Origin of the sequence: Bacillus sp. AY2-1, from assembly GCF_008368965.1 — a bacterium.
Taxonomy (GTDB): domain Bacteria; phylum Bacillota; class Bacilli; order Bacillales; family Bacillaceae_G; genus Bacillus_A; species Bacillus_A thuringiensis_S.
Genome location: NZ_QPEL01000017.1, coordinates 57,672 through 115,342 on the forward strand (window position 1 = coordinate 57,672; position 57,671 = coordinate 115,342).

Here is a 57,671-nt window from a genome sequence, read left to right on the forward strand (position 1 = left end):
ACTGACAAAAGAAGACGGATAATGACTTTATTTTACCTTTGCGTCTTTTATTTTTCAATATTCTGACATTGAGAAATAAAAACAATATATGCATATTTGCATATTTTTGAGGGAGATATGTATGCTATCATTTTAAACGAAGGTTCGCTTTCTACTCTGAAAGCCCCTACATTGCATGAATCTAGTGTACCCAAACTTTAGATTATGTAGAGGAATGGAACCACTGTAGGGTTTCATTCCTCATGTTTGAATCAGTTGATGGTAATTATGTTTCCGCATTTCATAATTATTATCAGTGATATATGTAAGGCATCCATATGAAAATACGAGGCTGTTCAAAGGTTTTCCGTACTTTTGGGCAGCCTCACCCCGTTAAAAGGACGATACTTTATGTATCGTCCTTTTTGTATAAAAAAACACCCAATCAATTGAGAGATTGATTGGGTGTGAAAAAATTATTAATAATTTTTTTTGCGTTTTTTAGCTAAAATACTTAATAATCCAGCTAGTAGAAGAACGATACCTACTGTTTGTGTAGGATCTTCTTTATGACCTGTATTTGGAAGGTGCTTATCCGTATTTCGATCATCTTGCTGTTTGTTATCTGTTTCATTCGATGTTTCTTCGGAAGTTCCGTTTTCGTGTTTCTCAGATGTTTCAGTGCCTTTGTTTTCTTCTTTATTTGGCGGAGTAACGGGCTTGTCATCTCCACCTGAAGAAGATTCAATCTTTTTATTTGAAACTGTAATTTGTAGTGGCGTAGCTTGGGCTTTATCAATTGTAAAGTTTATTGGTGATGCATCTAATTGATAGCCTTTAGGAGCCTTTGTTTCTACTAATTGATAATTACCAGGTTTCAAATCATTTATGATTACTTTTCCTTGTTGATCTGTTTTTAAACCTTCTCGGATGACGTTTCCATCTTGGTCTAAAATATTGAAAATGGCACCTTCAAGTGTTCCATGGTGATCAATATCAACTTTAGTTAACTCAATTGAACCTGTTGTTAAACTATTTAAAGCTGTAACAGAGGTAACCTGAGTTTGTCCTTTCGTAATTGTGAAAGGAATTGGTTTAACGTTTAAATCATAGCCAGTTGGAGCTTTCATTTCAATGAACTGATAGTCTCCCGGACGCAAATCAGAAACAGAAATCTTACCATCTTTATCAGTAGTTAAATCAGAACGAACATCCTTGCCGTCCGTATCCACAATTTTAAAGATAGCCCCTTCAAGAATAGTGCCGTCGATGTCATCAACTTTAGTTAATTCAACAGCGCCTTTCGTTAAGCTGTTAGTAGCAGTAACAGAAGTTTTAGCAGTTTGACTCTTTTCAACAGTAAACTTGATAGGATTTTGATTTAAGTCGTAATGCTTAGGAGCTTTCATTTCAATGAACTGATAGTCACCCGGACGTAAATCAGAAACAGAAATCTTACCATCTTTATCAGTAGCTAAATCAGAACGAACATCCTTGCCATCCATATCCACAATTTTAAAGATAGCCCCTTCAAGAGTAGTGCCGTCGATGTCATCGACCTTAATTAATTCAACTGCACCTTTCGTTAAGCTATTCGTAGCAGTAACAGAGGTGATTTTTTCTTGGCCTTTTTTAACTGTGAACTTAATAGGTATTTCGTTTAAGTCATAGTGTTCAGGAGCTTTTGTTTCGATAAACTCATAGTCTCCTGGTGGTAATTCATCCACAACTAAACGGCCGTTTTTATCAGTAGTTAAATCGGTACGGACGTCGTGTCCATCCTTGTTAACAATTTTAAATACTGCCCCTTCAAGTGTTGTGTTTTTCTTGGCATCATCCACTTTAATTAACTCCACACTACCTTTCGTTAAGCTATTAATAGCTGTAACGAAGACATGCTTTGTTTGACTTCTTTCGATTGTGAACTTAATTGGTTCTTCATTTAGGTCGTAATGTTTAGGAGCTTTCGTTTCGATAAACTCATAGTCTCCTGGTTGTAAGTTTTTAGCGATGATTTTACCATCTTTATTCGTAACTAAATTCGTGCGAATGTCGTTACCATTCATATCAGTAATTTTAAATACAGCACCTTCTAGCATTTCTTTCTTATCTATAGAGTCAACTTTCGTTAATTCCACGCCACCTTTTGTTAGGCCATTCTTGGCAGTAACAGAAACGTGAGTTAGTTGACTTTTCTCGATAGTGAAATCGATAGGTGTTTTATTTAAATCGTAATGCTTCGGAGCTTTCGTTTCAATGAATTGATAGTCTCCTGGGCGTAAGTTCGTAGCAGTAATTTTACCATCTTTATCAGTAGTTAAATCAGTGCGAACAATTTTACCTTTCGCATCGATGATGTTAAACACTGCATCAGAAAGTTTTGTATCTGGATTTATATCATCCACTTTTATTAATTCTACAGCACCCTCAGTTAAGCTATTTGTAGCAGTAACTTGGAGCTTTTCTTTTTGGCTTTTCTTAATTGTAAACTTAATAGGTGTACTATCTAATTTATAGTGTTCAGGAGCCTTCGTTTCAATAAATTGATAGTCCCCAGGACGTAAATCAGAAACAGAAATTTTTCCATGTACATCTGTTGTAAGCTCAGTGCGAATGTCATTACCATTCATATCAGTAATTTTAAATATCGCATCTTTAAGAGCGGTACCATCAACATCATCCACTTTAGAAAGCTCCACAGTGCCTTTCGTTAAGCTATTTGTAGCTGTAACAGAGACAGGCTCAGCTTGGCTCTGTGTGATTGTGAATGGAATTGGCTCTTTGTTTAAATCGTAGTGTTTCGGAGCCGTTGTCTCGATGAATTGATAATCACCAGGACGTAGGTCAGAAACGCTAATTTTACCTTGTTGATTCGTAACAAGATCTTTGCGAATTACAGTACCATTCATATCTGCAATTTTAAATACTGCGCCTTCAAGAGTAGTGCCATCAACGTCATCTACTTTAGAAAGTTCCACGCCGCCTTTTGTTAAACTATTTTTCATAGTAACGGTAGCGATATCTTTTTGGCTTTTTTCAATTGTAAATATAATTGGTTTTTTGTCTAAATCATAGTGTTCAGGAGCCGTTGTTTCAACGAATTGATACGTACCAGGACGTAAGTTTTCGACAACGATTTTACCTTCACTGTTTGTTTTTAAATCTGTTTTAAGTACCTTGCCATTTTGATCTAGTAAATTAAATACCGCATCGGCAAGTTTTGTTTGATCGTTTAAATCATCAACTTTAAGTAATTCGATACTACCTTGTTTTAAGCTATTTGTAGCAGTTAAAGAAATAGATTTCTTCTGTCCTTTTTCAATAGTGAATTTGATTGGTGTTTCATCTAAAACGTAATCCTTAGGAGCTTTCGTTTCGATGAATTGGTAATCACCAGGACGTAGGTCGTTAATTTCGATTAGTCCTTGTTCATTTGTAACAAGGTCTTTATGAACTACATCACCGTTCATATTAACAATTTTAAATACTGCATCTTTAAGAACAGTGGCATCAACATCATCTACTTTAGAAAGTTTAACAGCACCCTTTGTTAAAGCATTTGTAGCAGTGACATGAAGAGCTTCAGTTTGGCTCTTTTTAATTGTAAATACGATAGGTTTTTTATCTAAAACGTAATGTTCAGGAGCAATTGTTTCAACGAATTGATACGTACCAGGACGTAGATTTTCAACAACAATTTTACCTTCATCATTTGTTTTTAAGCCTTCTTCAACTAGCTCTCCGTCTGCATCTAATAAATCAAATACGGCGTTAGCAAGTTTTGTATTTATATCAATATCGTCAATCTTTGTTAGTTCAACGCTACCTTTTTTCAAAGCATTTTTACCTGTAACATTGATCTCTTTCGTTTGACTTCTTTCAATTGTAAACGGAATTTGTGTTTCTTCTAATACATAGTGCTCAGGAGCTTTTGTTTCAATGAACTGATAGTCTCCAGGGCGTAAATCAGAAACAGAAATTTTTCCGTTTTTATCTGTAACAAGATTCGTATGAACTTCCTTACCGTTCATATCAACAATCTTAAAGATTGCACCTTCGAGCATCGTACGATCGATGTCATCGATTTTTGTTAATGTTACTGCACCTTTCTTTAAACTGTTAGTAGCAGTAACAGTAATATTCTCTTTTTGACTTTTTTCGATAGTGAACGGAATAGGCTCTTTGCTTAAGGTATAGTCTTTTGGAGCTTTTACTTCAACAAATTGATAGTCTCCAGGACGTAAATCAGAAGCAGTAATTTTACCGTTTTTATCAGTCGTTAAACCTTTGCGAATTACCTTTTTAGTATCATGAGCGTCAACGATTATAAATTCTCCACCTTCAAGAGTAGTGCCATCAACATCATCAACTTTTGTTAAAGTGACGCCACCTGTAAGTAAACTGTTTTTTACAGTAACAGGGATAGGAAGATCTTCCTTACTACCTTTTTTAATTGTGAACTTAATAGGTGTTTGATCTAATTTATAATGTTCAGGAGCTTTCACTTCAATAAATTGATAATCGCCTGGTGCTAAATCAGGGATGACTAATACTCCGTGTGCATCTGTTATTAAATCTTTCATAATTTCTTTGCCAGTTGCGTCTTGTAATGTGAATACAGCGCCAGCAAGAGCTTTCGCGCTCTCCACGTCATCTTCTTTAATTAATTTGACCTTTCCTTTCGTCAAACTATTTTTGAAAGTAATAGGGATGAGTTTTTGTTGACTCTTTTCAATTATAAATTCAATTGGTTCTTCATTTACATCGTAATAAGTAGGAGCCTTCGTCTCGATTAGCTTATAATTACCCGGACGTAAGTCTTGTACTACTAATTTACCGTCTTTATCAGTAGTAAGTTCCGTACGAACATCCTCACCTTTGTCATTAACAATTTTAAATACTGCACCTTCAAGGGTTTCCTTAGCATTTACAGAATCAACTTTTGTTAATTCAATACCACCTTTTGTTAAGCTGTTAGTAGCTGTAACGTTAATAGCAGTCGCTTGGCTCTCCTTAATTGTAAATTCAATAGGTGTTTTATTTAAGGCATAATGCTCAGGAGCTTTCATTTCGATAAATTTATAGTTACCTGGACGTAAACCAGTAGCAATAATTTTACCTTCCTGATTCGTAACTAATTCTGTACGGACATCTTCATTTTTATTATTAACGATTTTGAATACGGCACCTATAAGTGCAGTGCCATCAGTATCATCGAGTTTTGTTAGTTCAACATCGCCTGGTAGTAGACCATTTTCAGCTGTAATAACAATCGGTGTTTTTTGACCTTTCTCAATTGTAAATTCAATTGGTGTTGATCGCAGTTCATAATGTTCAGGAGCTTTTGTTTCAATAAATTTGTATTTGCCTGGACGTAAGTCAGAAGCTTTAACAGTTCCGTTTGTGTCGGTAGTTAATTCTGTACGAACGTCTTCGTTCTTATCATTCACGATTTTGAACATAGCTCCAGCAAGAGGAGTCTTTTTATCAAATTCGTCGACTTTTAATAGCTCAACAGCACCTGTAGTTAAACTGTTTTTTGCAGTAATTGAGATAATGCTTGTTTGACTTTTCTCGATTGTAAACGGAATTGGTTCTTTATTTAAGTCATAGTATTTAGGTGGTGTTGTCTCAATAAATTGATAATCACCAGGATCTAAATCTTTAACGGTCAAAGTTCCATCTTTTTCTGTTTTTAAGTTTGTACGGACATCTTCATTTTTGTCGTTAACAATTTTGAATACCGCACCTTCAAGGGTAGTGCCATCAGTATCATCCACTTTTGTTAACGTAATGTCACCTTTAATTAAAGCGTTTTTTGCTGTAACAGAAGCGACTGTAGTTTGGCTTTTTTCTATTTCAAATAGAATAGGCGTTTTGTCTAATTCATAATGCTCAGGAGCTTTTGTTTCGACAAATTGGTATTTACCCGGACGTAAATCTTTTGCTTCTATTTGTCCATGTTCATTTGTTGTTAATTTTTCATATCCAGGAATATTTTTTCCGTTGCGATCTTGAACAGTAAACTCTGCCCCTGCTAAAGTTTTATTATAATTATCCACTTTTGTTAAAAGAGCAGATCCTTTAGTTAAACTATTTGTCGCAGTTAGATTTACTACTGTTGTTTGATCTATAGAGATAGTAAACGGAATAAGTTTGCTATCTAATTGATAATGCTCAGGAGCCTTCGTTTCTTGTAAGTAGTAAGTTCCTGGTTTTAGTTTATCTATAATAATTTGTCCGTTATTATTTGTTGTTAATTCTTTGTGTTCTGGAATTACTTTTTTATCTTTATCCAGTAGTGTGAAAATAGCGCCTTGTAGTGTTGCATTTTTGTTCAGGTCATCAGATTTTGTTAAAACTACTTTCCCGACAAATTTCTTATTTGCAAGTTTATATGTTGTAGTCTCTTGTGTACCAAGTTCAACAATTTTCCCTTGTTTTAAATCCCAGCTAATTACATAGCCTTCAGGAGCCTTTGTTTCTTTTAATAAATATTTATCACGTTTTAAATTATTAAATTTAGCGATACCGTCTTTGTCTGTTGTAATTTTACGGATAACAGTTTTACCTGTACGATCGTATAAAGTAAATTCTGCCCCAGCTAATAGTACGTTCTTATTGTCGTTATCTACCTTTATAATTTCAAGGTTTCCACGACCTTTGGTAGCAGATCCTCCACCTGAACCAGAAGACATTCTCACTTCAATTGTTTCAGTAGTTTCTGTGTTTTTAACTGTCAACTTATTGCCTGTGATTTTCGCTTTATTACTTACTTTTTCTTTATCGTCTGCATTAATAAGTGAGCGATATTCTAAAATATAAGCTCGATCAATTTTTTTCAAGAAGGCAATTTCGAAATGTTGCTTTCCGGTAGTATTGTCTGTTGTTATTTTGAGTTTATAGTCTGTTCCTTCTTTTAATTCGTTTACTTTATCTTTTGTTAAATTTCCATATGGATCAACAGTTGTAGGATATAAGTGGAATGAATCTTCCACAATTACCTGATTTTCGGTTGGGTCATCTGTTACAACCGCATCCGCAATGGTTGATTGGCTTTCGTTAATTGCGATACTCCAATTAATATAGTTGTCGTCTTGCACAGCTTTTTTAGTAACGAAGCTGCCACCTTTATTTACTTGAGTATCACCTGTAAGGGTGTTAACAATTTTAGAGCCATCTTTTAAATCTGCCTCGTTTTTGTAAGTGCCTTGGATAAGTTCACCATCAAGGCTTGTTTTAAAGATAATATAGTAAGGTGAATTAATTGATTGTTTGAAATGAACCTTTAGGGTGTTTTTATTTTTCTCTGTAGGTTCTTCAAGTTCATATTTCTCAGTTGGTACAGCATTACCAGGTTGTGCATTATCAGGATTTCCATTTAAAATCATATCGCGTACTTCAATGGATCCAGGAACTAATTTTTGTTTATCTTGTATTACGTCTATAACAGAAGGATCTTTAATCTCAACATTATTATAGTTAAAGCCTATTATCCAAGTAATTTCCTTCGTTTGAGCGTTATAAGAACCGTACTTATAACCATTTGCCTTTGTGAAAGTATCAGGATCGAAATTAGCTTCAACTTTATTTGATTGTGGCTTAGAATCCGTATCTATCCAAGATAGGTTACCTGTATTTTTAAATGAAGTTTTACCACTTTCTAGCTTTGTATAATCAAAGTCTGTCGTATATTTTACAACTAATGTCTTTGTCATATTAGACTGATATGTACCTATAAGAGTAATTTTGAAGCCTTTATCTGTTGCATCTAAAACATAGTCAGTCCCAGCTTGAAGGGTATAATTTCCATCTTTAATTTCTAGTTTTTTATCTTTTAATTGTAATCCACCATGATCAAAGGTGTCCGTAATGATCGCGTTGTTTAATGGGTAGTTGTTATTATTTACTATAATTGTCCAAGTTGTTGTTTTGTCTTTATAATTTGTTTCAGCTTTATTATTAGATTTAATAATATTTTGCTGCTTGAAGCTAGCTTCATTTTCTTTACTTGAATCATTATCAGCTGTAACTTTATTTTTTACTTTTCCATCTTCTATAACTTTATTAGTTGGCTTGGTTTTATAGGTAATCACATAAGCACTATTAATATCATCGTTAAACTGTAAATCGAATCCATTCTTCTTGTTATTTACAGTGTAATTATTCACAGCGTCACCTGTTACAAGCGTTCCCTTTTCATTATATGAAGCGTTTTTCACAACAATAGAATTTGCATCTAGTTCGTGTGTATCGTCAAAAATATCTTTTAAAATCGCGTCTGCTTTTTTGATCTCTCTTTGATCACCATTGTAAGTAATTGTCCACTCAATTGTTTGCGTCTTTGGATCATATTTACTTGTTTTATTTAAGTGTGTACCACGAGAAACCGTTACAGTAGAGCTTGCGTTTTGTTGCTTTTGATTATCACTCGTTATCGTAACGTTATTTCGAAAACTTTTAATATTTTCATCAGTAATTTTTGTGGCATATTCGATTTGATATGCTTTATTGATAGAATCTTTAAAAGCAATCTCCAATTTTGAGCCATCTGATGAAATAATATTGTAATCTGTTGGCTCAGCTTCTGCACCACGCATTACATTTCCATTAACATCAACTTCTAAATAATAAACTTTAATAGAATCTTTATTTAAGCTTGTACCCTGTGGGATGTTATCTTTAAAAACAGCATTTTTAAGGGTTTCTTTCGTTTTGTTCATCTCTACTTTCCAATTAATTTCATTTGTATTAATTGGTCTATCAGGTACCCCTTTTTTATTCGTAGCTGTTTGTACATTAGGCTTAAAGTCAACTGTAATAGAAACATCCTTATCTTTAATTGGGAAAGGAATTTCTTGTGTTGTTGTACCTTTAATTTCAGCTTTATTAAATTCTGTCTTTAGTTGTAGGTTACCAGCAACATCTGGATGCTCTTCAACATAATCGTTGAATGTCATCGTGACTTTTCCGTCTTTTGTAACAGTAAAATTACCAATTTGATTGTTTTCACTATCATATAAAGGACTGTTAATTGTATTGTAAATCTTAAAATGTTTAGGAAGATCAAAAATATAGTAATCTCCGCTTTTCACATTCATTGATTTTAAAAGCTCCCATGTAAACTCAATATTGGCAGGGGAATCTGTGCTTGGACGGTTATCCTCTGTAAATGGTTTTCCGTCTTTATCCGTCAACTTTACACCGGTTAAAATGTTTGTTGTTATTTGCTTTGGACCTGAATTTGTATTCTCAACAGGGCTGCTTGCTAGCTTATGTTCTGGATTGCCAGTAGCAATTTTAGCTGCTGGGTTTTGTTCCGGATTATCGGTAACAGGTTTAGTTGCTGGATTTTGTTCCAGATTATCGGTAACAGGTTTAGTTGCTGGGTTCTGTTCCGGATTATCGGTAACAGGTTTAGTTGCTGGGTTTTGTTCCGGATTATCAGTAACAGGTTTAGTTGCTGGATCTTGCTCCGGATTGTCAGTAACAGGTTTAGCTACTGGATCTTGCACTTGTTTATTAGTATCCTGTTTGGTGCCATCTTCTTTAGAGTCTTCTACCTGAACAGGAACTGATATAGGTTGAACGATTGTTCCTAAAGGAAAAGCGATTTGAACTGATTTTTCTCCAGTTTTTAAAGTTGAGTTAAACACGGTATCAACTTTAATTTTTCCTTTAGCGTCTTTCAAATTTTCTACTTGATCATTAAATATCAATTTTAATTTATTATCTTTAGCTGTTATAAAATATTGACCAATATTTTTTTGATCTGTGACTAAATCCCCTTGCAAATCTTTAGATACTTTTAATGCAAGTGGTATTTGGACTACTGCTGTATCATTTGCATGTGCAACTTGTTGATCCTTTATTGACCAAGCGTATTCTACTTGAATGGTTGATCCTATCTTTATTAAGTTGTTAGGATTTTTTGCTTCGTCAATAATATGATTCGTTGCATCTTTCATTTCAACAGTGTCAAATAAGGAATCTCCTGTTAAGGTTTCCGCTTTTACTTGATTGTATGGAAAACTAGCAAGCTGCGAAAATAGTACGAATACAATTAAACATACATTGAAAAGTTTTTTCATTTTTCCTCCTCTGAACATTCATTTGTCCATTGGGGACTTATTCCACATGAACAAATGGAATATTAAAAGTATTTGTTATAAGCTATTTGTTTTTGCTATCCCTCCGTTTCTATACGCGTTCTCAGACAAACTGGGTTATGTTCAAAGTAATATTATTTAACGTAAAACAAAATGTATATTTACACAGTTATTTGGAAATATACACAATTCGACAAAAAATGTCGAAAAAAATACTGATATAAAGAATGATATCAGACCTTTATATGTGAGATAGTTTTCATGTATATCTAGTAAAAAAGAATGGTTATAAAGGTAAGTTTTACGATACATACTAACCAAGGTAGTGTATCCCCTTGTGAAGGCTTATTTTTGCCTTAAAGTTATGTGGAAATAAAAATCTAGATAGGGTTGTTTTTGGTCAGAATGAAGACAATATGTACTTTGAAAATAGTCATCTATTTTGTCTAAAGAGAGTTGTACGATTAGTGGACCGAAGTTGAAAGACGATAGTTTCTTACATTGTTAGAGGAATATAAGGATTACAGAATATTCGACTAACCCGTTACTACGGTCATTTTTGAGACTGTTTAAACAATAAAAAAGAAGGTGTTTTCCTCCTTAGCTACAATATCTTTTTAGTAAAGATAAGCTTAAGTAACCTCCGCTAAAGATTATATACTTAAATGATAAAGAGTTCAACAATAGTTCACATATTTTCCCAAAATTAAAAAACGGCTGTTTTATGTGGAATAAATCTACAAAACAGCCGTTTTTTTATATTAGATTTCTGTTAAGATTATTGGTTCGCCGCGTGTTACGACAACGGTATGTTCACATTGTGCAACAAGACTTTTATCAGGTGTAATGAATGTCCAACCGTCGTCACCACGCTCAATAATATGATCAGCTTTCATAGATATGAACGGTTCTACAGCGATAACAAGACCGTCTTTTAGAAGCGTATTATCCATTGGATCATAGTAGCTTAAAATGTGATTTGGTGCTTCATGTAAGCTAAGACCAATGCCGTGACCAGTTAAGTTTTGAATAACATTGTATCCACTTTTATGTGCGAAGTTTGAAACAGCACGACCAATTTGATTTTGTTTTGAGCCAGCTTTAACCTTTTTCATTGCTGCCCAAAATGCATCAACCGCTGCTTGGCAAAGCTTTTCTTTTGCCTCGTCTTCTCCAAGTACAAATGAAATACCTGTATCAGCATAATAGCCATCAAGTGCAGCAGATACATCGACGTTTACTAAATCGCCTTCTTTTAATACACGATCTCCTGGAATACCATGAGCAACTTCTTCATTTACACTAATGCAAGTTACACCTGGAAAATCATATTCTTTTTCAGGTGCAGAAATAGCACCATGCTCATCTAATACTTTTTTACCGATCAAATCAAGCTCTTTCGTTGTCATACCTGGCTTCGCTTGTTTTTTCATTTCTTCACGTGCAAGCGCAACGATGCGGCCGATTTTTCGTAAGCCTTCTAAATCTTGTTCATTACGAATAATCATGAAAACCACTGTCCTTCCTCGAATATATATCTTATCCGATTGTATCATGTTTATTTTCGTCCTGCTACTTGCTTGCGGTATGCGGGCTGATTCCTCTCACAAGGAATATATGACAATTGTCATATCGATGTCATGACGTATCATACTGTTTCCTAAGTTTTCCAGGTAATACAATGTAAATATAAGAAACAGTGGGGGTGGAGAGATGGAAAAGATTATTGAAGTAAATGGTGTTTCTAAAACATTTAAACATAAAAACGCAGTAAATAACGTTTCATTTCACGTGGATAAAGGAGAAATAGTAGCATTACTTGGACCAAATGGTGCGGGGAAGACGACGATAATTTCGATGATGCTTGGATTAAAAGATCCTACAGAAGGTACGGTTTCTATATTTGGAAAGAGTCCAAAGCAGAGAGGCGTTCGTAATAATCTTGGGGCAATGTTACAAGAAGTAAGTGTGATTGATAGCATTACAGTGGAAGAGGCAATAGAGCTATTCCGCAGTTATTATAAGAATCCTGTAGCGAAAGAAACGTTACTGCAGTTATCAAATTTAGAATCAGAGCGAAAGCAAAGATGTGAGAAATTATCAGGTGGGCAAAAAAGAAGGTTAAACTTTGCGCTTGCACTTGCGGGAAATCCGGATTTGTTATTTTTAGATGAGCCGACAGTCGGAATGGATATTACGTCTCGAAGAACGTTTTGGGAAACGATTCGAAAGTTAGCAAGTGAAGGGAAAACGATTATTTTAACGACGCATTATTTAGAAGAAGCAGATGCTTTAGCAAATCGTATCTTATTATTTGCGAACGGAAAGATTATCGCAGATGGTACACCAGACGAAATGAAAGCAACGATTTCGAGAAAAACAATCACATTTTATTCGAAGGAAAGCATTCCTACAAAATTACTAAAGGAATTACCAAATGTAACAGAAGTAAAGTCAAACGAAGGACGCTTCATTTTAACAACGGAGGATACGGATGCAACTTTAAAAGCCATTTATCAAAGGAGTTTACCTGTAACAGATGTTTCAGTTGAACGTGGAAGCCTTGATGAGGCATTTGAACAGTTTGTCGCAAATCAGAAGGGGGAAATCGCATGAGAGCGTTATGGATGCAATGCAAAATAGAAATTTTACGTACATTCCGCAATAAATTATTTATTTTTTTCTCATTATTAATGCCTGTTATGTTTTACTACATTTTTACAAATGTTGTTCAAGTACCACAAAACGGAGATGCGTGGAAGGCACACTATTTAATTTCGATGGCAACTTTCAGCATTGTAGGGACTGCACTCTTTAGTTTCGGTGTGAGACTTTCTCAGGAAAGAGGGCAAGGGTGGACACATCTTCTAAAAATTACACCGCTTCCAGAGGGAGCATATTTAACAGCAAAAATTATCGCTCAAACAGTAGTAAATGCTTTTTCAATATTAGTTATCTTTATTGCAGGGATACTAATTAATCATGTTGAGTTAACGGTAGGGCAATGGATTGGTGCGGGGCTATGGTTATTGTTAGGGGTAACACCATTTTTAGCATTAGGAACAGTAATAGGTTCCATTAAGAAGGCGGACGCAGCTGCTGGCTTAGCAAATATTTTAAATATGAGTTTAGCTATAGTTGGCGGGTTATGGATGCCGATTGAAGTATTCCCCAAAATATTAAGAACGATTGGTGAGTGGACACCGACATACCATTTCGGAAGTGGTGCGTGGGATATTGTAGCTGGAAAATCAATTGGATGGGAAAATATCGCGGTATTAGGAGGTTATTTCCTTATATTTGTTGTAGTATCAATATATATAAGAAAAAGACAGGAAGCGGTATAAATGATAGAGAAAAAGAGGATTGAGGTTTTTCCGAAACATATGGGGTTCTTTCCGTATATGTGGCTTGTTTATCTATTATTTCCAATTTATCACTTAGCGCAGGCATCAGGATGGAAGCTTGTAATAGGAAGCGGTATGTTGATAATTTTTATCGTCACATACCGTCAGCTTTATTTTGTTCAGAGAACGTTTGTTTTTTGGGCTTGTATTCAAATGGTACTCATCTTTTTATTTGCTTTATTTTATAATCCTTTTATGATATTTTTTGGCTTTTTCACAGCAAGTGCGATGGGATTTGCGCCAAATAAGAAAGTATTTCGAGTGCTGTTATGTTCGTTAGTTATAATGCTTGGAGCATTTTTATTTGTAAATATGAATCAACTAACAACTACAAGTTTAGTAAATATCGTTCCGATGTTTATTTTAATGCTTCTTACGCCATTTGGTATGCGCAATTTTAATCAGAAAAAGATGTTAAAGAACCAACTGAATGAAGCAAACGAGCAAATTAAAGACTTAGTAAAGCGTGAAGAACGGCAGCGGATTGCGAGAGATCTTCATGACACATTAGGGCATACGTTATCTCTTATTACTTTGAAAAGCCAGCTTGTAGAGAAGTTAATTGTGAAAAATCCAGAGCGTGCAAGTGTGGAAGCGAAGGAAATTACACAAACGTCTCGTACAGCCTTAAAGCAGCTGAGAGAATTAATTTCTGATATGCGTATGATTACGGTAGAAGAAGAGCTAGAGCAAATAAAGGCAATCTTACAAGCAGCTAATATTGAATTAGAAGTGAGGCAAGAAGCAAGCTCGAGCTCGTTATCACCAATTGAACAAAATATTGTCGGGATGTGTTTACGTGAGGCCGTTACAAATGTTGTAAAACATAGTAAGGCAAAGCGGTGTGCAGTTTCTGTATTAGAATCGCAAGGTGAGCTGATTTTGAAAGTAGAAGATAACGGAATTGGTTTAACAGATCAAAATCATGATGGAAATGGTATCCGCGGCATGAAAGAACGAATTGCTCTTATTGATGGATTTGTTGAACTAGGTACAATCAATCCAGGGACGTTGTTAACAGTAAAAGTTCCAGTTGTTATTAGAACAGGAAAAGATGAGGTGAGGGCATGATTCGAATTATTATTGCAGAAGATCAACGGATGCTTCGTGGTGCATTAGGTGCCTTACTTGATCTAGAAGATGATATCGAAGTAATTGGGCAAGCGGCAAACGGGGAAGAGGCGCTAAAATTAATTGAATCGTTAAAACCGGATATCAGTATTATGGATATTGAAATGCCAATTCAAAGTGGATTAGATGTTGCTGAAGCGTTAAAGAAAGAAAAATCACCATGTAAAGTTATGATTTTAACAACATTTGCACGGCCGGGATATTTTGAAAGAGCAATGAAAGCTGGCGTGCACGGCTATTTATTAAAAGATAGCCCAAGTGAAGATTTAGCAGCAGCAATTCGTAATGTAATGAAGGGGAAACGAGAGGTCTCCCAAGAGTTAATGTTCGGTCTATGGCAGGAGCAAAATCCGTTGTCAGATCGCGAAAAGGAAGTATTGTTGCTTGCGAAAGAAGGAAAGACGGCAAACGAAATTGCGAAGGCACTTTATCTTTCACCGGGTACAGTACGTAATTATATTTCTGAAGTATTAACGAAGCTCGATGCGAAAAATAGAATTGAGGCAATTACAATTGCGGAAGAAAAGGGTTGGATATAAGAAGAAGTTTACCTAAGAGGAGTAAACTTCTTCTTCTTTGTTATTGTACTTCTATTACCTTATTTACTTTTTGTAACGACTTGTAACCATGTGCTTCAAATGCCTTTGCAAATTCATTTGATACGGCAGTGCCATATAAATCTTTTGCAGCTTGTACGATGTGAGATTGAAGTGATTCAAAGTCTTCAGCGGAAGTTGCATAATTTTGCAATGCACGCATAACAACTTTGCTTACTTTTTCATTGCCTTGTTTTTGAACAGCAACACCGTTATATGTTTTACCTTCAGCTAATTGATATAATACGTGACTGATAATACCAGAATTCACGTGTGATTCTTGATTATTACCATCATTATAGAAATCTTTTAAATTTGTATATAATTTATGACCGCCGTCACCAATTTCCCTTGGGATATCACGAATTGTTAGGCCACCTAATGTATCGCCCATAATCCAGTTTCCTTTATCTTTCTTTACGTAATATTCGATTTGTGTACCCCAGAAATCCGCTAATCCCTCGTTTAGTGCAGATGTTTCAGCGCTTGGATATCTCACGACTTTATTTTTCGTCGTGCCACTGAATACAGCATGTCCAAATTCATGAGCTGTTACATCAAGAGCTGATGTTAGTTTGCCGTCTAAACCATCACCAAATACCATTTGGTTCCAAGCGGGATGCCAAAACGCATTTACATAGTCTTCTTTTATACCATCACTAACTTCAGTAGAATCAAAACCGTGTACACTAGCAACAACTTTTGAATCTTTATTATCGTAACTTTTTAGATTATGTTCTTTCTTAAAGTAATCATAAATATCACTCATGTTCTTCATAGCGCCCGCGGCTTCTTTATCTGCAAAATTAGGAGTGCTACTTGAAATTAGTGTCCCTGGATAACCAGCTTGACTATATCCCCCGAGGGAATCGGCGTAGTTTGCATTATAAATATAAATACCATTTCCGCGTGATAAATCCGCTAAATAAAATTTCCCATCAGTTCCTTTGGCAATATTGAAAGAGATGTTTTCTTGAAGTGCATTTTTCCCAGTTCCTTGCTCACTTGCAGTGGATAATCTAAGTGATGTTACTTGATTTATAGTCTTATTCTCTTTGTTTTTAATGAATTTTTCTTGGAAAAGTACTTCGCCAGTTTTTAGATCAACGATAGCATTGCCATTTATAATTTGTTCATTGTTTTCATAAGTAAATGTAATAACAGTTGCGAATGTATAATAGCCATCTTTTTTCTTATAAACAACGGTTTCGCTAGAGAATTCTGTCTCAACCGCATCACTTGGAATTTGAACTATATCGCGTAATTTAGATTTCACTTCATTTTTCGACAAAAAATTTGTTATAGTAAGATTAGGTTGTTGATTTAAATTTTGAACAACTTTACCACTAACAGTTGTGATCACTCCATTTTTATCTACTTTTACAATGAGATCTTGGCCATATACTTTATAGTTTTTATATGTTTGTGCAAGGCGAACTTCGGTTTGATTTTCTTTGGTTTCTTTATTTGTAGGTTGGAAATCTACATTTTTTTCAGTAGTGACTTGTTCTTGTTGAGCTTTAGCCCCATCTACCTCACCTTTTAAATACTTTTTAGCAATATTTTCTTTCGTATCATTTTGAGGTTGTGTTAATTTCCCGATTGTTAAACCAGGCTGAGCAATTTCAACTTTGACTGCACTTTTGTCTAATTCTTGAGCATGAATAGCTTCTGTTGATAAAGGGTAAAGAAGACCGAATGTAACGAAAGCACTGGCAAGTTTTCTATAATTCATCTATAACACTCCTAATCTATTATTGTATGTGAGATGAATTGTATGAAAAATTTGCCGAATTTTATATATATTATGCATTATTTCATATCAAAAATTGTCGAATGCACATTATTGTAGTGGTATGACAACTTAAAAAATTAGATTGTTATAATGGGATGGTGAGTAAGTATGCAAGCAGAGAAATTAGGAAGTGAAATTAAGAAAATTAGAGTGTTAAGAGGACTAACACAAAAACAGTTATCCGAGAACATATGTCATCAATCGGAAGTAAGCAGAATTGAATCGGGTGCAGTATACCCAAGTATGGATATATTGCAAGGTATTGCAGCGAAATTACAAATTCCCATTATTCATTTTTATGAGGTACTCATTTATTCGGATATTGAAAGAAAAAAACAGTTTAAAGATCAAGTCATTATGCTTTGTAAGCAAAAAAGATATAAAGAAATTTATAATAAAGTATGGAATGAGCTGAAAAAGGAAGAATATCATCCTGAATTCCAGCAATTTCTTCAATGGCAATATTATGTAGCTGCTTACGTGTTGAAAAAAGTCGATTACGAATATTGTATTTTAGAATTAAAGAAATTGCTCAATCAACAATTGACAGGAATTGATGTATATCAGAATCTTTATATTGAAAACGCAATTGCAAACATTTATGCTGAAAATGGCTATTTGAAGAAGGGTATTGATTTATTTGAACAAATATTAAAACAATTAGAGGCATTGCATGATAATGAAGAATTTGACGTGAAGGTAAGGTATAATCATGCAAAAGCATTATACTTAGATAGTCGATATGAAGAATCACTTTATCAAGTAAATAAAGCGATTGAAATATCATGCCGAATTAATAGTATGGCATTAATTGGACAGCTATATTATCAAAGAGGTGAATGCCTAAGGAAGTTGGAGTATGAAGAGGCAGAGATTGAAGATGCATATAAGAAGGCAAGTTTCTTTTTTGATATATTAGAAATGCATGCATATAAAGAAGCGCTCGTAAATAAAATCAGCAGATAAACAACCTAAAAAGTGGATATGCATAATTGCATACAATGTGAATAAATTTTCATGATATATTAAAAGTAAAAAATGTGGGTGATGGAATATGAAGAAATTACTTATTGGTAGTTTATTAACGTTAGCAATGGCATGGGGTATTTCATTAGGTGATACAACATTAGAGAAAAGTCAAATAATTTCTCATAATGATCAAGAGGTACAAGTAGCTGCAGATTTACCTTTTGAGTTTTAAAAAACAACCGCCTTATTTAGACGGTTGTTTTTTTATGGAGTAACATCCAAACGTCTTTACTAGAAACAGGTTTGCTAATAAAGAATCCTTGAATGTGATCACAATTTTGTCTATGTAAAAATTCCCATTCTTCTTCCGTTTCTACACCTTCTGCAATCACTTCTAAATTTAGTTCTTTTGATAGTGTAATAATGGAAGAGACAATTGCTTCTTCTAAAGGACTATTTGTAATTCCACAAATAAACTCTCGAGCAATTTTTAATGTGTTGATTGGATATTTTGTTAAATAAGCTAAAGAACTATAACCAGTTCCAAAGTCATCGATTGAAATTTGAATGCCGAGATTTTGAAGCTGTTCTAGTTTTGCAACTACAGATTGATTTTGATTAATTGCGATGCTTTCCGTAATTTCAATATCTAGTGCTTCTGGTTTCAGTTCTGTTTCTTCTAACACCATTGAAATAGTTGGGATTAAATCAGCATGGTTAAATTGAACAACAGATAAATTCACACCAACTTTTAAGTGAGAAAAACCTTGATTATGCCATCTTTTTGCCTCTAAACAGGCAGTACGTAAAATCCAATTACCAAGTTCAATAATAAAACCAGTTTCCTCTGCTAGAGGAATAAATTGGGCAGGAGATACGATACCGAGTTTTGGATGCTTCCAACGTATTAATGCTTCAAAACCGATAATTTCTTTTGTTTTTGTGCTTACTTGTGGTTGGTATTCAAGGAAAAATTCATTTTGTTGTAATGCTTTTGAAAGTTCACCTTCTAAGAATTGAATTTCATTTTGAGCGATACTCATTTCTTTTGAGAAGAAAACAAATCTGTTTTTTCCATTTGCCTTCGCACGGTACATAGCCATATCAGCATTTTTCATTAACTCATTTACATCAGTTCCATAATCAGGATACATCGCAATTCCGATACTCGGTGTAATAGAGAGTTCTTCGCCTTGAATGAAGAATGGTTTGTTTAAAATAGTTAAAATCTGTTCAGCTATAAAAATTGCACTTTTTTCTGAGTACATTTCTGGTAATAGAATGGTAAACTCATCTCCACCTTGGCGAGCGACGACATCTTTTGAACGCAAGCAACCGCGTAGTCTGTTTGCTACTTCAATTAATAATAAATCTCCGACGTCATGACCAAGTCTATCGTTAATTTTTTTAAATCGATCTAAATCAAGGAACATGACGGCGACATCATTTGCGTTAGTTTGGGCTGTATTCAAAATGACTTTTAAATCTTTTTCGAACTTTCGGCGATTTGGTAATCCAGTAAGTGCATCGTGAAAGGCTAAATGTTCTACTTGTTTTTGTTTTTCATATAAAGTGGTAATATCACGCGCTATCCCAAACATTCCGACCACTTCTTTGTTTATAAAAGTAGGGATAAGTGTAATATGGAGATAATAATAATAGCCTTCTTGTTCTTTTGTACGAACTTCTAACGTTTGTGGCTTACCTTCCTTTGTAATTTGTAAAGCCTTCTTAAGTAGTTCGTGGTCTTTTGAATCAATGAAGTGTACCAGAGAATAGCTTGCCACTTCGCAATAATAGGCAGTAAATAAGCTTTCGCATGCCTTATTAGATTGTTGAAAAATGCCATTCATATTTAAAGAGAAAACGGCATCGGGATGATCTTCGAATAAAGATTTATAGCGTTGTTCACTTTTTGATAATGCAAATGCACCTTCTTCAACTTCGCCCTCTAGTTGTGTAGTCAACTGTTCATATGTATGGATTAGTGCTTGATTATCTTTCCACATGTAAAGTTGCCGCAAGAATAACAAAATAAGTGATAACACGAGGCCGATTAACATGAATTTATCATCCCAAGGTTGAATGATAATAAAAGAAAAAGTAATAATTATACTAAAATAAGGTAGTATAAAACGTATATAATCGAATCGATAATATTTTGCTTTCGTTTCATGCTGCATTGGTTTATCCAAAATATATAGTATGGAAGAAAGTCCAATTAATAAAATAGAAGCAGTGTGTATTAAATAATTAATTTCAGCGGAAGTTTTCATCCCAAAATTCAATTGAAACAGATGAATATAACCGTATACGAGTATAATAGTGAAACCGATAATTAATGCGATTCTACTAGAAGAATATTGTTCTCTTCTATATAGGCTAATAACGGCGTAAATTACTAATGATTGTGCAATAAAATACCCAATTAAAATCCAAGTGTCCTTTGTTAACATGCGGAAGCTTGAAATATCTAAGATAAAAGTTAAAGTGAAATAAATGTTCATAATAATAATAAAGATGCTATCGAATGAGAATTGAGAAAGTCCCTTAATAGAGTAATTTTTTATAAACTTTATAGCAAATCCAACAAAGAGCAAAATATATTGTATGATAAAAAAAGGTAATGCTTTATATGAAAATATAGATTGATTATGCATGGAAATCGAACTAAGAAATAGGGTTATCTCCATAACTAATCCACATAGGCAAGTGCATAGTAATAAAATCCAAAATAGTTTATCACTGCGTTTCATTTTTTTAATAGCTTTATATAAACAGTGGCAAGAAAAAAGTGCAGCAAAACAGAATAAGAAAAGAATCCCAATTTCCTTTATATGCGACTCATTTGGAATAAAGAGTATCCAAAGAGCAAATATAGATATGTATATTATGACAAATTGTACATACTTTTTTTGATTAATCATATTATGACTCCGTTTCAATAAAGTTGAATCTCGGGGGAATGCTAATTTAAATAATAGCATATAAAATAGGATGTTTTTTACTATAAAAATTACTTTTTTGAAAAAATGGTGCAAAGTTACAATTTACCACTGTAACATTGCACCACTTATTCTTTTAATGCCTCTTATAGCAGAAAGTTCATCTATTAATCGGAATAGTGCTAAGTCTTTTTGTTTACTTTCAATCATAATATCGAAATTATGATTGTTTTTTTTTGCAACGTGTAAGAAGGGCTTAATAAACTCTAAATCGATATATTCAGCATGAGCCCTAAATTCTTTTTCCGATCTTGGGGAGGAAATGTGAACTTTAGGAGAGATATTTGTATGTGACCAAGTTTCAAAAATTGCAGGAAGCAACTCTTCTAGTGGTTCCTCGCAAAGATTGGCCATATGATGATGATAATCAAATACAAATGGGATATTTTCTTTTTGGCAAATTGATAAAGTTTCAGAAGTTGTATACGTTTTATCATCGTTTTCAAGGGTCATTTGTTTTTTTATATGTGCAGGAAGTTTTTTTATGTTTTCATGGAAGCGCTCAATTGCCTTTTCTTTATTTCCATAGGCTCCACCTACATGAATATTAATGTAAGAAGAATCTGCAATGCCTATAGCATCCAATATTTTATAATGATAAGTCATATCCGTAATAGCGTTAGTAGTAATATGTGGCTTGTCACTTGTAAATAAAGTAAATTGATTTGGATGAAAACTTATTCGTAAATTGTGTTCTTTAATTAAAGCCCCTATTTTACGCCAAAGTGGTGTGAATACCCCAATATAGTCAAACTCGACTTCGGGATGTGTTGCAAGTGGGACGATGGAAGACGATAGGCGATATAGCGGGATTTCATGCGCTATATTGTAATGAAGGATACGTATTGTGTGCTCTAAATTTTTCCTTATAACATGGTACAATTTGTCTTCTCGCTCTTGTTTGCTGAGTTTCTTAAAGCTTGTAAACGTCATTGTTTTGGCAGGAGAACAGTCCCAGAGTGCCATTGCATGTGAGACATATCCAAACCGCATAATCATATGAGATACACCTCTTTTATTCATTGTCTTTCCTATAAAAAGAAAGCAAGCATTGTTCCAATCCATTCTTTTCCTCTATCGATAAGAGAAGGTGGGTTTACATCGCTATAGGAAAGTACGGATGCATTCTCTAGATCTTCATGGAATTTATTTTTTACTGTTCGAATGAAATGTTTATTATATAACAGGCAGTTTATTTCATGGTTAATATATAAACTTCTCATATCAAAGTTTGCTGTTCCAATATCACAAATATCATCATCCACTATAATAATTTTGGCGTGAAAAAAACCTTGTTGAAATGCGTAAATATTGCAACCAGCCTGTATTAATTTTCGGCAGTACGGGAATTTTGCTTCTCGAACGAGAGGGTGATCAGCTTTTTCTGGAACGAGAATTGTGATTTGAACCCCTCTCTCTCTTGCTTTTAATAAGGCATTCATAATTTTTTTTCCAGGAATGAAATATGGTGTACCAATACAGATTTCTTTTTTTGCTCCGTTAATTAAATGTAAAAAAGTATGCTGTAAATAAGCACCATCAGTCGGAATAAATTGATGCATTATGGTACCTGGGTTTTGTTTTGGAAAATAAAGAGAAACATCCAATAAATTCTGTTTCGTATCATCAAACCAGTCATGCAAAAATTGCTTTTGTAAATCTTGAACCCCTTCTCCTGTAAGACGTAAATGATAGTCTCGCCATAATCCTAAATATTCATTATGCCCTAGATACTCTTCGCCGATATTAAAGCCCCCGATATAGCCAGTTTTCCCATCAATCACTGTAATTTTTCTATGATTTCTTTGATTGGCAGAAAAGAAAAGTAGAGGAAATTTTATCTTATGACAAAATGAAAAAGATACACCATGTTTTCGCAGGGAGCGAATAGCTTCGTTTGATAAATAATGGCTGCCAAATCGATCAAGTAAAAGTCGTACTTCAATTCCTTCCTGAGCCTTATCAATCAGCAACTTTAAAAATTCACGACTGATTTTATCGTTTTTTACAATGAAGAATAAAATATGAATGTGGTGCTGTGCTTGTTTTATATCAGTAAATAAGGCGTCATACAAATCTTTCCCGTATGTATAAAGGTGAAAATCACTTTGACGTAAAGGGAAAGTGCGAGAGCTTACCCGCTTTAAATGAAGAAGTCTCCCGTATGAAAGGTCAATTGTAATCCAAAGAGCAACGGATATTAACAAAAGAGATAAGTAGAGCATCAGTGAATTCCCTCCTTCGCATTCTTTTCACCTTCAGTGTGTTACAAATGATACGGGTAGCGCGGTTGTTATTATAAATTTCATCAGAGGATAGTATGTTGCACTGATTAAAGTTTCACTTTATCCCGCTTTAACGGGCAGTAAGCTTCCTACTTATAAGTAGAAGTTAGTTTGGAAATCAACTGCCCGTAAAAGCCCGATTGGTTCAACTAATAATCAGTGGGGGATGAACCACCCCTACAGATTAAAGTTTCACTTTATAGTTTCACCGAAATAAACAGCTTTATGAAAAAATGTGTTGTTCTATAACAAAAAACTGTTGACTGAATGCTCACTCATTATATAATGGGGGTAGGGGATATAATTCAGAAAATTATATATTTTTGAAGATTCTAAAAAGAAAGAGGGCTTACAAAGAGAGGGGTAGCATAAAAATGAATAGCTTACTGATCATTAATTGGCTGGCTGCCATTGCTGTTATTGCTTATGCAGGATATTTGTTTGTATATCTTATACGGACGAGAATAGCCTACATACAATTAGGAAAAAAAATTGAATTTGACCGTCGTTTTAAAGAGCGTTGGGATCTCCTTAAGGTCAATGTTTTCGGTCAGAAAAAGCTGCTGAAAGATAAGAAAAGCGGCATCATTCACGTTATGTTCTTTTACGGATTTATTCTTGTCCAATTTGGAGCAATTGACTTCGTTTGGAAAGGACTCGCACCAGGATCACATCTTCCACTTGGACCACTATACCCTGCATTTACATTCTTCCAGGAAATTGTCACACTTGTTATTTTAATTGCAGTATTTTGGGCTTTTCATAGACGTTATGTAGAAAAGCTTGTTCGTTTAAAACGTAACTTCAAATCAGGTCTTGTTCTTATCTTTATCGGTGGTTTAATGATCTCTGTGCTACTTGGTAACGGTATGGGACTTATATGGCATGGCGAGGAGCTTTCATGGAGTGAACCAATTGCTTCTGCAATCGCTTACGTTTTTAGCGGGATAAATGAAACCGTAGCCATTTCAGTGTTCTATTTCTCTTGGTGGGTGCATTTACTAATTTTGTTAACGTTTTTAGTGTATGTTCCACAATCAAAACATGCGCATTTAATTGCAGGACCAGCTAATGTATTTTTCGGTCGTATTTCAAATCCAGGGAAGCTTGAAAAGATTGATTTTGAAGATGAAACACAAGAAACATTTGGTGTTGGTAAAATTGAAGACTTTAGACAAAATCAACTTATTGACTTATACGCTTGTGTAGAGTGTGGCCGTTGTACAAATATGTGTCCAGCAACAGGCACAGGAAAAATGTTATCGCCGATGGACTTAATATTAAAACTTCGCGATCATTTAACTGATAAAGGGGCTGCGGTAACATCAAAGGCACCGTGGGTTCCAGTAGTTGCCTTCAATAATACACAAGGAAATCAGTTAGCGATGATGGCAGCTGGAAAAGGACAACAAGAATCAGCGGCTACAACGCTCGCTTACGATCCGAGTTTAATCGGAGATGTTATTACAGAAGAAGAGATTTGGGCATGTACAACGTGTCGTAACTGTGAAGATCAATGTCCAGTTATGAATGAGCATGTTGACAAAATTATTGATTTACGTCGATATCTCGTTTTAACAGAAGGAAAAATGGACGCGGAAGCACAACGCGCGATGACAAACATCGAGCGTCAAGGAAATCCGTGGGGTCTGAACCGTAAAGAGCGTGAAACATGGCGCCAAGGTGATGACGAAGTAATAGTTCCAACTGTAAAAGAAAAATCAAAAGCTGGTGAGGAATTCGAGTATTTATTCTGGGTTGGTTCAATGGGATCATACGACAACCGTAGTCAGAAGATTGCAATATCATTTGCGAAGTTAATGAACGAAGCAGGCATTTCATTCGCAATTCTCGGTAATAAAGAAAAGAATTCTGGAGATACACCACGTCGCCTCGGAAATGAATTTGTATTCCAAGAGATGGCGACAAAGAATATCGAAGAATTTGAAAAGGCAGGAGTGAAGAAAATCGTTACGATTGATCCTCATGCTTATAACACATTTAAAAATGAGTATCCGGACTTTGGCTTGCAAGCAGAAGTCTATCATCATACAGAATTGTTAGCCCAGTGGGTGAAAGAAGGGCGCTTAAAGCCTGTTCATGCTATTGAAGAAACAGTTACGTACCATGATTCCTGTTATTTAGGAAGATACAACGAAGTGTACGAAGCGCCACGTGACATTTTGAAAGCGATTCCTGGAGTGAATCTTGTAGAAATGGCACGTAACCGTGAGACTGGAATGTGTTGTGGCGCAGGTGGTGGCTTAATGTGGATGGAAGAAACAACAGGCTCTCGTATTAACGTTGCTCGTACAGAACAAGCATTAGCTGTACAGCCATCCATTATCGGTACAGGTTGTCCATATTGCTTAACGATGATCAGTGATGGCACGAAAGCGAAAGAGGTAGAAGAAAAAGTTCAAACTCTTGATGTGACAGAGATTTTAGAACGATCTGTTATCGGACAGAAAAAAGAAGCGATGTAGTTTATAAGAATGTATACAACTTTAGAAAGAGGTGCAATGATTGCACCTCTTCTCAACGTAGGGATACCGAGCGAGCGCTCAGTGTTAAAAAATGAAATGGGGGAAAGAAACATGAGTAAAACAGTTATTTTAAGTGCTGCAAGAACACCAGTTGGAAAATTCGGAGGATCTTTAAAAGATGTAAAAGCGACGGAACTTGGAGGAATTGCAATTAAAGCAGCGCTTGAAAGAGCAAATGTTGCAGCTAGTGATGTTGAAGAAGTTATATTTGGAACGGTTATTCAAGGTGGACAGGGACAAATTCCATCGCGCCAAGCTGCAAGGGCTGCAGGAATCCCTTGGGAAGTGCAGACGGAAACAGTCAATAAAGTTTGTGCATCAGGCCTTCGTGCGGTTACGTTAGCGGATCAGATTATTCGTACTGGCGATCAATCACTGATTGTAGCTGGTGGTATGGAGTCGATGAGTAACAGTCCTTACATTTTACGCGGAGCAAGATGGGGATACAGAATGGGCAACAACGAAGTTATTGATTTAAACGTTGCTGACGGTTTAACATGCGCATTTTCAGGTACACACATGGGTGTTTATGGCGGAGAAGTTGCGAAGGAAGATGGAATTTCTCGCGAAGCGCAAGATGAATGGGCATATCGTAGCCATCAGCGTGCGGTTTCAGCGCATAAAGAAGGACGTTTTGAAGAGGAGATCGTTCCAGTAACGATCCCGCAAAGAAAAGGCGATTCTATTGTCGTTGCAAAGGATGAGGCGCCACGTGAAGATACAACGATTGAAAAGTTAGCAAAGTTAAAACCTGTATTTGATAAGACAGCGGCGGTGACAGCGGGTAATGCGCCAGGCTTGAACGATGGTGGTGCCGCACTTGTATTAATGAGCGAAGACAGAGCGAAGCAAGAAGGAAGAAAGCCATTAGCGACAATTTTGGCGCATACAGCAATTGCAGTGGAATCTAAAGATTTCCCAAGAACGCCAGGTTATGCAATTAACGCATTGCTTGAAAAAACAGGCAAGACAATTGAAGATATCGATTTATTCGAGATTAATGAAGCATTTGCAGCGGTAGCAATTGCAAGTACAGAAATCGCAGGAATTGATCCAGAAAAATTGAATGTAAATGGCGGCGCAGTAGCGATGGGACATCCAATTGGAGCAAGCGGAGCGCGCATTATCGTTACACTAATCCATGCGCTTAAGCAGCGCGGCGGCGGAATTGGAATTGCTTCGATTTGTAGCGGTGGCGGTCAAGGGGACGCAGTGATGATTGAAGTTCACTAATTAAAGTTCGAGGGTATAAAATTTATTAACAATTAAGGGGGAAGAAAAAATGGGTGTACAAAACATTGTTGTAATTGGTGCAGGGCAAATGGGATCAGGAATTGCACAAGTATGTGCAATGGCAGGATATGACGTGAAGGTACAAGATTTAAAACAAGAGCAATTAGATAGAGGTTTGGTTATCATTACGAAAAACTTAGCGCGCCAAGTAGAAAAAGGACGCATGAAGGAAGAAGAGAAGGAAGCGACATTAAATCGTCTTACAGTAACGCTTGATTTAGATTGTGTGAAAGAAGCGGATCTTATTATTGAAGCAGCTGTTGAGAAAATGGATATTAAAAAGAAAATCTTTGCGAATCTAGATGAAATTGCTCCAGAACACGCAATTTTAGCGACGAATACGTCATCTCTGCCAATTACAGAAATTGCAGCGGTAACGAAGCGTCCGGAAAAAGTAATCGGTATGCACTTTATGAATCCAGTTCCAGTTATGAAGCTTGTTGAGATTATTCGTGGTTTGGCTACAGATGATGCGGTATATGAAGCAATTGAAGATATTACGAAAAAAATTGGGAAAGTACCAGTTGAAGTAAATGATTTCCCAGGTTTTGTATCAAACCGCATTTTGTTACCGATGATTAACGAAGCAATTTATACGTTATATGAAGGTGTAGCGACGAAAGAAGCAATTGATGAAGTAATGAAGCTGGGTATGAACCATCCGATGGGGCCTTTGACGCTCGCTGATTTTATCGGTTTAGATACGTGTTTATACATTATGGAAGTGTTGCATGAAGGATTAGGAGATAGTAAATATCGCCCATGTCCGTTATTACGTAAGTATGTGAATGCAGGATGGTTAGGTCGTAAAACAGGTCGTGGATTCTACGTTTACGAATAAATTCCCCCTTTGTTACAAAATAGTGGTCTTACCAAATTGTTAAAAGGATATATAGCAAATGGAGGCGGAGTATATGAACTTTCGTTTTAATGAAGAGCAGCAAATGATGAGGAAAATGGTTCGGGATTTTGCACAGAAGGAAATAGCTCCCTTTGTTCCTAGTATGGAACAAGGGGTGTTCCCAAAAGAGGTTTTACAAAATATGGGTAATCTTGGATTAATGGGGATTCCAGCGCCTGCAAAATACGGCGGGGCAGAAATGGATTTTATTTCTTACATTCTAGCAATTGAGGAAATCTCAAAGGTAAGTGCAACAGTTGGTGTAATTTTAGCTGTACATACGTCAGTTGGAATGAATCCGATTTTATATTTCGGAACAGAAGAACAGAAGAAAAAATATGTTTCTAAACTTGCAACCGGGGAATATTTAGGCGCATTTGCTTTAACAGAGCCAAATGCAGGATCGGATGCAGGGAGTTTGAAATCAAGAGCTGTAAAAAAAGGCGATCATTATATTATTAATGGATCGAAAGTGTTTATTACAAATGGTGGTGAAGCAAGTACGTACATTGTATTCGCTTCTACAAATCCAGATGCAGGAAAAAGTGGTATTTCTGCATTTATAGTAGAGAAAGATACACCTGGTTTAATCATCGGAAAAGATGAACATAAGATGGGGCTTCTCGGTTCTCGTACGGTACAACTTACTTTTGAAGATATGAAAGTGCCAGCTGAGAATTTACTTGGGGAAGAAGGACAAGGATTCAAGGTGGCAATGGCGAATTTAGATGTTGGGCGAATTGGAATCGGTGCACAGGCGTTAGGAATTGCTGAAGCGGCGCTTGCATGTGCGATTGATTATGCAAAAGAACGAGAGCAATTTGGGAAACCAATTGCGGCGCAGCAAGGGATTGGCTTCAAGCTTGCAGATATGGCAACAAGTGTCGAAGCAGCAAGGTTACTCGTATATAGAGCGGCGTCTCTTAGGGCGCAAGGATTACCATGCGGTAAAGAAGCATCTATTGCGAAATTATTTGCTTCTAAGACAGCAGTTGAAGTCGCGATTGAAGCGGTGCAAGTATTTGGTGGTTACGGTTATACGAAAGACTATCCAGTAGAACGATTTTTCCGTGATGCGAAAATCACGCAAATATATGAAGGAACAAGTGAAATACAGAAACTTGTTATTAGCCGTGCTTTATAAAAGGGCGAGGGGGAGACGGAGATGCATTTTAAACTATCAGAAGAACATGAAATGATAAGAAAAATGGTTCGAGATTTTGCTAAAAATGAAGTAGCACCAACAGCAGCTGAGCGTGATGAGGAAGAGAGATTTGATCGAGAGTTATTTGATCAAATGGCAGAGCTTGGTTTAACCGGTATTCCGTGGCCTGAAGAATACGGCGGAATTGGAAGCGATTACTTAGCGTACGTAATTGCTATTGAAGAATTATCTCGAGTTTGTGCTTCAACAGGTGTAACACTATCTGCACATACTTCACTTGCGGGATGGCCAATTTTTAAATTTGGGACAGAAGAACAAAAGCAAAAGTTTTTACGACCGATGGCTGAAGGGAAGAAAATTGGTGCATACGGCTTAACGGAGCCAGGATCTGGATCGGATGCTGGTGGAATGAAGACAATCGCAAAGAGAGATGGCGACCATTATATTTTAAATGGATCAAAAATTTTCATTACAAATGGCGGTATTGCTGATATTTATGTTGTTTTTGCGCTAACTGATCCTGAATCGAAGCAGCGCGGTACGAGTGCATTTATTGTAGAAAGTGATACACCGGGATTTTCAGTTGGGAAGAAGGAGAGCAAGCTAGGGATTCGCTCTTCACCAACGACTGAAATTATGTTTGAAGATTGCCGTATTCCTGTAGAGAATCTACTTGGAGAAGAGGGGCAAGGATTTAAAGTTGCGATGCAAACATTAGATGGAGGTCGTAACGGTATTGCGGCGCAAGCTGTTGGTATTGCACAAGGGGCTTTAGATGCTTCTGTAGAATATGCAAGGGAGCGCCATCAATTTGGAAAGCCAATTGCGGCGCAGCAAGGGATTGGGTTTAAACTTGCGGATATGGCAACAGATGTAGAAGCGGCACGCCTTTTAACATATCAAGCGGCTTGGCTTGAATCAGAAGGGCTTCCGTATGGAAAAGAATCAGCGATGTCAAAAGTATTTGCGGGGGATACAGCGATGAAGGTGACGACTGAAGCGGTGCAAGTATTTGGTGGTTACGGTTATACGAAAGATTATCCAGTAGAGCGTTATATGCGAGATGCAAAGATTACACAAATATATGAAGGAACACAAGAGATTCAGAGGCTTGTAATTTCTCGTATGTTAACGAAGTAGGAACGAAAGCGTAGGTATTTTCCTACGCTTTTTCCTTCCAAAAAATAATAGAGAGAGGTGAAGGTAATGGTTAAACATAATGTACATGCATCGGTGAAAGATGAAAAATTAGTTGCGTTAAGACGTGAACAAATGATTAAAGGTGCGGTGCAACTGTTTAAACAAAAAGGATTTCCGCGTACAACAACGAGAGAGATTGCAAAAGCGGCGGGATTTAGTATAGGGACACTTTATGAGTACATTCGTACAAAAGATGATGTTTTGTATTTAGTTTGTGATAGTATATATGAACATGTAAAAGAACGATTAGAGGAAGTAGTATGTACAGAAAAAGGGAGTATAGAAAGTTTAAAGATAGCGATAACGAATTACTTTAAAGTGATGGACGAATTACAAGAAGAAGTATTAATTATGTATCAAGAAGTACGTTTTTTACCGAAAGAATCTCTCCCATATGTATTAGAAAAAGAGTTTCAAATGGTAGGAATGTTTGAGGATATTTTAGAACAGTGTACGGAAAATGGAACGTTTATATTAAATAAAAAAGAAATACAGCTTCTTGCACATAATATTTTTATACAAGGACAAATGTGGGGGTTTAGACGCTGGGCGCTGCAAAAACTGTATACGCTTGAAGAATACACAGAAATGCAAATTAGGTATGTGTTGCAAGGTGCCCATATGCTTCCGAAATAAGGAACAGACAAATTATTAATTTTATTACCATATAAAAGTTTCCCGTTTTTTTTGTAGCATATTTGTGCGACTTTTGTTTATAATGAATAGTATGGATTTTTTTAAGCAGACCGTTATATATAAGGTTATATTTGATGAAAGGAAGTGCCGCATAAGTGAATTTTAAGCAATATTCACCAGAAGAGCTAAAAGAATGTTCAATGATTGAAGTTGTACATAGCGTTTTAGGGGATAAAAGACAAGCAACGACATTCAACGAGTTGGTTCAAGAAATCGCTCAAGTGCTGGGACTATCTCAAGAGCAAGTTAATGCGAAACTCGCACAATTTTATACAGACTTAAACATCGATGGACGTTTCATTAATTTAGGAGAAAATCGTTGGGGACTACGCAGCTGGTACCCATATGAGCAAATTGATGAAGAAATCTTACCGCAGCCAAAACCGAAGAAGAAACGTAAAGTTGAAGAAGACGGTTTTGACGACTACATTGAAGAAGATGAAGATGACTTTGACGATGCAGACGGAAATGCAGACGAAGAAGATGATGTAGAAGATTTGGACAAGGTTCTTGAAGAAGAAGACGGAGATGACGACGATCTTGATGATTTAGAAGAAGATGAAGAAGACGACTTCGCTGAAGAAGAACTTGAGTATGATGAAACTGAAGAAGAAGAGGAAGAACTGTAGTTCTTGACTTTTCATTATCGTCCATGTAGAATCATTTTTGGGCTCTTTAAAAAAGGACGATAATACTTTTAAAGTGTAAATATAAAAGAAAATTGCTCCCTACTTATTACTTTATGTGATGAGGGGAGCAATTTTCTTTTTTGTTTTTTGTTTAGAAAATAAAAAGAGTCTAACAATAAGATGGATACAGTGTTATCTACATACGTTGCGCTTTGCAACGGTGATTATATAACAGCAAAATAGAAGGGAGCTTTTTCATGACTAAGTATATTTTTGTAACAGGCGGTGTAGTATCGTCTTTAGGAAAAGGTATTACAGCAGCATCTCTTGGAAGACTTTTAAAAAATCGTGGTTTAAATGTAACGATTCAAAAGTTTGATCCATACATTAACGTAGACCCAGGGACTATGAGCCCATACCAACACGGTGAGGTATTCGTAACAGATGATGGCGCAGAAACTGACTTAGACCTTGGTCACTATGAGCGTTTTATCGACATTAACTTAAACAAATACAGCAACGTAACAACAGGTAAAATTTACTCTTCAGTTCTTCAAAAAGAGCGTCGCGGTGAATATTTAGGAGGAACAGTTCAAGTTATTCCTCACATTACTAACGAAATTAAAGAGCGCGTATATCGTTCTGGCCGTGAAACAAATGCGGATGTTGTTATTACAGAAATCGGCGGAACTGTTGGTGATATCGAGTCTCTACCATTCTTAGAAGCAATCCGTCAAATTAAGAGCGACATCGGTCGTGACAATGTAATGTACATTCACTGTACGTTAATCCCGTACTTAAAAGCAGCGGGTGAAATGAAAACAAAACCAACACAACATAGTGTTAAAGAACTTCGTAGCTTAGGTATTCAACCAAATATTATCGTTGTTCGTACAGAACTTCCTGTTTCTCAAGATATGAAAGACAAGCTTGCATTATTCTGTGACATCGATACAAAAGCAGTTATCGAAGCTCGCGATGCAGATACTTTATATGCGGTTCCATTATCTCTTCAAGAACAAAACATGGACCAAATCGTTTGTGATCACTTAAAATTAGACAATCCAGCTGCAGATATGACAGAGTGGACTGCGCTAGTTAACAAGGTACGTAACCTTTCTAAGAAAACAAAAATCGCTCTTGTTGGTAAATATGTAGAACTTCAAGATGCATATATTTCTGTTGTAGAAGCACTTCGTCATGCTGGTTACTCATTCGATACAGATGTAGAAGTAAAATGGGTAAATGCTGAGCACGTAACAGCAGAAAATGTACAAGAATTAGTAGGAGACACAGATGGTATCCTTGTACCAGGTGGCTTCGGCGATCGTGGTGTAGAAGGTAAAATCGTTGCGATTCAATATGCTCGTGAAAACAAAGTTCCATTCTTAGGAATTTGCTTAGGTATGCAACTTGCATCAATCGAATTCGCACGTAATGTATTAGGTTTAGAAGGTGCTAACTCTTCTGAAATTAACCCTGATACACCATACGCAATCATTGACCTATTACCAGAACAAAAAGATGTAGAGGACCTAGGTGGTACACTTCGTCTTGGTCTATACCCATGTAAGCTTTCTGAAGAAACAAATGCTTACAATGCTTATAATGAGCCGGTTGTATATGAGCGTCATCGTCATCGTTATGAGTTCAACAACCAGTTCCGTCCGGATATGGAAAAAGAAGGATTCGTATTCTCTGGTACAAGCCCAGACGGTCGTCTAGTTGAAATCATTGAATTAAAAGACCACCCTTGGTTCGTAGCAGCACAGTTCCACCCAGAACTTGTTTCTCGTCCAAACCGTCCACAACCATTGTTCCATGACTTCGTAAGAGCTTCTATTACGAATAAAGAGAGCAAGTAATAAAAAAAGCGCCGTCACTTTAAAGTGACGGCGCTTTTTTTTAATATTCGTTTAACATTTCATCGATTGTAAATTTGATTCCGTGATAAGCAAATAAAGCTACTATTAAGCTTGGGAACCCGTAGCGATTACCTTCATCGTCTGGAATAAGGCCTTTTAACAGTTTTGTATCAATATGTACGTCTGTATATTGTTCCAGTGATTTCGTACCTTCTTGAAGAGCAGAAATGCCGACAATAGAGTGTCCCTCTTCTTGTAGTTTTTTTGCAATTTCTACAACTGCTTCATCTGTTGAAAAACGGCTAATAAGAAGTACACGATCCGCAGAGGTTACTTCTGCTTCTTTACCATTTTCAAATAAGCGTTTTGCTTGCTTCATTGGTTCAGCACCGAATAGTGCTTCGGTAACAACACCATCCATTTCATTTGTACCATATAAATAAATGAAACCATCGCCAATTAGTGCTTGAGCAAGTAAACGAGCGCTATCTTCTATATTCATTTCTTCTTTTTGAGAAACTCTGGAGAAATAACCACTTAATTGAGTTGAAAAAATTTTTAACATAATGTTACTCCCTTCGTACGTGTTTGCCGGCTTTCATTATAGTTTATTTTTTTAGAAAGGTGAAATCGTAGGGTAGCATAACAAAATAGGAAACGGTAAAATAAGAAAGAATAGGAAGGAATTTGCCAAAGAATAGCGAAAATAAATCGTTAAGATATAAGAAGCTTTAAATCTTGTACTTACACAGAAAGGTTGGGAATTATGGAAGGTAAAATTTTAATCGTTGATGATCAATATGGGATTCGTGTGTTATTACATGAAGTGTTCCAAAAAGAAGGTTATCAGACATTCCAAGCAGCGAATGGATTTCAAGCTTTAGATATCGTGAAAAAAGATAATCCGGATTTAGTAGTATTAGATATGAAAATTCCAGGCATGGATGGTATAGAGATTTTAAAGCATGTAAAAGAAATTGATGAGAGTATTAAAGTCATTTTAATGACTGCTTATGGAGAGCTTGATATGATCCAAGAAGCAAAAGATTTAGGTGCTTTAATGCATTTTGCTAAACCATTTGATATTGATGAAATTCGTCAAGCTGTGAGAAATGAGCTCGCTGTAGAGGCGTAAAAATGAATTTTTTATAAAAAATATGGAAAAAAGCGTTTACATGGACTATTGTGCAGGTGAATACGGTTGAGTTTTTGAGTACAAGTTGTTATCCTATTGAGTGTAGAAAAAAGTCCGGTATGTAGATATACATATTTTACCTTATTCTGGTCATACTACCAGCGATAAGAACTTATCGGATACAAAAAACGTTTTTTAGGAGGATTCACCATGCCTTTAGTTTCTATGAAAGAAATGCTAAACAAAGCACTAGAAGGAAAATACGCAGTTGGTCAATTCAACATGAACAACTTAGAGTGGACTCAAGCTATCTTAGCTGCTGCGGAAGAAGAAAAATCTCCTGTAATCCTAGGTGTATCTGAGGGTGCAGCTCGTCATATGACTGGTTTCAAAACAGTTGTAGCTATGGTTAAAGCTTTAATCGAAGAAATGAACATCACTGTTCCTGTAGCGATTCACCTTGACCATGGTTCAAGCTTCGAAAAATGTAAAGAAGCAATTGATGCAGGTTTCACATCTGTAATGATCGACGCTTCTCACCACCCATTCGAAGAAAACGTTGAAACTACTAAACAAGTAGTAGAATACGCACACGCTCGTAACGTATCTGTTGAAGCTGAGCTTGGAACAGTTGGCGGACAAGAAGACGACGTAATCGCTGAAGGCGTAATTTACGCTGATCCAGCAGAGTGTAAGCACCTTGTTGAAGCAACAGGTATCGATTGCCTAGCTCCAGCTTTAGGTTCTGTACACGGTCCTTACAAAGGTGAGCCTAACTTAGGATTCGCTGAAATGGAACAAGTTCGTGACTTCACTGGCGTACCTTTAGTATTACACGGTGGTACTGGTATCCCAACTGCTGATATCGTAAAAGCTATCTCTTTAGGTACTTCAAAAATCAACGTAAACACTGAGAACCAAATCGAGTTTACAAAAGCTGTTCGTGAAGTATTAAACAAAGACCAAGAAGTTTACGATCCTCGTAAATTTATCGGACCTGGCCGCGACGCTATTAAAGCAACTGTTGCTGGTAAAATGCGTGAGTTCGGTTCTAACGGTAAAGCGTAAGAATAAAATTCCGTTTTGGAAACCGTCTAGTCTTTTAGACGGTTTCCTTTCGTTGTATAATGAAAGCGTGAACAAGTCGAAAGATTTTATCATTTTTGGTTTTTAAATAGAAAATAATGTGCATAGTCCTATTAATAAATGTGATAACGTATCTAAATTGATAAAGTGAATTCGATGAATAGTTGATCTTTATCTATTCGTGCTACAGGAGAAATGAAGATAATGGTTTCCTATTTATCCCGCATTAAAGGGCAGTAAGACCCCCACCTCAAAATTTAGTGGAAGCAAAGAAGTTAGGTGGGGGTCAACTGCCCGTAAAAGCCCGATTGGTTCAACTAATAACCAGTGGGGGATAAACACCCCCGACTAATTAAAGTTTCACTTTATTGAGTTTTGGGATGGAAAGAGTAATTGAGATTCTTAAGGGGAGCTTTCTATAAAAATATAGAAAGTAAATACATTCACAAGAAGGGAGCTCAATATGGAAAAATTGCTAATTGAAGGCGGAAGAGCTTTAAATGGAACAATTCGAGTAAGCGGTGCAAAGAACAGTGCCGTTGCATTAATTCCAGCGACAATTTTAGCAGATACTCCAGTAACTATTGGTGGTGTCCCTAATATTTCGGACGTGAAAATGTTAGGAGACTTACTAGAGGAAATTGGAGGGAAAGTAACTTATGGACAGGAGGAAGAGATGGTAGTCGATCCTTCTAACATGGTTGCAATGCCTTTGCCAAATGGAAAAGTGAAAAAGTTGCGCGCTTCTTATTATTTAATGGGTGCGATGCTTGGCCGTTTTAAAAAAGCTGTTATTGGGCTTCCGGGTGGATGTCATTTAGGACCGAGGCCAATTGATCAGCATATTAAAGGGTTTGAAGCGCTGGGTGCACATGTTACAAATGAACAAGGTGCCATCTATTTAAGGGCAGATGAACTACATGGAGCACGTATTTATTTAGATGTTGTTAGTGTGGGAGCTACGATTAATATTATGCTAGCAGCTGTACGAGCGAAAGGTAGAACTGTTATTGAAAATGCAGCGAAAGAGCCCGAGATTATTGATGTAGCTACATTGTTAACAAGCATGGGAGCACGTATTAAAGGTGCTGGTACAGATGTAATCCGAATAGATGGTGTGGACTCTTTACATGGTTGTCACCATACTATCATCCCAGATCGTATCGAAGCTGGTACGTATATGATTCTAGGAGCTGCATCAGGAGGAGAAGTAACGGTTGATAACGTTATTCCTCAGCACTTAGAATCAGTTACTGCAAAGCTAAGAGAAGCTGGTGTTCAAGTTGAAACGAACGATGATCAAATTACGGTGAACGGTAATAGAAAGTTAAAAGTAGTTGATATCAAAACGCTTGTATATCCAGGTTTTCCAACAGATTTACAACAGCCGTTTACGACGCTTTTAACAAAAGCGCACGGGACGGGAGTTGTAACAGATACAATTTACGGTGCCCGTTTCAAACACATTGATGAATTACGTCGTATGAATGCTCAAATTAAAGTAGAAGGTCGTTCGGCAATTGTAACTGGTCCTGTGTTACTGCAAGGTGCAAAAGTGAAGGCGAGTGATTTACGAGCGGGAGCGGCACTTGTTATTGCAGGGTTAATGGCAGATGGAATTACAGAAGTAACAGGACTTGAGCATATTGATCGAGGTTATGAGAATATAGTGGACAAGCTTAAAGGGCTTGGAGCAAACATTTGGCGAGAACAAATGACAAAACAAGAAATTGAAGAGATGAAGAACGCATAAGTGATACTTCCGCAAGGGGGAAGCGAAGGATCACTACTTGCGGAAGTACACTTTATAGAAAAACACGGTTCACAAAATACGGCAGAAATATAAAGACTTAAAGGAGAGGGATTATTGTGGAAAGAAGTTTATCTATGGAGTTAGTACGTGTAACAGAGGCTGCAGCATTATCATCAGCGCGTTGGATGGGGCGCGGGAAAAAAGATGAAGCAGACGGTGCAGCAACATCAGCTATGCGTGATGTATTTGATACAATTCCGATGAAAGGTACAGTTGTAATTGGTGAAGGTGAGATGGATGAAGCACCAATGCTATATATCGGAGAGAAATTAGGTACAGGATATGGACCACGTGTAGACGTTGCAGTTGATCCTTTAGAAGGGACAAACATCGTAGCAGCTGGTGGCTGGAATGCTCTTGCTGTTATTGCAATTGCAGACCATGGTAATTTGTTACATGCTCCTGACATGTACATGGATAAAATCGCGGTTGGCCCAGAAGCAGTTGGGGCGGTCGACATTGATGCGCCTATTATTGATAACTTACGTGCAGTTGCGAAAGCGAAAAATAAAGATATTGAAGATGTTGTAGCGACAGTTTTAAATCGCCCACGTCATCAAGAAATTATCGAAGAAATTCGTAAAGCTGGTGCTCGTATTAAATTAATTAATGATGGAGATGTAGCTGGAGCGATTAATACAGCGTTTGATCGTACAGGTGTAGATATTTTATTTGGATCTGGTGGAGCACCTGAAGGTGTATTAGCAGCAGTTGCTTTAAAATGTTTAGGTGGAGAAATTCACGGAAAACTATTGCCACAAAACGAAGCTGAATTAGCGCGTTGTAAAAAAATGGGCATAGAAGACATTAATCGTATCCTTCGTATGGAGGACTTAGTAAAAGGTGACGATGCAATCTTTGCAGCAACAGGTGTAACAGATGGAGAACTATTACGCGGTGTTCAATTTAAAGGTAGCGTAGGAACAACGCAATCTCTTGTTATGCGTGCGAAATCAGGCACAGTTCGCTTCGTAGATGGTCGTCATAGCTTAAATAAAAAACCGAACTTGGTTATTAAGTAAAAGGTGGAAGCGGCTCGCTCAGAATCGCAGGACATTGGAACTCTCGACCTTGAAGCGCTCTTTGCTTCGAGTGAGAGAGTGAAATGACCGGAGATTCTAGCCGCTGGAACTGGATTTAAGTAAAAAGCGTAAGCAGCTTGCTCAGAAGGGGAAGGCATTGGAACTCCTGACGAAGAGGCGTTTTGTGCCTCGCAGGAAGGGGTGAAATGACTGACCCTTCTAGCCACCGACCATTCTAGCTGCTGAAGCTGGATTAAATAAAAAGCGTAAGCGGCTCCTTCAGAAAGGTTAAAATGGTCGATCTTTTTAACTATCGGAGCTGGAACTAAACTAAATAAGAAGCGAAGACAAATTTTCTTGTCTTCGCTTCTTGTATTTGTGTTCCAACGTATTGATTAAAACTAGATAAAAGGGTTACAATAGTGAATATTACCCTACTTGAACTTATTGCCTTTCATTATTAATTATTTGCCTTCCGTATTTTTCCCTTTACCCATGAAAAAAGAGAATAACGTTAAAGTGTGGTGTCTGAATGAATTTGTCAATTGCAGCATTAGAAAACATGAAATTAAAAGAGTTATACGAGCTTGCGAAAGAATTTAAGATTTCGTATTATAGCAAGTTAACGAAAAAAGAGTTAATCTTTTCTATTTTGAAAGCTCGAGCAGAAAAAGAAGGTTTCTTTTTCATGGAAGGCGTATTAGAAATTATTCAATCAGAAGGATTTGGATTCCTACGTCCTATCAACTATTCTCCAAGCTCAGAAGATATTTATATCTCAGCTTCGCAAATTCGTCGTTTCGATTTACGTAATGGAGACAAAGTTTCTGGTAAAGTACGACCTCCGAAAGAAAATGAACGCTATTTTGGGTTATTACAAGTTGAAGCTGTAAACGGAGATGATCCAGATTCAGCAAAAGAGCGTGTGCATTTCCCTGCATTAACACCATTATACCCAGATCGCCAAATGAAATTGGAAACGGAACCGAAAAAGTTACCGACACGTATCATGGATTTAATCGCACCAGTTGGATTTGGACAACGTGGTTTAATTGTTGCGCCTCCAAAGGCTGGTAAAACAAGTCTATTAAAAGAAATTGCACACAGTGTTACAACAAATCATCCAGAAGCAGAATTAATTGTTCTTTTAATTGATGAGCGTCCAGAGGAAGTAACAGACATTGAACGTTCTGTTAAGGGTGACGTTGTAAGTTCTACTTTTGATGAAGTACCAGAAAATCATATTAAAGTAGCTGAACTTGTGTTAGAACGTGCAATGCGTCTTGTAGAGCACAAAAAAGATGTTATCATTTTAATGGATAGTATTACCCGTTTAGCGCGAGCTTACAACCTCGTTATTCCGCCAAGTGGTAGAACATTATCGGGTGGTATCGACCCAGCGGCTTTCCATAGACCGAAGCGTTTCTTTGGAGCTGCACGTAATATTGAAGAAGGCGGTAGCTTAACGATTTTAGCAACAGCCCTTGTTGATACAGGATCTCGTATGGACGATGTTATTTACGAGGAATTTAAAGGAACTGGAAATATGGAACTTCACTTAGATCGTTCGTTAGCTGAACGTCGTATCTTCCCAGCGATTGATATTCGTCGTTCTGGTACACGTAAAGAAGATCTATTAATTCCAAAAGAGCATTTAGACAAGTTATGGGGCATTCGTAAAACAATGCGTGATACACCAGACTTTGTTGAAAGTTTCTTACGTAAGCTTCGTCAAACGAAGACAAACGAAGAATTTTTACAAAACATTGTTGCAGACTCTAAAAGGTATGTAACAACTAAGTAAAGGGAAAAGATTGGGACTCGCTTATTTTATAGTAAGCGAGTTTTCTTATGCCTTTTAGGTGATATTAAAGAGAGAAATAAGTGGGAGAACCTTAGCTGGTCAGAGCTGAGCGAGCCCAAGCCACTTTAAATTTCAAAAGACAAAAACAGGTAGTTGCAAAATGAAGTTAGCCTTGTTATAATTTCATCATATGTGTTTCATCAATATAGTTGTGTATGCAGCTGAAGATGAAAAACTCTGTTTCGAAAATGATTCAGGGCGGAAGGAGATGAAAAGAATGAAAGCAGGAATTCACCCAGATTACAAGAAAGTTGTATTCATGGACACAAACACAGGCTTCAAATTCTTAAGCGGGTCTACTAAAGGCTCTAGCGAAACTGTTGAGTGGGAAGATGGTAACACTTATCCATTACTAAAAGTTGAGATCAGTTCTGATTCTCACCCATTCTACACTGGACGTCAGAAGTTTGCTACTGCAGACGGACGCGTTGATCGCTTCAATAAGAAATACGGTATCAAGTAATAAAAACATAAAACAGGCAAGTGTATGTATTCGCTTGTCTGTTTTTTTTGTGAAAATATTATACCTTTACCCTACTTTTAACTAAAAAGTAGATGAAAGGAGAGCTTCATGTACTTAATAAATCAAAATGGCTGGATTGAAGTGATTTGCGGTAGTATGTTTTCTGGTAAATCAGAAGAGTTAATCCGCCGTGTGCGCCGTACGCAATTTGCAAAACAACATGCAATTGTATTTAAACCATGTATTGATAATCGCTATAGTGAAGAAGACGTTGTATCACATAACGGATTAAAGGTAAAAGCAGTTCCTGTTTCAGCTTCAAAAGATATATTTGAACATATCACTGAAGATATGGATGTAATTGCAATCGATGAGGTACAATTCTTTGATGGGGACATTGTGGAAGTGGTGCAAGTATTGGCAAATCGTGGCTATCGTGTCATTGTAGCTGGTTTAGACCAAGATTTCCGTGGTCTACCATTTGGACAAGTTCCTCAGCTGATGGCAATTGCTGAACATGTAACAAAGCTACAAGCAGTATGTTCTGCATGTGGATCTCCGGCAAGTCGTACACAACGATTAATTGATGGAGAACCAGCGGCATTTGATGATCCGATTATTTTAGTTGGGGCTTCAGAATCGTATGAACCACGATGTCGTCATTGTCATGCAGTTCCTACAAACAAAGACAAGTAAAACTCGCTGCGCAAGGCGGGTTTTTTTCAGAATGGAGAGTGTGGGTGGTGTGAGCCACTTATGCTTTTAAATATTATCTAGCTCCAGCGGCTAGAATCTCCGGCCATTTCACTCTCTCGCTTGAAGCAAAAAGCGCTTCAAGGTCGAGAGCTCCAATGGCCTGCGATTCTGAGCAAGCCGCTTACGCTTTTAAATATAATTTGCGTTTTTTTGAGTAAGTACCATATACTATTTGTATTAGATACTAGGATGTAGAGGTGAATGATGTGTTAGATCGTTTGCAAGCTGTAGAAAATCGTTATGAGAAGTTAAATGAATTGTTAAGTGACCCAGAGGTTATTAGCGATACAAATAAGCTTCGTGAATATTCAAAGGAACAGTCTGATATACAGGAAACGGTAGAGGTGTATCGTGAGTATAAGGATGTTCGTGAGCAATTAAAAGATGCGAAAGCAATGTTAGAAGAGAAGTTAGACGCAGAAATGCGTGACATGGTAAAAGAAGAGGTTTCTGAGTTAGAATCACAAGAAAAAACGTTATCAGAACGTCTGAAAATTTTACTAGTTCCAAAGGACCCTAATGATGATAAGAACGTTATCGTTGAGGTTCGTGGGGCTGCTGGTGGCGACGAGGCCGCTTTATTTGCTGGTGACTTATACCGCATGTATAGCCGTTATGCTGAGGTTCAAGGTTGGAAAACAGAAATTATCGAGGCTAGCTATACAGAGTTAGGTGGATATAAAGAGATTATCTTTATGATTAACGGTAAAGGTGCTTTCGCGAAGCTGAAATTCGAGAATGGTGCTCACCGTGTACAACGTGTTCCTGAAACGGAATCTGGTGGACGTATTCATACATCTACAGCAACTGTAGCTGTATTACCAGAGGCAGAAGAAGTAGAAATCGACATTCACGAGAAAGATGTTCGTGTTGATACATTTGCTTCTAGTGGTCCTGGTGGACAAAGTGTTAATACAACGATGTCAGCGGTACGTTTAACACATTTACCGACTGGTGTAGTTGTATCTTGTCAGGATGAGAAATCACAAATTAAGAATAAAGAAAAAGCGATGAAAGTATTACGCGCACGTGTTTATGATAAGTTTAGACAAGAAGCACAAGCTGAATATGATCAAAACCGTAAACAAGCTGTTGGTACGGGCGATCGTTCAGAGCGTATTCGTACGTATAACTTCCCGCAAAACCGTGTTACAGACCATCGAATCGGTTTAACGATTCAAAAGCTAGATCAAATCTTACAAGGTAAGTTAGATGATTTCATCAATGCCTTAGTGATGGAAGATCAGGCTCAAAGGATGGAGGCAGCTGAGTAATGCGTGTCTATGAAGCCCTGAAATGGGCTTCTTCTTTTTTACAGGAAAATGGACGAGATGAAAATGCGGGAGAAATTGTCCTTTGTCATGTATTAAAGATGAACAGAACAGGATTACTTATGAATATGCGTGAAGAAATAAATGAGGAACAAGAGGCAAGCTTTACGGAGTTTATCCACAAGCATGTAGAAGGTATTCCTATTCAATATATGATTGGTTATGAAATGTTTTATGGCCGGTCGTTCTTTGTGAATGAAGAAGTATTAATACCAAGACCGGAAACAGAAGAGCTTATAGTAGGAGTATTAGAAAGAATTGAGCGCCATTTTGGCGACAAGGAACTACATGTAGCAGATATAGGCACAGGTAGTGGAGCGATTTCTATTACGCTTGCTTTAGAAAATAAAAATCTCCACGTGTATACAGTAGATATTGCACAAGAGTCGATTGAAGTTGCAAAAGAAAATGCAAAAGCTTTAGGTGCAGAAGTAACGTTCTATCACGGTGATTTATTGTCACCATTTCATAAAACGGGTCAAAAGCTAGATGTTGTTGTTTCAAATCCTCCATATATACCGGAAGAGGATTGGCGTGGTCTTTCTCCTGTTGTGAAAGAGCATGAGCCGAAGAGAGCGCTTGTTGGTGGAGAAGACGGATTAGATTTTTATCGCCGTTTTATGGAAGAATTGCCGAATGTGTTGCAGGAGAAAGCAATTGTAGCGTTTGAAATTGGAGTAGGACAAGGTGAGGATGTAAAAAGATTGTTACAACAAGCTTTTCCACATGCCCATGTTGAGGTTGTTTTTGATATTAACGGAAAAGACCGTATGGTATTTGCAGAGATGGAGTAAGGTTCACACCTTACTCCATTTTTTTGTGGGAAAATTCATATAGATTTTGAATTTAATAGTTTAGAAATATGAAAGTCTGTCCACACTGTTTGTAGAGGGGACGGTGGAGGAAATGAAAAAACAAGTTATTGCTTATCTTCTTATATTATTAATTGGTGCACAGTTACTTGTGCAGTTTGGATATATGAAAGCTGATGCAAAAGGGCCTTCAGTTATTCCGAAAGAGGCCGTTCGATTACGAATTTTAGCAAATAGTGATTCAGATAAAGACCAGGCATTAAAGCGTAAAGTGCGTGATGAAGTAAAAGCACAAATTGATGGATGGGTAGCGGATTTAACTTCATTTGAAGAGGCGCGCAAAGTAATTCAAAGTCATATTCCAGAAATCGAGAAAACGGTGGAAAATACGTTAAAAAGAGAAGGAAGTAAAGAATCATTTCAAGTGAAATTTAGTAAGAATGTAAAGTTTCCTACAAAGGTATATGGGAATTTTATTTATCCAGCAGGAGAATATGAAGCGGTATTGATTACAATTGGAGAAGGTGAAGGGGCGAACTGGTGGTGTGTATTATTTCCACCAATGTGTTTCTTAGATTTTTCGAGTGGGACAGCTGTAAGAAAAGAAGAGCACGTTGTGAAGGCGGAATCTCCTGAAGAGGAGCAGGTGAAACAACTAGATGAGGAAGTAGTAAATACAGAAGAGAAGAAAGTGGATAAGGTTAAAGAAACGAAAGTTGTAAAACAGGAAGTAGTAAAAGAAGTAACAGCTTCTGAAAAGAAAGTAGTAAAAAATGAAACAAAAGTCGAAGAGCAGCCTGTAAGTAAAGAAGAAACAAAAACGGTGGAAAAAGTGGAGAAACCTGTGGAGAAAAAACAAGAAAAGCAAAATGAGTATGTAAAAGTAGAAGAGGAAGAAAAAAAGCCAGAAGTTAAATTGTTTATTGTAGAAGCTTTTACATCTTTATTCTCTAAATAGTACTATTAATAAATCCCTCCTCATATATAAAAATGAGGAGGGATTTATTATGAAGAAAGTGTATTTTGCTACGAAAGCAGATGTGGAAAGATTACATTCTTTTTTCGGACAAGCTAATAAAAAAGATGATAAAATAAATGAGTTGTACGCACAATTTATGATTTTGGAAGAGGCGGAAGAAATAAGAGCTGTAATTGGTTATGAACAAAGTGGGGAAGATGTACTTATTCGTTCTTGTTTATTCACACCTCATGTGGATAAACAGACTTTCTTATATTTTTTTGAAATGTTTTTGCAGTATATGAAAGAAAAAAGTGTTCAACAATTGTACTTACTAACAAACCATCCACAATCTGTACCGATCTTTCAGTTCTTTGACTTTTTTACTATAGAAAAGGATGAGGTTCCAGAGGGTATTCAACAGTTAGAACATTTTTGTAAAAATATAAAAGAGCAGAATGCAATAATACTAAATTGTCAGCTATTCACAAAGTTATCCACGGATTAATTGGGTTTATCCACATTTTGTGGATAAACCTTGTTTGTCTTTTGGATAAATCTCATAGTAAACTAAAAATAGACAAGTATTTAAGGGTAGAAAAGGACGTGGAAAAAAATGCATACAAATATGTGGGTTGTGGATAATGTTGTGGAAAGAAAAAAATATTATCCACAGTTACAAGAAGCAGCAAAATTATTAAGAGAAAATGAGGCGGTTGCTTTCCCTACGGAAACAGTATATGGGTTAGGTGCAAATGCGATGGATGATGAAGCAATCGCGAAAATTTTCGAAGCGAAAGGAAGACCGAGTGATAATCCACTCATTGTCCACATAGGTACAAAATCTCAGTTAGATGGGATTGTGAAAGAAATCCCACCAGTTGCAGAGAAGTTAATGGCGCATTTTTGGCCAGGACCATTAACAATTATTTTGCCGAGAAAAGAAGGGATTTCAGAGAGGGTGACGGCGGGACTTAATACGGTTGGGGTAAGAATGCCTGATCATCCAGTTGCACTTGCTCTTATTGAAGAGGCGAATGTACCTGTTGCGGCACCAAGTGCGAATCGTTCAGGGCGTCCAAGTCCAACACTAGCTTCTCACGTATATGAAGATTTGAATGGGAAGATTGCAGGTATTGTTGATGGTGGTGCAACTGGAGTAGGCGTTGAATCAACTGTAATTGATTGTACAAGCACGGTTCCAACAATATTACGTCCAGGTGGGATTACGAAAGAACAATTAGAAGCGGTGATAGGTACCGTTTCTTTAGATCCAGCTTTAAAGGATGAGAAGGAAAAACCGAAATCACCTGGAATGAAATACACACATTATGCGCCGAAAGCACCACTTAGTATTGTTGAGGGCTCGCGTGAGTTTATTCAGCAACTTGTGGATGAGAAAAAGGAAGAAGGATTTAAAGTAGGCGTATTAACGACGGAAGAGTATCAGCATGTATATAACGCAGATGTTATATTGTCTTGTGGTGTTAGAAGTGACTTAGCTAGCGTTGCGACTAAATTATATGATGTACTTAGAACATTTGATGCAAGTGAAGTGGATGTTATTTTTAGTGAGTCGTTCCCTAATGAAGGAATAGGAAATGCTATTATGAATCGTTTAACAAAAGCGGCAGGACATCATATTATTATTGAATGATAAGGTAAGGTTAGCAAACAGAATATTTCTCCTTGGATAAGCATATTGTGAAGTAGCACGTCCAAGGAGGGGCATGAATGACGTTTGAACAGCTAATACCTTTAATAATTATGGCATTCGCCTTAGGGATGGATGCGTTCTCGGTGAGTCTTGGTATGGGGATGATGCCCCTAAAGTTAAGACAAATCCTGTATATTGGTATGACGATAGGGATATTTCATATTATTATGCCATTTATAGGGATGGTACTAGGTCGTTTTTTATCAGAGAAGTATGGAGATATTGCACATTTTGCGGGTGCTATTTTATTAATCGGACTAGGTTTTTATATCGTATATTCGACCATTTTACAAAATGGAGAGACTAGAACTGTCCCTATTGGAATTAGCTTATTCGTATTTGCATTTGGCGTTAGTATAGATAGTTTCTCAGTAGGGCTTAGTCTTGGTATTTATGGGGCACAAACAATCATTACGATATTACTTTTTGGATTTGTTAGCATGTTGTTAGCGTGGATTGGTTTATTAATTGGTAGACATGCGAAAGATATGCTCGGTACATATGGCGAGATAGTAGGTGGCATCATTCTAGTTGGATTTGGATTATATATCCTTTTTCCTATATAATTTTATGTAGGAGGGAATTATGAACAAGCTATTGGGATGGTATGTTAAGTTTTTAACCTTCTTTCCTCGATGGCTAAGAAGGCTTATAATTTGGGGTATTATTTTGCAAATTGCAATTTTAGGTTGGATTAAGTTAATTCGCGAATAGTAAGATAGCTCCTTTCTGTGCATAGTTTTGTTTGTACTATATTGATTGCGCTAAAAAATTACACATATAGAAAGGATGAGATGAATGACAAGATTGAAGCAAGTTTTTGGTATTATTATTAGTTTTTTTGTTTTTTGGTTTAGTATGCTCGGTGTACAAATGTTTGCTGAGTTTTTAGATATTGAGTCATTGAAATTTGTTGCGGGAAAGACTGAGGCGGCGCGTGCTTTTTACTCTCCGTACCCGTTTTTAATTGTTTTTCTTATTACACTGCTTTCCCTATACTTCTTCGTAATTAAGCTAGGGAAACCGAAAAAAGAAAAACTGCCTACTTTAGAGGAAAAGAAGGAAGAATTACAATGATAAAAATCCCCTGCTAAAAAGCAGGGGATTTTTATGTTTGAGTGATGGCAGGAATCGATTCTGAACGAGCCGCTTCCGCTTTTAGATATTATCCAGTTCCAGCGGCTAGAATGGTCGGTGGCTTCGCGTCTTCCTGTGAGGCAAAAAGCGCCTCTACGTCAGAAGCTCCATCCCCCTCTCATTCTGAACGAGCCGCTTCCGCTTTTAAACTGGCCTAACCAGTTCAAATTGTTCTCCTAATTTTGCATAGTTGTGTCCTGCTAGGCGGCTTATTGGTTTGAGTCCTTCTGCGTGAATGCGCCCTTTTTCATATAGATGCTCGGCAACGTGGAAACGAACGACGCGTCCAATTAGTAGATCACAAGCTGGTGAGTCTTCTGTTCCACCAAGTGGAATTGCACGTTCTAATATACATTCCATTCGAATATTTGCTTCTTTTACACCTGGAACAGAGATGACTTCACTTTCAATTGGTGTTAGTTTTGCTAGTTCAATTTCACTTTCATTTGGCGGGAGATTAGCTGCTGTTTCGTTAATTGCTGCTACATATGATTCGTCAGAAATATGTACGACAAATTCACCTTTTTCAATTGCGTTTCGGGAAGTGTCCTTTCTTTCTCCGGCTTTTCGTTGTACAGAAACAGAGATAAGTGGTGGATTAGCAGCGACAATATTGAAATAACTATATGGTGCGCCGTTTAATACACCGTCTTTTGTTACAGAAGTAACGAATGCGACAGGGCGAGGGATGATACTTCCAGTAAGTAATTTGTAATTATCTTTTTCAGTTTGTTCATTTGGATTAATGGATAACATGCTTGTAATCCCCTTTCTAAATATGAATACTTATTGTTTGTTTACAAGATATCGGTGAGAAAATCCTGCTGGAAATAATATTTTGTTTCATAAAAAGAACTTACTTCAATTGTAATGAAGTAAGTTCTTTTTCAAGAATCTCAAGATTGAGATGAAAATTAAAGTAAAACGTATGCGCCAGGTCCGATTAAAGCTACACCAACAGCAACAGCGATTAACATTAAATTATATTCATATCCGTTTTGTGTCACCCAGTAACCATTTTTCCCGTGAACAGTGAAGATAGCCATTAACATTGTTCCAACGATAAATAATGAGCCAACTATAATGAAAATACCTGATGCGAATAAGAAACCACCTAGTAATTCAGTTGCACCAGCCATAAATGCCATAAATACACCAGGACGTAAACCGATTGATTCCATCCAGCCACCTGTTCCTTTTAAACCGTAACCGCCGAACCAACCAAATAATTTCTGAGCACCATGACCCATGAATGTAATTCCTATAATAAGACGAATAATAAGAAGACCGAAATCCATCATTTTTAAAAACCTCCTAAAAGTTATCAACTTACCTTATGTAAGTAATAATAAAATAGTTACTTACTTTAGTCAAGCGGATTTTGAAAAAAGTTTGAATTAAATTTTACAAATTAACAACAAAAAACAAAATGTAGTAAAGACCTCTAGACAAGTTGGGCAAAAAAAGAGAAAATATAAATAGAAGTTAACTTCTTATTGTTATTCAGACAATCAGAATTGACTGGAATTTTGTGAAGCGCTACAATAAGAGTCTATTAGTAATGACGTAATTTATTTCGAAAGCGTTTTTACAGTATAATATTCGAAGTATGAAGTCTTACATGTATCCCGAGCTTTACTAGGGATTGCCCTATAAACTTTTAGGTAAATTATAAGGAGGACTATCCTATGTTTAAAAAATTATTTGGTCTTGGTTCAAAAACAAATGAAGAAACAATCGTAGCTCCATTAACTGGAGCAGTGAAAAATATTGAAGAAGTACCAGATCCAGTATTCGCTGGTCGTATGATGGGTGACGGTGTTGCAATCGATCCTACTGAAGGTGTAGTTGTATCTCCAGTTGATGGTGAAATCGTACAATTATTCCACACAAAACATGCTATCGGAATTAAAGCGAAAAACGGCACAGAAATTTTAATCCACGTTGGATTAGAAACTGTAAAAATGGAAGGCGAAGGTTTCGAAGCTCACGTTTCTGAAGGCCAAGCTGTAAAAGCTGGAGATAAATTAATCTCATTCGACTTAGAATTAATCCGTGAAAAAGCGAAAAGCACAATTACTCCAATCGTTATTACAAACACAGATGCAGCTGAGTCTATTAAGACAACTGTAGGCGTAACAGCTACAAAAGGTTCAACAGAAGTAATGAAAGTTACAATGAAATAATTGCTGTATAAGAGGAATCCGTTTCGTATGAAATGGATTCCTTATTTTTGTTGCATATTCAGTAGGTATGTTAAAATACTCTGGGCACTTGGAAATAGGGTTTCACATATATGTGGATAAGGCGCATTTTTCTTAGAAAAAATATAAGAGAACTGCGCTTTTTGTATATTCACATTTCTTTTGTTCTATTCTAATGTAAGTTATGATGAGTGGTAAGAAATCGAATATAGGGGTGGGGTTGGATGAAACGAGTGTTATTTGTTTGTACTGGCAATACATGTCGTAGTCCGATGGCTGAGGCGTTGCTTCGTCATCACGGAGGAGATAGGTTTGAAGTGCAATCTGCCGGTGTTTTCGCCTATCCTGGGAGCGATGCATCGGTATATGCGAAGGAAGCTTTAGCTGAAAAAGGGATTTCAATTAATCATGCCGCGCAGCAAGTAAACGAAACTTTGCTTGATTGGGCTGATATTGTCGTAACGATGACAGAAAATCATAAACACATTGTACTTGGGCATTATCCGAGTGTTGAAAAGAAATTGAATACGTTATATGGATTAACTGAAGGTATAGGTAAGGACATTTCAGATCCATTTGGAGGCTCGCTTTCTATTTATAAAGAAACGTTAGATGAGATGGAAAAACTTGTACAAACTTTACTGAAAAAACATTCAGTAGGTTGATGTTTCGTGTATAATACGATATTGGAGATCACTTCGTCCTATTGAGGTGGCGAGTGTGAAATGAAGATAATTGATTGAAACTTTGGAGGGGTAAAAATGAAAGTAGTAATAGCATCTGATCACGGCGGTATGAATATCCGCAAAGAACTTGTAAGTTTATTAGAAGAGTTAAATATTGAATATATTGATTTAGGTTGTGAATGTGAAGCTGGTTCTGTTGATTACCCTGACTTTGCGTTTCCGGCAGCTGAAATGGTAGCGAACGGTGAAGTAGATCGTGGTATTTTAGTTTGTGGGACAGGCATTGGTATGTCAATCGCAGCAAACAAAGTAAATGGTATCCGTTGTGCGTTAGTTCATGATACTTTCAGTGCGAAAGCAACGAGAGAGCATAATGACACTAACATGCTAGCAATGGGCGAGCGTGTAATTGGTGCTGGTCTAGCGCGTGATATCGCAAAAATCTGGTTAACAACTGACTATGAAGGTGGTCGTCACGAAAACCGCGTAGGAAAAATTAAAACATACGAAACGAAGTAATAGATTCTAACTATTGGTAGTGTGAAATATAATTTGGTGAACCAACCTGTGAAAGGAAGAGGCGTAATGACAGAAATCGTAAAAGTAAGAGAACAGCTACAAATGTCGCTTTCTGATTTCCAAGAACAAGCTTCATTACAAAGCGGTCAAATTTTTGTAGTGGGTTGTAGCACGAGCGAAGTGCTAGGCGAAAGAATTGGAACATCAGGAACGATGGAAGTAGCAGAGGCGATTTTTTCTGAGTTAAAACAATTTCAAGAGCGAACAGGTATTGAATTAGCGTTTCAATGTTGTGAGCATTTAAACCGTGCTTTAGTAGTTGAGAGAGAAGTAGCGATAAAATATCAATTTGAAATTGTAACAGTTACGCCTGTTAGATCAGCAGGTGGTGCATTGGGGACATATGCGTATCACAATTTGAAAGATCCGGTAGTAGTTGAGTTTATTAAAGCAGATGCAGGAATGGATATTGGTGATACATTTATTGGTATGCATTTAAAACATGTAGCTGTTCCGGTTCGTACAAGTGTGAAGGCAATTGGAAGTGCGCATGTAACGATGGCCAAAACACGTGGAAAACTAATTGGCGGAGCACGTGCTGTTTACGCGGTGACGGAAGAGACTACCACTTGCCGTTAAATATGAGAAATTAGGAAGTCATATAGTAGCTGTTTATCATAAGATAAAAGGTATGTTGTCTGACTTTATAGTAGAAGAAAGAAAAGACCGATTTTCGGTCTTTTTTTTCTTTTATGATATAGAAAGTCATGTTAGAATGTAGTTGAAAACATGAAGGTTCGAAAGAATTACAACCTGAATTTTCGTTTTTTCTGAATAAATGAGAAAAAACTGTTGGGAATCGATGTAATTCGTTCAGAAAAGGGGGATTTTGGTGGATCATTTAAAACGTCAAGATGAAAAGGTATTTGCTGCAATTGAGGCAGAACTAGGAAGACAGCGTTCAAAGATTGAGTTAATTGCTTCGGAAAACTTTGTAAGTGAAGCGGTAATGGAGGCGCAAGGTTCTGTTTTAACAAATAAGTATGCTGAAGGATATCCTGGAAAACGTTACTATGGTGGCTGTGAACACGTAGACGTAGTAGAAGATATCGCACGTGATCGCGTAAAAGAAATTTTTGGCGCAGAGCACGTAAACGTTCAACCACACTCTGGTGCACAAGCGAACATGGCAGTATACTTCACAATTTTAGAGCAAGGCGATACAGTACTTGGTATGAATTTATCTCATGGTGGTCACTTAACACACGGAAGCCCTGTTAACTTCAGTGGAGTACAATATAATTTCGTAGAATATGGCGTGGATGCTGACTCTCACCGTATTAATTACGATGATGTATTAGCAAAAGCGAAAGAACATAAACCAAAATTAATCGTTGCAGGTGCAAGTGCATACCCTCGTGTTATCGATTTCAAACGATTCCGTGAGATTGCAGATGAAGTGGGTGCATACTTAATGGTGGATATGGCACATATCGCTGGTTTAGTAGCTGCTGGCTTACATCCAAATCCAGTACCACATGCACATTTCGTTACAACGACAACACATAAAACGTTACGTGGTCCGCGCGGTGGTATGATTTTATGTGAAGAGAAGTTTGCAAAACAAATTGATAAATCAATCTTCCCTGGTATTCAAGGTGGTCCACTTATGCACGTAATCGCTGCAAAAGCTGTTGCGTTTGGTGAGACACTTCAAGAGGATTTCAAAACGTATGCACAAAATATCATTAACAATGCGAACCGCTTAGCTGAAGGTCTTCAAAAAGAAGGACTTACACTTGTTTCTGGCGGAACAGACAATCACTTAATCTTGATTGATGTTCGTAACCTAGAAATCACAGGTAAAGTAGCAGAGCACGTATTAGATGAAGTTGGTATTACAGTGAACAAAAATACAATTCCATTTGAAACAGCAAGCCCATTTGTAACAAGTGGTGTACGTATCGGTACAGCAGCTGTAACATCTCGTGGTTTCGGTTTAGAAGAAATGGATGAAATTGCGTCACTTATTGCTTATACATTAAAAAATCATGAAAATGAAGCTGCATTAGAAGAAGCACGTAAGCGTGTAGAAGCGTTAACGAGCAAATTCTCAATGTATCCAAATCTATAATAGATTGAAGAAGACTGCTGAAACGTAATTGTTTTGGCAGTCTTTTTTGTGGACATATATTATTTTTAAAGTATGTATACAAATGATGAATAAATTTTGGCGATATAATGAAGGATACAGCTCCCATAATTGGTAAAGATACTAGATAGATTCATCGTAAAATCATGATTTTGCCAAATTTGCCCTTGAATATTAGTAGCGTTTTCTTTACAATCGTAAATAGTGTAAAAAAGCGTGCAAACGCATGAATATCATCTAAAGGAGAGATTCACATGGGAAAACTGTATGTATTTGATCACCCGTTAATTCAACATAAGATTACATATATTCGCGATAAGAATACAGGTACGAAAGATTTTCGTGAATTAGTGGACGAAGTAGCAAGCTTAATGGCTTTCGAAATTACTCGCGACCTTCCGCTTAAGGATATTGAAATTGAAACGCCTGTAAGCAAAGCGACAACAAAAGTGATCGCTGGTAAAAAACTTGGTTTAATTCCGATTTTACGTGCAGGTTTAGGAATGGTTGATGGAATTCTGAAATTAATTCCAGCAGCAAAAGTAGGACACGTTGGTTTATACCGTGACCCTAAAACATTGCAACCGGTAGAATACTATGTGAAACTTCCAACGGATGTAGAAGAGCGTGACTTTATCGTACTAGATCCGATGCTAGCAACAGGTGGTTCTGCGGCTGAAGCAATTAACTCTCTGAAAAAGCGCGGTGCGAAACAAATTAAATTAATGTGTATCGTTGCAGCTCCAGAAGGGGTAAAAGTAGTACAAGAAGAACATCCCGATGTTGATATTTATGTAGCAGCATTAGATGAGAAATTAAATGACCACGGATATGTAGTACCAGGTCTTGGTGATGCTGGTGACCGTTTATTCGGAACGAAGTAAGACAACTGACGAGCAGGGGAGATTTCCCTGCTCGTTTTTTTTTGCTGTAAGCAAGTAGGGGAGGGGAGAGGAGAGGATAAATATACATCGTATATACAACATAAGTTGCATACACATCACATATAATATAGAAGTCTTACGTCTGAGGAACACTATATTATGGAAGAAAAGCGTTATATCTCGAAAATATAATAGTGACAAACTTGTGAACATTTCCTTCTATTATAAAGAGAAAACTGTTAGAAATTGCATATATGTAACCAGTATTTAGAAGGGGAACGTTTTCATTTTTGGGAGGAAATGCCTAATACTCAAATTTTTAGATTTTTTACGATTTCTCGTTGACACTGTTAATACCCTATTGTATGCTAACAACGGGGATAGATGGTAGGGCTTTCAGTGACAAAAATACATCTATTCCGTGACGAAAATGTAAACTTTTTGTTTTGTATAGGATTTATGCAAAAAAATGAGTTATTATTAACACATCGTGAATGAGGGTTACATATTGGAGGGATGAATCCTTGCAAAAAAACGATCGCAGCCATATAAAAGCATATGCTTTAATGTCAGGAATTCTTGCTCAATTAGTCGGTTCTATACTTGTTGGAATCTTTGGTGGGCAGTGGATTGATAATAAGGTTGGAACGTTTCCATTGTTTCTTATTATAGGGTTATTACTCGGGTTAGGAACAGGGGTATACGCAATGATTCGACTCATTCGACATTACTATTCGGGAGAGCAATGATGATAGACGTACATGGACTTGTCCAAAGACAAAAGAAATATATGTACTACTTGCTTGCGCTTCTAGTGCTAGGATGGGGATTTACCTCTTACAAGGATGTATTTCTTGGGCTGATTATCGGAACGATTTTCAGTTTTCTTAGTTTGCGCATCATTGCAAGTAGAACAGACAAGCTGTTAGATCGCGTAACAAATGGAGAAAACGTGAAGTTTAAGGCGACAGCTGTAAGTACATATTCAAGATTCGCCACGATTGGGTTATTAATTTTATTTGCAGCCAAATATCAAGAGTTAATTGCGATGTGGGGCTTAGGTGTAGGATTGCTGACAGGATACCTTGTCATGATCATAGATTTTCTTTATTTAGAGTATAAGAGCAGGGAAGAGAGGTGAATTACTAGTGGAACACGGTAAATTAGTTAAATTTCTAGGTTTAACGTTCGATTTGTCATCAGTTATGATGGTTACTGTAGCAGCAGTTATTGTTTTCTTAATCGCTGTTATCGGAACTCGCAGCTTAGCCCTTCGCCCAACCGGGATGCAAAACTTCATGGAATGGGTGTTTGACTTCGTGAAAGGGATTATCAATAGTACGATGGACTGGAAAACAGGTGGACGTTTCTTAACGCTTGGCGTTACGCTTATCATGTTTATCATCGTATCGAACTTCCTTGGTTTACCATTCATGTATTCAGCAACTGAAGCTGGCGAACATATTGCATGGTGGAGGTCACCAACGTCTGATCCAGCAGTTACATTAACATTAGCCGTGATGGTAGTTACCCTCACCCATTATTATGGAATTAAGATGAAGGGTACGAAAGAGTATGTTAAAGGTTATTTCCAACCTATGAAATTCTTATTCCCATTAAAGGTTATTGAAGAGTTTGCTAACACATTAACGTTAGGTCTTCGTTTATTCGGTAACATTTATGCAGGTGAGATCTTATTAGGATTACTTGCTAAGTTAGGCGGGGCATCATTCCTTGGAGCATTAGGTGCGCTTGTACCGATGTTAGCATGGATGGGATTCAGTGTATTCGTTGGATCAATCCAAGCATTTATTTTCGTTATGTTAACGATGGTTTATATGGCTCATAAAGTAAGTCATGACCATTAATATAATTTAAGTAAGAAAAAATTTATTTTTTTATAATACAAAGGAGGACAAATTAAATGAGTTTAGGTGTAATCGCAGCTGCAATTGCAATTGGTTTATCAGCATTAGGTGCAGGTATTGGTAACGGTCTTATCGTATCACGTACAATCGAAGGTGTTGCTCGTCAACCAGAATTAAAAGGCGCACTTCAAACAATTATGTTCATCGGGGTTGCTTTAGTTGAGGCACTTCCAATCATCGGTGTAGTTATTGCATTCATCGTAATGAACAAATAAGGGAGACTCCCCTTACATAGATGGCGAAGAGTGTTTTTCCGAACTTTCTTCGCCATTGCTTTATGAACGAAACGTATGTCTTTTTTTTTCATATGATCAATTTAGATATTTTGAAGGGAGTGAATCCTTGTGCCAACTTTATTATTAGGAGCTGCCATTCCATTTGGAACGATTGCTTATACATTGTTCATTTTCTTAATTCTATTAGTAATGCTACGCAAATTTGCGTGGGGTCCTTTAATGGGAATTATGAAAGAACGTGAAGAGCATGTTACTAATGAAATCGACGCTGCAGAAAGAAGTAACGCTGAAGCGAAGAAGTTAGTAGAAGAACAACGTGAAATGTTAAAACAATCGCGTGTTGAAGCACAAGAGTTAATCGAAAGAGCGAAAAAACAAGCTGTAGATCAAAAAGATGTGATTGTTGCTGCTGCGAAAGAAGAAGCAGAATCAATTAAAGCATCTGCTGTACAAGAAATTCAACGCGAAAAAGAGCAAGCAATTGCTGCTTTACAAGAACAAGTCGCTTCTTTATCTGTTCAAATTGCTTCTAAAGTAATTGAAAAAGAATTAAAAGAAGAAGATCAAGTTAAGTTAATTCGCGATTATATTAAAGAAGTAGGAGAAGCGCGATGAGCAATGGGATTGTAGCAAAACGTTATGCTGTCGCTCTTTTTAAAATTGCAAAAGAAAAACACGTATTAGAAATGTTTGAAGAAGAATTACGCCTTGTACAAAACGTTTATGTAAAGAACGGGGAACTACATAGCTTTTTAACGCAACCAAACATTTCAAAAGAGCAGAAGAAAACGTTTCTTGCAAACGTATTCGGATCTGTTTCTGAATCAATTTTAAATACGTTATATATTTTAATTGATAACAAGCGTATTGATATCTTACCTGAAATTGCAGATGAATATGTTGTTCTTGCTAATGAAGAACGTAACGTAGCGGATGCAACTGTATATTCTATTCGTCTTCTATCTGAAGAAGAGAAGCTTAACATTGCAGAAGCATTTGCAAAGAGAACGGGAAAAGATGCAATTCGCGTGAAAAATGTTGTAGATGAAGATTTACTAGGCGGAATTAAAGTACGTATTGGAAATCGCATTTATGACGGAAGTTTACAAGGAAAATTAGCACGTATTCAGCGTGAATTAATGAAGAATAGATAGGGGTGAAGCACATGAGCATCAGAGCTGAAGAAATTAGCGCACTGATAAAGCAACAAATCGAGAACTATCAGTCTGAAATCGAAGTTAGTGATGTTGGTACAGTTATCCAAGTTGGTGACGGTATTGCGCGTGCTCATGGTCTTGATAACGTTATGGCTGGTGAACTTGTAGAGTTCTCTAACGGCGTTATGGGACTAGCACAAAACTTAGAGGAAAACAACGTAGGTATTATCATTTTAGGAC

52 protein-coding genes (1 of these 52 only partly in view) are annotated in these 57,671 nt (G+C 36.8%); 43 read left to right on the plus strand and 9 right to left on the minus strand.

What is annotated here, in order from left to right:
- Nucleotides 1–458 precede the first annotated feature (458 nt).
- Complete coding sequence (locus DN403_RS04255) at nt 459–10,070, minus strand: SpaA isopeptide-forming pilin-related protein (protein WP_149185311.1); 9,612 nt, start codon at nt 10,068–10,070, stop codon at nt 459–461.
- Nucleotides 10,071–10,849: 779 nt separating this feature from the next.
- A complete protein-coding gene (gene map, locus DN403_RS04260; RefSeq protein ID WP_002083543.1) occupies nt 10,850–11,644 on the minus strand; it encodes a type I methionyl aminopeptidase in 795 nt (264 codons plus the stop codon).
- Between the two features lie 157 nt (nt 11,645–11,801).
- Between map and DN403_RS04265 the strand changes: the two genes are divergently transcribed.
- From DN403_RS04265 to DN403_RS04280, 4 genes are read left to right on the plus strand one after another with little or no spacing between them, the layout of a single operon-like run.
- Entirely contained in the window at nt 11,802–12,704 is a 903-nt protein-coding gene (locus tag DN403_RS04265; RefSeq protein WP_000411122.1) for an ABC transporter ATP-binding protein, read from the plus strand.
- Nucleotides 12,701–13,435: an ABC transporter permease gene (locus DN403_RS04270; protein WP_001202431.1), complete on the plus strand. Its 735-nt coding sequence runs from the start codon at nt 12,701–12,703 to the stop codon at nt 13,433–13,435. The genes DN403_RS04265 and DN403_RS04270 overlap by 4 nt, the downstream gene beginning before the upstream one ends.
- Nucleotides 13,436–14,566, plus strand: coding sequence for a sensor histidine kinase (locus DN403_RS04275; protein WP_149185312.1), 1,131 nt, complete (start codon nt 13,436–13,438; stop codon nt 14,564–14,566). It abuts the gene before it with no gap.
- Complete coding sequence (locus tag DN403_RS04280) at nt 14,563–15,165, plus strand: response regulator transcription factor (protein ID WP_000619243.1); 603 nt, start codon at nt 14,563–14,565, stop codon at nt 15,163–15,165. Before DN403_RS04275 ends, DN403_RS04280 begins: the two co-directional genes overlap by 4 nt.
- Nucleotides 15,166–15,205: 40 nt before the next feature.
- Here DN403_RS04280 and DN403_RS04285 read toward each other — a convergent pair whose 3' ends face one another.
- Nucleotides 15,206–16,957: a M4 family metallopeptidase gene (locus DN403_RS04285; protein WP_001109523.1), complete on the minus strand. Its 1,752-nt coding sequence runs from the start codon at nt 16,955–16,957 to the stop codon at nt 15,206–15,208.
- A 168-nt stretch (nt 16,958–17,125) separates the two neighbouring features.
- Here DN403_RS04285 and DN403_RS04290 point away from each other — a divergent pair, with 168 nt between their 5' ends.
- Together DN403_RS04290 and DN403_RS04295 are read left to right on the plus strand one after the other, a co-directional pair.
- Nucleotides 17,126–17,983: a helix-turn-helix domain-containing protein gene (locus DN403_RS04290; protein WP_001147494.1), complete on the plus strand. Its 858-nt coding sequence runs from the start codon at nt 17,126–17,128 to the stop codon at nt 17,981–17,983.
- Between the two features lie 88 nt (nt 17,984–18,071).
- The gene (locus DN403_RS04295; RefSeq protein ID WP_000734733.1) at nt 18,072–18,218 is read left to right on the plus strand and encodes a quorum-sensing peptide PapR; all 147 of its coding nucleotides are present in this window, start codon (nt 18,072–18,074) and stop codon (nt 18,216–18,218) included.
- A gap of 16 nt (nt 18,219–18,234) precedes the next feature.
- Here DN403_RS04295 and DN403_RS04300 read toward each other — a convergent pair whose 3' ends face one another.
- The 3 genes from DN403_RS04300 to cls form a co-directional block, all read right to left on the minus strand.
- Nucleotides 18,235–20,913, minus strand: coding sequence for a DUF4084 domain-containing protein (locus DN403_RS04300; RefSeq protein ID WP_014894856.1), 2,679 nt, complete (start codon nt 20,911–20,913; stop codon nt 18,235–18,237).
- A 123-nt stretch (nt 20,914–21,036) separates the two neighbouring features.
- Complete coding sequence (gene uvsE, locus DN403_RS04305; RefSeq protein ID WP_002083552.1) at nt 21,037–21,990, minus strand: UV DNA damage repair endonuclease UvsE; 954 nt, start codon at nt 21,988–21,990, stop codon at nt 21,037–21,039.
- Nucleotides 21,991–22,022: 32 nt separating this feature from the next.
- Entirely contained in the window at nt 22,023–23,216 is a 1,194-nt protein-coding gene (cls, locus tag DN403_RS04310; protein WP_000966425.1) for a cardiolipin synthase, read from the minus strand.
- A 434-nt stretch (nt 23,217–23,650) separates the two neighbouring features.
- Between cls and DN403_RS04315 the strand changes: the two genes are divergently transcribed.
- From DN403_RS04315 to pyrG, 8 genes are all read left to right on the plus strand, one after another.
- Nucleotides 23,651–25,762: a (Fe-S)-binding protein gene (locus DN403_RS04315; RefSeq protein ID WP_001086752.1), complete on the plus strand. Its 2,112-nt coding sequence runs from the start codon at nt 23,651–23,653 to the stop codon at nt 25,760–25,762.
- Nucleotides 25,763–25,771: 9 nt separating this feature from the next.
- Nucleotides 25,772–27,055: an acetyl-CoA C-acetyltransferase gene (locus tag DN403_RS04320; RefSeq protein WP_002083553.1), complete on the plus strand. Its 1,284-nt coding sequence runs from the start codon at nt 25,772–25,774 to the stop codon at nt 27,053–27,055.
- Nucleotides 27,056–27,104: 49 nt separating this feature from the next.
- A complete protein-coding gene (locus DN403_RS04325; protein ID WP_000538876.1) occupies nt 27,105–27,956 on the plus strand; it encodes a 3-hydroxybutyryl-CoA dehydrogenase in 852 nt (283 codons plus the stop codon).
- Between the two features lie 73 nt (nt 27,957–28,029).
- Complete coding sequence (locus DN403_RS04330; RefSeq protein WP_137073811.1) at nt 28,030–29,160, plus strand: acyl-CoA dehydrogenase; 1,131 nt, start codon at nt 28,030–28,032, stop codon at nt 29,158–29,160.
- A 21-nt stretch (nt 29,161–29,181) separates the two neighbouring features.
- Complete coding sequence (gene acdA / locus DN403_RS04335; protein WP_000545543.1) at nt 29,182–30,321, plus strand: acyl-CoA dehydrogenase AcdA; 1,140 nt, start codon at nt 29,182–29,184, stop codon at nt 30,319–30,321.
- 66 nt (nt 30,322–30,387) lie between these two features.
- Complete coding sequence (locus tag DN403_RS04340) at nt 30,388–31,017, plus strand: TetR/AcrR family transcriptional regulator (RefSeq protein WP_000238594.1); 630 nt, start codon at nt 30,388–30,390, stop codon at nt 31,015–31,017.
- A gap of 155 nt (nt 31,018–31,172) precedes the next feature.
- Nucleotides 31,173–31,706: a DNA-directed RNA polymerase subunit delta gene (gene rpoE, locus DN403_RS04345; RefSeq protein WP_001009774.1), complete on the plus strand. Its 534-nt coding sequence runs from the start codon at nt 31,173–31,175 to the stop codon at nt 31,704–31,706.
- Nucleotides 31,707–31,963: 257 nt separating this feature from the next.
- On the plus strand, nt 31,964–33,571 hold the full coding sequence (gene pyrG, locus DN403_RS04350) for a CTP synthase (protein WP_000170448.1): 1,608 nt from the start codon (nt 31,964–31,966) through the stop codon (nt 33,569–33,571).
- A gap of 40 nt (nt 33,572–33,611) precedes the next feature.
- On the opposite strand, the gene DN403_RS04355 is transcribed toward pyrG, so the two are convergent.
- Nucleotides 33,612–34,136 carry a DUF2529 domain-containing protein gene (locus DN403_RS04355; RefSeq protein ID WP_000912391.1) on the minus strand — a complete coding sequence of 175 codons (525 nt, stop codon included), beginning with the start codon at nt 34,134–34,136 and terminating at the stop codon, nt 33,612–33,614.
- A gap of 201 nt (nt 34,137–34,337) precedes the next feature.
- On the opposite strand from DN403_RS04355, the gene spo0F reads away from it, so the two are divergent.
- The 15 genes from spo0F to DN403_RS04430 all read left to right on the plus strand — a co-directional run bounded on the left by spo0F (nt 34,338) and on the right by DN403_RS04430 (nt 47,605).
- The gene (gene spo0F, locus DN403_RS04360; RefSeq protein WP_000398594.1) at nt 34,338–34,706 is read left to right on the plus strand and encodes a sporulation initiation phosphotransferase Spo0F; all 369 of its coding nucleotides are present in this window, start codon (nt 34,338–34,340) and stop codon (nt 34,704–34,706) included.
- 210 nt (nt 34,707–34,916) lie between these two features.
- A complete protein-coding gene (locus DN403_RS04365; RefSeq protein WP_001131856.1) occupies nt 34,917–35,774 on the plus strand; it encodes a class II fructose-bisphosphate aldolase in 858 nt (285 codons plus the stop codon).
- A 481-nt stretch (nt 35,775–36,255) separates the two neighbouring features.
- Complete coding sequence (gene murA, locus DN403_RS04375; protein ID WP_000413248.1) at nt 36,256–37,545, plus strand: UDP-N-acetylglucosamine 1-carboxyvinyltransferase; 1,290 nt, start codon at nt 36,256–36,258, stop codon at nt 37,543–37,545.
- Nucleotides 37,546–37,661: 116 nt separating this feature from the next.
- The gene (gene glpX, locus DN403_RS04380) at nt 37,662–38,627 is read left to right on the plus strand and encodes a class II fructose-bisphosphatase (protein ID WP_000442340.1); all 966 of its coding nucleotides are present in this window, start codon (nt 37,662–37,664) and stop codon (nt 38,625–38,627) included.
- 532 nt (nt 38,628–39,159) lie between these two features.
- Nucleotides 39,160–40,431: a transcription termination factor Rho gene (gene rho, locus DN403_RS04385; protein WP_001053903.1), complete on the plus strand. Its 1,272-nt coding sequence runs from the start codon at nt 39,160–39,162 to the stop codon at nt 40,429–40,431.
- Between the two features lie 277 nt (nt 40,432–40,708).
- The gene (locus tag DN403_RS04390; RefSeq protein WP_000643435.1) at nt 40,709–40,954 is read left to right on the plus strand and encodes a type B 50S ribosomal protein L31; all 246 of its coding nucleotides are present in this window, start codon (nt 40,709–40,711) and stop codon (nt 40,952–40,954) included.
- 108 nt (nt 40,955–41,062) lie between these two features.
- Complete coding sequence (locus DN403_RS04395) at nt 41,063–41,650, plus strand: thymidine kinase (protein WP_000280851.1); 588 nt, start codon at nt 41,063–41,065, stop codon at nt 41,648–41,650.
- A 266-nt stretch (nt 41,651–41,916) separates the two neighbouring features.
- The gene (gene prfA, locus DN403_RS04400; RefSeq protein WP_000887066.1) at nt 41,917–42,984 is read left to right on the plus strand and encodes a peptide chain release factor 1; all 1,068 of its coding nucleotides are present in this window, start codon (nt 41,917–41,919) and stop codon (nt 42,982–42,984) included.
- A complete protein-coding gene (gene prmC, locus DN403_RS04405; protein WP_001267024.1) occupies nt 42,984–43,835 on the plus strand; it encodes a peptide chain release factor N(5)-glutamine methyltransferase in 852 nt (283 codons plus the stop codon). Before prfA ends, prmC begins: the two co-directional genes overlap by 1 nt.
- Nucleotides 43,836–43,947: 112 nt before the next feature.
- Entirely contained in the window at nt 43,948–44,811 is an 864-nt protein-coding gene (gene spoIIR, locus DN403_RS04410) for a stage II sporulation protein R (protein ID WP_016078210.1), read from the plus strand.
- Nucleotides 44,812–44,860: 49 nt separating this feature from the next.
- Entirely contained in the window at nt 44,861–45,319 is a 459-nt protein-coding gene (locus DN403_RS04415) for a GNAT family N-acetyltransferase (RefSeq protein WP_000758437.1), read from the plus strand.
- A gap of 108 nt (nt 45,320–45,427) precedes the next feature.
- On the plus strand, nt 45,428–46,468 hold the full coding sequence (locus tag DN403_RS04420) for an L-threonylcarbamoyladenylate synthase (RefSeq protein ID WP_000557357.1): 1,041 nt from the start codon (nt 45,428–45,430) through the stop codon (nt 46,466–46,468).
- Nucleotides 46,469–46,545: 77 nt separating this feature from the next.
- A complete protein-coding gene (locus DN403_RS04425) occupies nt 46,546–47,094 on the plus strand; it encodes a manganese efflux pump MntP (RefSeq protein ID WP_000142476.1) in 549 nt (182 codons plus the stop codon).
- Nucleotides 47,095–47,113: 19 nt separating this feature from the next.
- On the plus strand, nt 47,114–47,242 hold the full coding sequence (locus DN403_RS31660) for a hypothetical protein (protein WP_001037654.1): 129 nt from the start codon (nt 47,114–47,116) through the stop codon (nt 47,240–47,242).
- An 84-nt stretch (nt 47,243–47,326) separates the two neighbouring features.
- Entirely contained in the window at nt 47,327–47,605 is a 279-nt protein-coding gene (locus DN403_RS04430) for a DUF3935 domain-containing protein (RefSeq protein ID WP_000197471.1), read from the plus strand.
- Nucleotides 47,606–47,809: 204 nt separating this feature from the next.
- Here DN403_RS04430 and DN403_RS04435 read toward each other — a convergent pair whose 3' ends face one another.
- Nucleotides 47,810–48,421 (minus strand): flavin reductase family protein, encoded by a 612-nt coding sequence (locus DN403_RS04435; protein WP_000949048.1) that lies wholly within the window; start codon nt 48,419–48,421, stop codon nt 47,810–47,812.
- A 158-nt stretch (nt 48,422–48,579) separates the two neighbouring features.
- Entirely contained in the window at nt 48,580–48,966 is a 387-nt protein-coding gene (locus tag DN403_RS04440) for a DoxX family protein (protein WP_000968613.1), read from the minus strand.
- 387 nt (nt 48,967–49,353) lie between these two features.
- Here DN403_RS04440 and DN403_RS04445 point away from each other — a divergent pair, with 387 nt between their 5' ends.
- The 14 genes from DN403_RS04445 to atpA all read left to right on the plus strand — a co-directional run.
- Nucleotides 49,354–49,851 carry a PTS sugar transporter subunit IIA gene (locus DN403_RS04445; protein ID WP_000473666.1) on the plus strand — a complete coding sequence of 166 codons (498 nt, stop codon included), beginning with the start codon at nt 49,354–49,356 and terminating at the stop codon, nt 49,849–49,851.
- Between the two features lie 242 nt (nt 49,852–50,093).
- Entirely contained in the window at nt 50,094–50,534 is a 441-nt protein-coding gene (locus tag DN403_RS04450) for a low molecular weight protein arginine phosphatase (protein ID WP_000832377.1), read from the plus strand.
- A 96-nt stretch (nt 50,535–50,630) separates the two neighbouring features.
- The gene (gene rpiB / locus DN403_RS04455) at nt 50,631–51,074 is read left to right on the plus strand and encodes a ribose 5-phosphate isomerase B (RefSeq protein ID WP_000869542.1); all 444 of its coding nucleotides are present in this window, start codon (nt 50,631–50,633) and stop codon (nt 51,072–51,074) included.
- Between the two features lie 66 nt (nt 51,075–51,140).
- Entirely contained in the window at nt 51,141–51,713 is a 573-nt protein-coding gene (locus DN403_RS04460; RefSeq protein ID WP_000136383.1) for a TIGR01440 family protein, read from the plus strand.
- Nucleotides 51,714–51,966: 253 nt separating this feature from the next.
- Nucleotides 51,967–53,208, plus strand: a complete 1,242-nt coding sequence (gene glyA, locus DN403_RS04465; RefSeq protein ID WP_000349800.1) for a serine hydroxymethyltransferase — start codon at nt 51,967–51,969, stop codon at nt 53,206–53,208.
- 272 nt (nt 53,209–53,480) lie between these two features.
- On the plus strand, nt 53,481–54,110 hold the full coding sequence (gene upp, locus DN403_RS04470; protein WP_000517539.1) for a uracil phosphoribosyltransferase: 630 nt from the start codon (nt 53,481–53,483) through the stop codon (nt 54,108–54,110).
- 384 nt (nt 54,111–54,494) lie between these two features.
- On the plus strand, nt 54,495–54,608 hold the full coding sequence (locus tag DN403_RS04475) for a DUF4024 domain-containing protein (RefSeq protein ID WP_000232961.1): 114 nt from the start codon (nt 54,495–54,497) through the stop codon (nt 54,606–54,608).
- A gap of 26 nt (nt 54,609–54,634) precedes the next feature.
- Nucleotides 54,635–54,859: an AtpZ/AtpI family protein gene (locus tag DN403_RS04480; RefSeq protein ID WP_001171223.1), complete on the plus strand. Its 225-nt coding sequence runs from the start codon at nt 54,635–54,637 to the stop codon at nt 54,857–54,859.
- Nucleotides 54,859–55,251 carry an ATP synthase subunit I gene (locus tag DN403_RS04485; protein WP_098946363.1) on the plus strand — a complete coding sequence of 131 codons (393 nt, stop codon included), beginning with the start codon at nt 54,859–54,861 and terminating at the stop codon, nt 55,249–55,251. The genes DN403_RS04480 and DN403_RS04485 overlap by 1 nt, the downstream gene beginning before the upstream one ends.
- Before the next feature lie 7 nt (nt 55,252–55,258).
- Nucleotides 55,259–55,978, plus strand: a complete 720-nt coding sequence (gene atpB, locus DN403_RS04490; protein WP_000399879.1) for a F0F1 ATP synthase subunit A — start codon at nt 55,259–55,261, stop codon at nt 55,976–55,978.
- Between the two features lie 56 nt (nt 55,979–56,034).
- The gene (gene atpE, locus DN403_RS04495; RefSeq protein ID WP_000052064.1) at nt 56,035–56,253 is read left to right on the plus strand and encodes a F0F1 ATP synthase subunit C; all 219 of its coding nucleotides are present in this window, start codon (nt 56,035–56,037) and stop codon (nt 56,251–56,253) included.
- 129 nt (nt 56,254–56,382) lie between these two features.
- Nucleotides 56,383–56,889 carry a F0F1 ATP synthase subunit B gene (gene atpF / locus DN403_RS04500; protein WP_001142615.1) on the plus strand — a complete coding sequence of 169 codons (507 nt, stop codon included), beginning with the start codon at nt 56,383–56,385 and terminating at the stop codon, nt 56,887–56,889.
- Complete coding sequence (gene atpH, locus DN403_RS04505) at nt 56,886–57,428, plus strand: F0F1 ATP synthase subunit delta (protein WP_000064682.1); 543 nt, start codon at nt 56,886–56,888, stop codon at nt 57,426–57,428. The genes atpF and atpH overlap by 4 nt, the downstream gene beginning before the upstream one ends.
- Before the next feature lie 11 nt (nt 57,429–57,439).
- A protein-coding gene (atpA, locus tag DN403_RS04510) for a F0F1 ATP synthase subunit alpha (protein ID WP_000027521.1) crosses the window boundary here: on the plus strand, nt 57,440–57,671 show its 5' portion. It continues 1,277 nt past the right edge of the window; only the first 232 of its 1,509 coding nucleotides appear in the window; it begins with the start codon at nt 57,440–57,442; its stop codon lies beyond the right edge, outside the window.

Bases quoted from the DNA above. Each gene is read 5' to 3' on its own strand.
- DN403_RS04390 (WP_000643435.1), top strand. From the start codon at position 40,709: ATGAAAGCAGGAATTCACCCAGATTACAAGAAAGTTGTATTCATGGAC.
- DN403_RS04460 (WP_000136383.1), top strand. From the start codon at position 51,141: ATGACAGAAATCGTAAAAGTAAGAGAACAGCTACAAATGTCGCTTTCT.
- map (WP_002083543.1), bottom strand. From the start codon at position 11,644: ATGATACAATCGGATAAGATATATATTCGAGGAAGGACAGTGGTTTTC.
- DN403_RS04295 (WP_000734733.1), top strand. From the start codon at position 18,072: ATGAAGAAATTACTTATTGGTAGTTTATTAACGTTAGCAATGGCATGG.
- rho (WP_001053903.1), top strand. From the start codon at position 39,160: ATGAATTTGTCAATTGCAGCATTAGAAAACATGAAATTAAAAGAGTTA.
- DN403_RS04395 (WP_000280851.1), top strand. From the start codon at position 41,063: ATGTACTTAATAAATCAAAATGGCTGGATTGAAGTGATTTGCGGTAGT.
- DN403_RS31660 (WP_001037654.1), top strand. From the start codon at position 47,114: ATGAACAAGCTATTGGGATGGTATGTTAAGTTTTTAACCTTCTTTCCT.
- upp (WP_000517539.1), top strand. From the start codon at position 53,481: ATGGGAAAACTGTATGTATTTGATCACCCGTTAATTCAACATAAGATT.
- DN403_RS04300 (WP_014894856.1), bottom strand. From the start codon at position 20,913: ATGATTAATCAAAAAAAGTATGTACAATTTGTCATAATATACATATCT.
- DN403_RS04430 (WP_000197471.1), top strand. From the start codon at position 47,327: ATGACAAGATTGAAGCAAGTTTTTGGTATTATTATTAGTTTTTTTGTT.
- DN403_RS04450 (WP_000832377.1), top strand. From the start codon at position 50,094: ATGAAACGAGTGTTATTTGTTTGTACTGGCAATACATGTCGTAGTCCG.
- DN403_RS04290 (WP_001147494.1), top strand. From the start codon at position 17,126: ATGCAAGCAGAGAAATTAGGAAGTGAAATTAAGAAAATTAGAGTGTTA.
- pyrG (WP_000170448.1), top strand. From the start codon at position 31,964: ATGACTAAGTATATTTTTGTAACAGGCGGTGTAGTATCGTCTTTAGGA.
- DN403_RS04265 (WP_000411122.1), top strand. From the start codon at position 11,802: ATGGAAAAGATTATTGAAGTAAATGGTGTTTCTAAAACATTTAAACAT.
- rpiB (WP_000869542.1), top strand. From the start codon at position 50,631: ATGAAAGTAGTAATAGCATCTGATCACGGCGGTATGAATATCCGCAAA.
- DN403_RS04275 (WP_149185312.1), top strand. From the start codon at position 13,436: ATGATAGAGAAAAAGAGGATTGAGGTTTTTCCGAAACATATGGGGTTC.
- murA (WP_000413248.1), top strand. From the start codon at position 36,256: ATGGAAAAATTGCTAATTGAAGGCGGAAGAGCTTTAAATGGAACAATT.
- DN403_RS04355 (WP_000912391.1), bottom strand. From the start codon at position 34,136: ATGTTAAAAATTTTTTCAACTCAATTAAGTGGTTATTTCTCCAGAGTT.
- DN403_RS04280 (WP_000619243.1), top strand. From the start codon at position 14,563: ATGATTCGAATTATTATTGCAGAAGATCAACGGATGCTTCGTGGTGCA.
- DN403_RS04325 (WP_000538876.1), top strand. From the start codon at position 27,105: ATGGGTGTACAAAACATTGTTGTAATTGGTGCAGGGCAAATGGGATCA.
- spoIIR (WP_016078210.1), top strand. From the start codon at position 43,948: ATGAAAAAACAAGTTATTGCTTATCTTCTTATATTATTAATTGGTGCA.
- atpH (WP_000064682.1), top strand. From the start codon at position 56,886: ATGAGCAATGGGATTGTAGCAAAACGTTATGCTGTCGCTCTTTTTAAA.
- uvsE (WP_002083552.1), bottom strand. From the start codon at position 21,990: ATGATTATGCGGTTTGGATATGTCTCACATGCAATGGCACTCTGGGAC.
- DN403_RS04425 (WP_000142476.1), top strand. From the start codon at position 46,546: ATGACGTTTGAACAGCTAATACCTTTAATAATTATGGCATTCGCCTTA.
- DN403_RS04420 (WP_000557357.1), top strand. From the start codon at position 45,428: ATGCATACAAATATGTGGGTTGTGGATAATGTTGTGGAAAGAAAAAAA.
- prmC (WP_001267024.1), top strand. From the start codon at position 42,984: ATGCGTGTCTATGAAGCCCTGAAATGGGCTTCTTCTTTTTTACAGGAA.
- DN403_RS04475 (WP_000232961.1), top strand. From the start codon at position 54,495: ATGGTAGGGCTTTCAGTGACAAAAATACATCTATTCCGTGACGAAAAT.
- DN403_RS04435 (WP_000949048.1), bottom strand. From the start codon at position 48,421: ATGTTATCCATTAATCCAAATGAACAAACTGAAAAAGATAATTACAAA.
- DN403_RS04340 (WP_000238594.1), top strand. From the start codon at position 30,388: ATGGTTAAACATAATGTACATGCATCGGTGAAAGATGAAAAATTAGTT.
- DN403_RS04485 (WP_098946363.1), top strand. From the start codon at position 54,859: ATGATAGACGTACATGGACTTGTCCAAAGACAAAAGAAATATATGTAC.
- DN403_RS04330 (WP_137073811.1), top strand. From the start codon at position 28,030: ATGAACTTTCGTTTTAATGAAGAGCAGCAAATGATGAGGAAAATGGTT.
- DN403_RS04365 (WP_001131856.1), top strand. From the start codon at position 34,917: ATGCCTTTAGTTTCTATGAAAGAAATGCTAAACAAAGCACTAGAAGGA.
- cls (WP_000966425.1), bottom strand. From the start codon at position 23,216: ATGCTCTACTTATCTCTTTTGTTAATATCCGTTGCTCTTTGGATTACA.
- acdA (WP_000545543.1), top strand. From the start codon at position 29,182: ATGCATTTTAAACTATCAGAAGAACATGAAATGATAAGAAAAATGGTT.
- DN403_RS04315 (WP_001086752.1), top strand. From the start codon at position 23,651: ATGAATAGCTTACTGATCATTAATTGGCTGGCTGCCATTGCTGTTATT.
- DN403_RS04320 (WP_002083553.1), top strand. From the start codon at position 25,772: ATGTATACAACTTTAGAAAGAGGTGCAATGATTGCACCTCTTCTCAAC.
- DN403_RS04415 (WP_000758437.1), top strand. From the start codon at position 44,861: ATGAAGAAAGTGTATTTTGCTACGAAAGCAGATGTGGAAAGATTACAT.
- DN403_RS04445 (WP_000473666.1), top strand. From the start codon at position 49,354: ATGTTTAAAAAATTATTTGGTCTTGGTTCAAAAACAAATGAAGAAACA.
- spo0F (WP_000398594.1), top strand. From the start codon at position 34,338: ATGGAAGGTAAAATTTTAATCGTTGATGATCAATATGGGATTCGTGTG.
- atpE (WP_000052064.1), top strand. From the start codon at position 56,035: ATGAGTTTAGGTGTAATCGCAGCTGCAATTGCAATTGGTTTATCAGCA.
- DN403_RS04255 (WP_149185311.1), bottom strand. From the start codon at position 10,070: ATGAAAAAACTTTTCAATGTATGTTTAATTGTATTCGTACTATTTTCG.
- DN403_RS04440 (WP_000968613.1), bottom strand. From the start codon at position 48,966: ATGATGGATTTCGGTCTTCTTATTATTCGTCTTATTATAGGAATTACA.
- DN403_RS04285 (WP_001109523.1), bottom strand. From the start codon at position 16,957: ATGAATTATAGAAAACTTGCCAGTGCTTTCGTTACATTCGGTCTTCTT.
- DN403_RS04270 (WP_001202431.1), top strand. From the start codon at position 12,701: ATGAGAGCGTTATGGATGCAATGCAAAATAGAAATTTTACGTACATTC.